Origin of the sequence: Myxococcus eversor (assembly GCF_010894455.1) — a bacterium.
GTDB classification, from domain to species: Bacteria; Myxococcota; Myxococcia; order Myxococcales; family Myxococcaceae; genus Myxococcus; species Myxococcus eversor.
This window is the reverse complement of sequence record NZ_JAAIXY010000012.1, coordinates 171,851-229,521: the sequence shown is the minus strand read 5'-3', so window position 1 is coordinate 229,521 and position 57,671 is coordinate 171,851. Positions and strand designations below refer to the sequence as shown.

The 57,671-nt window shown below is 68.1% G+C and carries 47 protein-coding genes and 1 pseudogene (2 of these 48 running past the window's edge); 22 read left to right on the top strand and 26 right to left on the bottom strand.

What is annotated here, in order from left to right; genetic code table 11:
• Positions 1–388, top strand: the end of a protein-coding gene (locus G4D83_RS24610; RefSeq protein WP_163867252.1) for a DUF4388 domain-containing protein. Its footprint begins 797 nt before the window's first position; only the last 388 of its 1,185 coding nucleotides appear in the window; its start codon lies off the left edge, out of view; the stop codon is at positions 386–388.
• 11 nt (positions 389–399) lie between these two features.
• Here G4D83_RS24610 and G4D83_RS24605 read toward each other — a convergent pair whose 3' ends face one another.
• From G4D83_RS24605 to G4D83_RS24565, 9 genes are all read right to left on the bottom strand, one after another.
• Positions 400–1,011: a Uma2 family endonuclease gene (locus G4D83_RS24605; protein WP_205522703.1), complete on the bottom strand. Its 612-nt coding sequence runs from the start codon at positions 1,009–1,011 to the stop codon at positions 400–402.
• A gap of 51 nt (positions 1,012–1,062) precedes the next feature.
• A complete protein-coding gene (locus tag G4D83_RS24600) occupies positions 1,063–1,683 on the bottom strand; it encodes a Uma2 family endonuclease (RefSeq protein WP_163867250.1) in 621 nt (206 codons plus the stop codon).
• 133 nt (positions 1,684–1,816) lie between these two features.
• Positions 1,817–2,746: a site-specific tyrosine recombinase XerD gene (gene xerD / locus G4D83_RS24595; protein ID WP_163867249.1), complete on the bottom strand. Its 930-nt coding sequence runs from the start codon at positions 2,744–2,746 to the stop codon at positions 1,817–1,819.
• Between the two features lie 64 nt (positions 2,747–2,810).
• Positions 2,811–3,791: a hypothetical protein gene (locus G4D83_RS24590; RefSeq protein WP_420826656.1), complete on the bottom strand. Its 981-nt coding sequence runs from the start codon at positions 3,789–3,791 to the stop codon at positions 2,811–2,813.
• A gap of 27 nt (positions 3,792–3,818) precedes the next feature.
• Entirely contained in the window at positions 3,819–4,430 is a 612-nt protein-coding gene (locus tag G4D83_RS24585; RefSeq protein ID WP_163867247.1) for an L-threonylcarbamoyladenylate synthase, read from the bottom strand.
• A 34-nt stretch (positions 4,431–4,464) separates the two neighbouring features.
• Positions 4,465–5,763 (bottom strand): cation:proton antiporter, encoded by a 1,299-nt coding sequence (locus G4D83_RS24580; protein ID WP_163867246.1) that lies wholly within the window; start codon positions 5,761–5,763, stop codon positions 4,465–4,467.
• Positions 5,760–6,980, bottom strand: a complete 1,221-nt coding sequence (locus G4D83_RS24575; RefSeq protein ID WP_163867245.1) for a cation:proton antiporter domain-containing protein — start codon at positions 6,978–6,980, stop codon at positions 5,760–5,762. Before G4D83_RS24575 ends, G4D83_RS24580 begins: the two co-directional genes overlap by 4 nt.
• A gap of 32 nt (positions 6,981–7,012) precedes the next feature.
• A complete protein-coding gene (locus tag G4D83_RS24570) occupies positions 7,013–7,351 on the bottom strand; it encodes a hypothetical protein (RefSeq protein WP_141648803.1) in 339 nt (112 codons plus the stop codon).
• Between the two features lie 37 nt (positions 7,352–7,388).
• Positions 7,389–7,859, bottom strand: a complete 471-nt coding sequence (locus G4D83_RS24565) for a general stress protein (protein WP_163867244.1) — start codon at positions 7,857–7,859, stop codon at positions 7,389–7,391.
• Positions 7,860–8,215: 356 nt separating this feature from the next.
• On the opposite strand from G4D83_RS24565, the gene G4D83_RS24560 reads away from it, so the two are divergent.
• Positions 8,216–8,947, top strand: coding sequence for a TVP38/TMEM64 family protein (locus G4D83_RS24560; protein WP_217911567.1), 732 nt, complete (start codon positions 8,216–8,218; stop codon positions 8,945–8,947).
• A gap of 42 nt (positions 8,948–8,989) precedes the next feature.
• Here G4D83_RS24560 and G4D83_RS24555 read toward each other — a convergent pair whose 3' ends face one another.
• Positions 8,990–9,892 carry a LysR family transcriptional regulator gene (locus G4D83_RS24555; RefSeq protein ID WP_163867242.1) on the bottom strand — a complete coding sequence of 301 codons (903 nt, stop codon included), beginning with the start codon at positions 9,890–9,892 and terminating at the stop codon, positions 8,990–8,992.
• A gap of 107 nt (positions 9,893–9,999) precedes the next feature.
• On the opposite strand from G4D83_RS24555, the gene G4D83_RS24550 reads away from it, so the two are divergent.
• Positions 10,000–10,650, top strand: coding sequence for an NADPH-dependent F420 reductase (locus G4D83_RS24550; protein WP_163867241.1), 651 nt, complete (start codon positions 10,000–10,002; stop codon positions 10,648–10,650).
• Positions 10,651–10,717: 67 nt separating this feature from the next.
• Here G4D83_RS24550 and G4D83_RS24545 read toward each other — a convergent pair whose 3' ends face one another.
• From G4D83_RS24545 to G4D83_RS24535, 3 genes are all read right to left on the bottom strand, one after another.
• Entirely contained in the window at positions 10,718–11,929 is a 1,212-nt protein-coding gene (locus G4D83_RS24545) for a proprotein convertase P-domain-containing protein (protein WP_163867240.1), read from the bottom strand.
• A 73-nt stretch (positions 11,930–12,002) separates the two neighbouring features.
• Entirely contained in the window at positions 12,003–12,809 is an 807-nt protein-coding gene (locus G4D83_RS24540) for a hypothetical protein (RefSeq protein WP_163867239.1), read from the bottom strand.
• A 95-nt stretch (positions 12,810–12,904) separates the two neighbouring features.
• On the bottom strand, positions 12,905–13,849 hold the full coding sequence (locus G4D83_RS24535) for a patatin-like phospholipase family protein (RefSeq protein ID WP_163867238.1): 945 nt from the start codon (positions 13,847–13,849) through the stop codon (positions 12,905–12,907).
• A gap of 18 nt (positions 13,850–13,867) precedes the next feature.
• On the opposite strand from G4D83_RS24535, the gene G4D83_RS24530 reads away from it, so the two are divergent.
• The 6 genes and pseudogenes from G4D83_RS24530 to G4D83_RS24505 all read left to right on the top strand — a co-directional run bounded on the left by G4D83_RS24530 (position 13,868) and on the right by G4D83_RS24505 (position 24,260).
• Positions 13,868–14,650 carry a carboxypeptidase regulatory-like domain-containing protein gene (locus tag G4D83_RS24530; protein ID WP_240356548.1) on the top strand — a complete coding sequence of 261 codons (783 nt, stop codon included), beginning with the start codon at positions 13,868–13,870 and terminating at the stop codon, positions 14,648–14,650.
• A gap of 191 nt (positions 14,651–14,841) precedes the next feature.
• Positions 14,842–18,024, top strand: a pseudogene (fdh, locus tag G4D83_RS24525) (formate dehydrogenase); the annotation flags it as partial.
• Between the two features lie 93 nt (positions 18,025–18,117).
• A complete protein-coding gene (locus G4D83_RS24520; protein WP_163867237.1) occupies positions 18,118–18,915 on the top strand; it encodes a 4Fe-4S dicluster domain-containing protein in 798 nt (265 codons plus the stop codon).
• On the top strand, positions 18,912–20,072 hold the full coding sequence (gene nrfD, locus G4D83_RS24515; protein ID WP_163867236.1) for an NrfD/PsrC family molybdoenzyme membrane anchor subunit: 1,161 nt from the start codon (positions 18,912–18,914) through the stop codon (positions 20,070–20,072). The genes G4D83_RS24520 and nrfD overlap by 4 nt, the downstream gene beginning before the upstream one ends.
• A 125-nt stretch (positions 20,073–20,197) precedes the next feature.
• The gene (locus G4D83_RS24510) at positions 20,198–21,304 is read left to right on the top strand and encodes an isopenicillin N synthase family dioxygenase (RefSeq protein WP_163867235.1); all 1,107 of its coding nucleotides are present in this window, start codon (positions 20,198–20,200) and stop codon (positions 21,302–21,304) included.
• 553 nt (positions 21,305–21,857) lie between these two features.
• Positions 21,858–24,260: an arylsulfatase gene (locus G4D83_RS24505; RefSeq protein ID WP_163867234.1), complete on the top strand. Its 2,403-nt coding sequence runs from the start codon at positions 21,858–21,860 to the stop codon at positions 24,258–24,260.
• Positions 24,261–24,330: 70 nt separating this feature from the next.
• Here G4D83_RS24505 and G4D83_RS46935 read toward each other — a convergent pair whose 3' ends face one another.
• Both G4D83_RS46935 and G4D83_RS24495 read right to left on the bottom strand, forming a co-directional pair.
• Complete coding sequence (locus G4D83_RS46935) at positions 24,331–24,801, bottom strand: hypothetical protein (protein ID WP_275902392.1); 471 nt, start codon at positions 24,799–24,801, stop codon at positions 24,331–24,333.
• Positions 24,802–24,847: 46 nt separating this feature from the next.
• Positions 24,848–26,071: an MFS transporter gene (locus G4D83_RS24495; RefSeq protein WP_275902391.1), complete on the bottom strand. Its 1,224-nt coding sequence runs from the start codon at positions 26,069–26,071 to the stop codon at positions 24,848–24,850.
• 249 nt (positions 26,072–26,320) lie between these two features.
• Here G4D83_RS24495 and G4D83_RS24490 point away from each other — a divergent pair, with 249 nt between their 5' ends.
• Entirely contained in the window at positions 26,321–27,217 is an 897-nt protein-coding gene (locus G4D83_RS24490; protein ID WP_163867231.1) for a LysR family transcriptional regulator, read from the top strand.
• Positions 27,218–27,378: 161 nt separating this feature from the next.
• Here the strand turns inward: G4D83_RS24490 and G4D83_RS24485 are convergent, their stop codons facing one another.
• Together G4D83_RS24485 and G4D83_RS24480 are read right to left on the bottom strand one after the other, a co-directional pair.
• Positions 27,379–30,873, bottom strand: a complete 3,495-nt coding sequence (locus G4D83_RS24485) for an Ig-like domain-containing protein (protein WP_240356544.1) — start codon at positions 30,871–30,873, stop codon at positions 27,379–27,381.
• 126 nt (positions 30,874–30,999) lie between these two features.
• Positions 31,000–31,815 (bottom strand): hypothetical protein, encoded by an 816-nt coding sequence (locus G4D83_RS24480; protein WP_163867229.1) that lies wholly within the window; start codon positions 31,813–31,815, stop codon positions 31,000–31,002.
• A 237-nt stretch (positions 31,816–32,052) separates the two neighbouring features.
• Between G4D83_RS24480 and G4D83_RS24475 the strand changes: the two genes are divergently transcribed.
• A complete protein-coding gene (locus tag G4D83_RS24475) occupies positions 32,053–32,322 on the top strand; it encodes a hypothetical protein (protein ID WP_163867228.1) in 270 nt (89 codons plus the stop codon).
• A gap of 53 nt (positions 32,323–32,375) precedes the next feature.
• Here G4D83_RS24475 and G4D83_RS24470 read toward each other — a convergent pair whose 3' ends face one another.
• Complete coding sequence (locus tag G4D83_RS24470; RefSeq protein WP_163867227.1) at positions 32,376–33,182, bottom strand: LytR/AlgR family response regulator transcription factor; 807 nt, start codon at positions 33,180–33,182, stop codon at positions 32,376–32,378.
• Positions 33,183–33,192: 10 nt separating this feature from the next.
• On the bottom strand, positions 33,193–34,347 hold the full coding sequence (locus G4D83_RS24465) for a sensor histidine kinase (RefSeq protein WP_163867226.1): 1,155 nt from the start codon (positions 34,345–34,347) through the stop codon (positions 33,193–33,195).
• Between the two features lie 102 nt (positions 34,348–34,449).
• Here G4D83_RS24465 and G4D83_RS24460 point away from each other — a divergent pair, with 102 nt between their 5' ends.
• On the top strand, positions 34,450–35,184 hold the full coding sequence (locus G4D83_RS24460; protein ID WP_163867225.1) for a CsgG/HfaB family protein: 735 nt from the start codon (positions 34,450–34,452) through the stop codon (positions 35,182–35,184).
• Positions 35,184–36,614 (top strand): FlgO family outer membrane protein, encoded by a 1,431-nt coding sequence (locus tag G4D83_RS24455; protein WP_163867224.1) that lies wholly within the window; start codon positions 35,184–35,186, stop codon positions 36,612–36,614. Before G4D83_RS24460 ends, G4D83_RS24455 begins: the two co-directional genes overlap by 1 nt.
• Positions 36,615–36,660: 46 nt before the next feature.
• On the opposite strand, the gene G4D83_RS24450 is transcribed toward G4D83_RS24455, so the two are convergent.
• Complete coding sequence (locus tag G4D83_RS24450) at positions 36,661–38,508, bottom strand: SBBP repeat-containing protein (RefSeq protein WP_163867223.1); 1,848 nt, start codon at positions 38,506–38,508, stop codon at positions 36,661–36,663.
• Between the two features lie 281 nt (positions 38,509–38,789).
• Here G4D83_RS24450 and G4D83_RS24445 point away from each other — a divergent pair, with 281 nt between their 5' ends.
• Positions 38,790–40,055: an MFS transporter gene (locus G4D83_RS24445; protein ID WP_163867222.1), complete on the top strand. Its 1,266-nt coding sequence runs from the start codon at positions 38,790–38,792 to the stop codon at positions 40,053–40,055.
• Positions 40,056–40,067: 12 nt separating this feature from the next.
• Here G4D83_RS24445 and G4D83_RS24440 read toward each other — a convergent pair whose 3' ends face one another.
• Positions 40,068–41,438 (bottom strand): cytochrome P450, encoded by a 1,371-nt coding sequence (locus G4D83_RS24440; RefSeq protein WP_163867221.1) that lies wholly within the window; start codon positions 41,436–41,438, stop codon positions 40,068–40,070.
• A gap of 119 nt (positions 41,439–41,557) precedes the next feature.
• Here G4D83_RS24440 and G4D83_RS24435 point away from each other — a divergent pair, with 119 nt between their 5' ends.
• The 3 genes from G4D83_RS24435 (at position 41,558) to G4D83_RS24425 (ending at position 48,897) form a co-directional block, all read left to right on the top strand.
• Entirely contained in the window at positions 41,558–45,061 is a 3,504-nt protein-coding gene (locus G4D83_RS24435; RefSeq protein ID WP_163867220.1) for a pyruvate carboxylase, read from the top strand.
• Between the two features lie 62 nt (positions 45,062–45,123).
• Positions 45,124–47,946: a M20/M25/M40 family metallo-hydrolase gene (locus tag G4D83_RS24430; protein ID WP_163867219.1), complete on the top strand. Its 2,823-nt coding sequence runs from the start codon at positions 45,124–45,126 to the stop codon at positions 47,944–47,946.
• 432 nt (positions 47,947–48,378) lie between these two features.
• Entirely contained in the window at positions 48,379–48,897 is a 519-nt protein-coding gene (locus G4D83_RS24425; protein ID WP_163867218.1) for a hypothetical protein, read from the top strand.
• 105 nt (positions 48,898–49,002) lie between these two features.
• On the opposite strand, the gene G4D83_RS24420 is transcribed toward G4D83_RS24425, so the two are convergent.
• The 4 genes from G4D83_RS24420 to G4D83_RS24405 all read right to left on the bottom strand — a co-directional run bounded on the left by G4D83_RS24420 (position 49,003) and on the right by G4D83_RS24405 (position 52,339).
• Positions 49,003–49,491, bottom strand: coding sequence for a VOC family protein (locus G4D83_RS24420; RefSeq protein WP_163867217.1), 489 nt, complete (start codon positions 49,489–49,491; stop codon positions 49,003–49,005).
• A 5-nt stretch (positions 49,492–49,496) separates the two neighbouring features.
• Positions 49,497–50,306, bottom strand: a complete 810-nt coding sequence (locus tag G4D83_RS24415; RefSeq protein WP_163867216.1) for a VOC family protein — start codon at positions 50,304–50,306, stop codon at positions 49,497–49,499.
• 103 nt (positions 50,307–50,409) lie between these two features.
• Positions 50,410–50,988, bottom strand: coding sequence for an imm11 family protein (locus tag G4D83_RS24410; protein WP_338041940.1), 579 nt, complete (start codon positions 50,986–50,988; stop codon positions 50,410–50,412).
• A gap of 10 nt (positions 50,989–50,998) precedes the next feature.
• Positions 50,999–52,339, bottom strand: a complete 1,341-nt coding sequence (locus G4D83_RS24405; protein WP_163867215.1) for an AHH domain-containing protein — start codon at positions 52,337–52,339, stop codon at positions 50,999–51,001.
• Positions 52,340–52,473: 134 nt separating this feature from the next.
• Here G4D83_RS24405 and G4D83_RS24400 point away from each other — a divergent pair, with 134 nt between their 5' ends.
• From G4D83_RS24400 to G4D83_RS24390, 3 genes are all read left to right on the top strand, one after another.
• Positions 52,474–54,237, top strand: coding sequence for a family 43 glycosylhydrolase (locus G4D83_RS24400; RefSeq protein ID WP_240356542.1), 1,764 nt, complete (start codon positions 52,474–52,476; stop codon positions 54,235–54,237).
• 77 nt (positions 54,238–54,314) lie between these two features.
• Positions 54,315–54,434 carry a TIGR02996 domain-containing protein gene (locus G4D83_RS24395; RefSeq protein WP_163867214.1) on the top strand — a complete coding sequence of 40 codons (120 nt, stop codon included), beginning with the start codon at positions 54,315–54,317 and terminating at the stop codon, positions 54,432–54,434.
• Between the two features lie 176 nt (positions 54,435–54,610).
• Positions 54,611–55,372, top strand: coding sequence for a hypothetical protein (locus G4D83_RS24390; protein ID WP_163867213.1), 762 nt, complete (start codon positions 54,611–54,613; stop codon positions 55,370–55,372).
• An 86-nt stretch (positions 55,373–55,458) separates the two neighbouring features.
• Here G4D83_RS24390 and G4D83_RS24385 read toward each other — a convergent pair whose 3' ends face one another.
• Positions 55,459–56,343 carry a hypothetical protein gene (locus tag G4D83_RS24385; RefSeq protein WP_205522701.1) on the bottom strand — a complete coding sequence of 295 codons (885 nt, stop codon included), beginning with the start codon at positions 56,341–56,343 and terminating at the stop codon, positions 55,459–55,461.
• Between the two features lie 169 nt (positions 56,344–56,512).
• On the opposite strand from G4D83_RS24385, the gene G4D83_RS24380 reads away from it, so the two are divergent.
• Together G4D83_RS24380 and G4D83_RS24375 are read left to right on the top strand one after the other, a co-directional pair.
• Positions 56,513–57,292, top strand: coding sequence for a DNA/RNA non-specific endonuclease (locus G4D83_RS24380; RefSeq protein WP_163867212.1), 780 nt, complete (start codon positions 56,513–56,515; stop codon positions 57,290–57,292).
• Positions 57,293–57,565: 273 nt separating this feature from the next.
• Positions 57,566–57,671 carry the 5' end (the start) of an Ig-like domain-containing protein gene (locus G4D83_RS24375; protein ID WP_163867211.1) on the top strand. The gene runs 2,321 nt beyond the window's last position, so only the first 106 of its 2,427 coding nucleotides appear in the window; it begins with the start codon at positions 57,566–57,568; the stop codon falls past the right edge of the window.

The window sequence follows — 57,671 nt, the reverse complement described above, 5'->3', positions numbered from 1 at the left end:
GCTGGCCGCGCAGATTCTCGAGCGCGGCTCCGTGCCCGAGGCCCACGCGCTTTATCGCGAGGCGGAGGTGCGCCTGACGCTGGCCCTGAGCGACGAGCTGTTCGCGCTGGACGGCCGGCTCGTGTTCGAGCCCATCCCCCGCCCTACCCCATCGCAGCTCACGGCGGACGACCTCTACCTGTACTCGAAGCTGCGCGGCAGCCGGAGCATCCGTCAGGCCCTGCGCACCGCGGCCATGGGAGAGCTGGCGGCGTCGCGCTCGGTGCACCGGCTGATGGCGAGCGGGCTGATTCATGTCGCCCCCCTGCCCGAAGCCGAGTCGTCCACCGAAGCGAGGCGCACGAGCACGGACCCGTTCGGAATCCCCGTCGTCAACGTGGCCCCCTGAGCCGCGCCGATTCAACGTGAGGACGACGGAGTGCGCTCGCCGCGCTCCGCTTCCGGCCGGGGCAACCAGAGCAAGTCGAGCGCCAGGACCGCGGCCTCGAACGGCTCCACGCGAGCGATGATGTCCCCCGAATAGCGCTCTCCCGGCGCCCAGCCCCCGGAGCCATGGCGATACACCTCCAGCGAGCGCCGCGCGGGGTCGATGAGCCACACATGCCGCACGCCTTCACGGTGATAGACGGGCAGCTTGCGGAGCCGGTCTTTTGTCTCCGTCGAGGGAGACAGCACCTCACAGACCCAATCCGGCGCCTGCGTCAGCCAGGGCACATCATGCGGTGGCTCCGGGACACGCTCCCGACGCCAACCCGCCAGATCCGGGACGAGGACATCACGCCCGAAGTGCAGCTCCGGCTCATCCAGAAACCACCAGCCGCCCGGTCCACCCGGGCCCAGCTCGAAGGGCATCCCCAGCAGGATTCCGAGTCGTGATGCCACATGCAGATGCCTCACCGCCGGACGCGGCGACGCATACAGCAAGTCCTCGACAATCTCCCCCACCCAACCGACCGGAAGCGCTTCGATGTCCTCGTACGTCGCTGGCTTTCTACCCTTGCCCTGCCCCATACCCACCTCCTTCGATGGAACCTCCGAGGTCCTCTCCGCAACACCGCATCCTCAAGGGAGAATGACAGCGTCCACCTTGTGTCCCTTGCCGCCACGACGTGGCAGCCAGATCAGCCCCAGGTCGAGCGGCACCGCCTCGAAGGGCTCCTCGCGAATCACGGCGGGCCCCTCATGAAGGCCCACGCGCTCCCAGCCTCGGTTCCCACTCCGATAGCTTTCGAGGGAACACCGCAACGGGTCGATGAGCCACGCATGTCGCACGTCGCTTCGGTGGTACAGCGGCAGCTTGCGGACGCGGTCCGTGCTTCGCGTCGAAGGTGACAGCACCTCGCAAACCCAGTCGGGAGCCAGCGAGAGCCACGGAGTCTCCGGGTCCGGTGGCTCCGGAACCCGCTCGCGGCGCCAGGCCGCGAGGTCCGGCACCACGACGTTCTCCCCCAGATGAAGCTCCGGCTCGTTCAGCAACCACCAGCCTCCGGGACCACCCCGTGCCCAATCGAAGGGCTGCATGAGCAACGCCCCGAGCCGCGACGCCACATGCAGATGCGCCATCGCCGGGCGCGGCGACGCATACAACAACCCTTCGACAATCTCCCCCACCCACCCCACCGGAAGCGCTTCGATGTCCTCGTACGTCGCCGGCTTCTTGCCCTTGTTCCGCCCCACGCCCACCTCCGTCGATGGAACCTCAGAGGTCCCATCCGTAACACCCCACCTTCAAGGGTGTCCACCTGGTACGTAGGCAGTCTAGTGCCCGGTCTGACATGTCGAATCCACCCACCGCCAGACCCCGGAACACGTGAATCTACGACGCCGACTTCCGCTTCTTCGGCTTGGGGACGAACACGTCACTGCGCGGATGGAACTCGTCGTAGACGGAGCGCAGGCGGGCGCTGTTGACGTGGGTGTAGATCTGCGTCGTGGCCAGGTCCGCGTGCCCGAGCATCTGCTGCACGGCCCTCAAGTCCGCCCCCCGCTCCACCAAGTGTGTAGCGAAGGAGTGCCGCAGCTTGTGGGGAGAAATGGGCTTGAGGATGCCCGCCTTCAGCGCATACCGCTTGATCAGCTTCCAGAACCCCTGCCTCGTGAAGCCCGACCCCCGAGGCGTCACGAACAGGGCCCGCGACTCGCGCCGACCGAGCATCGCCGGGCGGGAGTTGCCCAGGTACTCCTGAGTCTTCTCCACCGCCACGCGCCCCAACGGCACCACGCGCTCCTTGGCGCCCTTGCCCTTCGCCACCAGGTAGCCCGCGCTCAACTGCACGTCGTTGACGCCCAGCCCACACAGCTCGCTGACGCGCAGGCCCGTGGCGTAGAGCACCTCCAGCATCGCCTTGTCGCGCAGCCCCGCCGGCGTCCGCTCGTCCGGCGCGGCCAGCAACTGCTCCACCTCGTCCAACGTCAGGAACGATGGCAGCTTCTTCGCCGAGCGCGGCGTGTCCACGTCCTCCGTCGGGTCCTTGTCCGCCAGTCGCTCGGCGACCAGGAAGCGGTGGAAGCCCCGGAGCGCGGCCAGGTGCCTCGCCTGACTGCGCTTGCCCAGCCCGCCCCGGGACAGCGACGACAGGTGCGCCGTCACGTCCTCCTGACGGACGCGCGTCGCGTCCTCCACGCCCCGCGCGCGCAGGTCCTCGAAGTAGGAGGTCAGGTCCGCGGCATAGGCATCCACCGTCTTGCCGGACAGCCCACGCTCCGCGCGGATGAAGGCGATGAACGCGTCGAGCAATCCTTCCATGCCCCCAGGCTAGCGGAGCCCCGCCCGGAGGCAATCTGTCGACCCGCGCGCCACGCCCCCGGACTCAGGGACGCGGCCCACCCGCGCCCTCCGTGGAGGCCTGCTCCAGCGCCTGCACCACCCACGGCCAGCCCACCAGGATGTTCCCCGGCGAGCGCAGGCACGCATCCGCCACCGCGAGCACCTCCGCGGGCCGCGATCGCACCGCCAGCGCCAGGTGCCTGCCCAGGAACGGGTGTGGCAGATAGCTCAGGTTGTGGTGGCGCACGGGCACCCACTGCAGCGTCGGACGTCCCGTCCACCGCTCCACGGCATACGCCGTCGCCGACGCCAGCACCTCCAGCGCATACAGCGGCAGCCTGAACGCACTCACCAGGAAGGCCACCAGCGCCGCCGCCGCCACCGCGCCCGCGAAGGACACATTGGCCTGACGGCTCCACACCACCATGGGCACCACGCTGGTGATGATGGCCGCCGTCTGCACCCGCCACACGGAAGGACCTCTCCCGCCGGAGATGCTCGCGATGCTCCCCACCGACAGCCCGGACACCATGCCCAGACACACCCCCACGGCGACTCCCGCTCCACCGCCGAGCACCGGCCCGAAGGCCCCCGCCGCGGTGGCATGCAAACCCACCAGCATGGACAGACTGGCCAGCGAGCCCAGCATCACCCCGGCCGCCAGTCCTGACACCTGTGCGAGCGCCAGCCCCGCGGCCGAACAACACAACGCGGACACCGCCCAGCCGCCGCGAAGTGGAATGCCCGCGCAGTAGAGCCCCAATCCCAACAGCCCCGTCACCAGGGGCGAACCCACCACCAGCAAGAGCAACATCCGCCGGACATAGAGCCCCGCGGCGCGTCCACCCTCACCCTGCTCCCGCCACAACTGGCCGATGCGCCCCCCTGGCGCGAGGATTCCCGCCGCCCGGAGCCTGTAGTGCAGGTCCACCGGGCGAAACAACAGCAGCAATAGCAACCTGACTGGCGATGGGACGTGCTGTGGCATGTCCGTTCGCACTGGCTCCGCGGCCCCTGATTCCACGGTGGCCCCCCTCTTCTTGTTCGAGTTTCAGTCCTCCAGCCTACCCTTGCCCTGCCGGAGGATTTCAAGCGTATCGCCAATGAGTGAAACCACTGTCGACGGTTCGTTCAACGTCACACCCCCGTCAAGGATGAGCTCCAGCCCATGGCCGAACTCCTCCTTTATCTCCCGCGCGTCCGTGAGCGGCTCACCCTGGGTGTTGCTCACCGACGTCGTCACGAGAGGACGCCCCAGCGCGCGAGCCAGCTCGCGGGCCAGGGGGGCATCCGGGACCCGGATACCCACCTGCTTCTGCCGGGTCATCATCAAATCAGGCACCAATCGCGTCGCCTCGAGGATGAAGGTAAACGCGCCAGGGGTGAGACCCTTCATTGTTCGGTACGCGAAATTGCTGACGTGAGCGTAGCGAGCGACGTCCGACAGGTCCGGACACAGGAAGGACAGGGGCTTCTTCTTGTCGCGGCCCTTGAGCTGGTAGAGCCGTTCGATGGCCCGCTTCGAGCCCAAATCACAGCCCATGCCGTAGTACGTGTCCGTCGGATAGGCGATGAGCCCGCCGCGCTCGAGCACCTCCACGGCGCGCTGGATGTGGCGCGGGGAGGGGTGCTCCATGTCCACCTCGAGGATGGGTGCGGCCATGATGTCTTTCTTGCCTCCTGCGAGGGGAGGCAGCCTACGCGGTTCCCGGCGCCTCGTCCGTCCTGACTTCGCCACTGGCCGTCAGTGCACGTCTGGTCAGCACCGGACCCACCAGCTCGTGCGCGGTGATCATCGCCACGATGAGCACCTCCACCTGGGGGCCGAACGAGGGGAACGTCCTCGACACCAGCGCCGCCAGGCCAAACGTCACCCCCGCCTGGGAGATGAGTCCCATCCACAGGTGGCTCTTCAAACGCGGGTCGTCCGCGGGGGCGAAGCGTCGGCAGGAGAACCAGATGGCCCCTCCCCGCAGCACCACCAGCAGCAGCGCCGCCGGCCCCACCGTCACCAGCGCGTCCAGCTTCAACCCCGCGCCCGCCGCCGCGAAGAAGAGCGCGAACACCGGCAGGCCCGCCCGCTGGATCGCGTGGTGGATGCGCTCGCCCTCGCGCTCGTCCAGGTTGGCGATGAGCGCCCCGGCCGCCAGCGACACCAGCAGCGGGGACAGGTGAAGGCGCGTGCCCCCTTCCGCCGCCGCGAAGGACAGTCCCACCAGGAACAGCGGCAGCTCCTGCTTCACGCCCCGCATGTAGACGAGCATCGCCACCGCGAGCAGGCCGCCCACCGCCACCGAGCCGAACAGCTCCCACCCCACCCCACTCAACAACCCCGCCACGTCCAGTCCGCCACCGAAGGTCGCTCGCGTCAGGCCCGCGGCCAGCGCGAAGGCCACCATCACGAACAGGTCGCCGATGATGACCAGCGCCATCAGGAACTCGGTGAACGAGCCTCGCGCGCTCGTCTCCTGGACGATGGCGATGGTCACCGTGGGAGAGAACGACACCACCACCGTGGACAACAGCGCGCTGACCGCCAATACCTGAGGCAAGGTCAGGGTCGCCAGGAACGGCAGGAGCGGCTTGAGCGCGACGGTCGCCGCGAAGCACACGATGAACGTCACGCCGCACACGGCCGCGCACAAGAGCGCCACCCGCGCGCCCACGCGGCGGATGAGCCCCAGGCGCAGCTCCGTGCCCGCCACCAGCGCGATGAGGCTCACCGCCAGCCCCTTCACCAGGTCCAACCCCTTCACGCCCTCGCCCGGGATGAAGCCCAGCACGTACGGGCCCACGGCCACGCCCACCAGGAGATATCCCGTGAGCCGGGGCAGCCCCATCCCCTTGGCCACCTTGCCCGCGAACAGGCCGCACAACAGCAGCGCCCCGGCCGCCAGCGTCACCGGAGTGCCCGAGTCCACGCGCAGCACCTGGGCGCGGCTGATGATGGCCAAGAGCCCCATCACCAACAGCAGCCGGGCCACCGCGCCCTTCATGTCGCCACCCCCACGTCCGGAGGAGGCACGGGCTTCATGCGGGCCAAAGGTGTGGTGACCTGACGGAAGGCCTGCCCCGCCAAGAGCTCGTTCACCACCGCGCCCACCACCACCACGTCCAGCACGCGGCGGGACAGTCCGCCCGGAACCAGGAGCTGGTACTCGGCGACCAGACACAGCGCGAGGCCCCCCTGGGCGATCAGCGCGTAGCCCACGCGAGGCGGCAGCTCCAGCACGCCCCGGGCGAAGCGCTGCGCCAGCGTGCCGCCCACCACCTTCCCCAAAAAGCGCAGTCCCACGAAGCCCGGCACCAGCGCCCACGCCGCCCAGTCGCGCGTGTACACGCCGCAGCCGACCAGGAACACCAGCACCAGGAACACCGGCCGCTCCACCCGTCCCAGCGCCCGCGCCACCCGCTCCGTGGTGCGCCCTCCCACCAGCGCCAGCGTCGCCCCACACGCCACGCCCGCCAGGAGCGCGGACACCCTCAGGTACGCCGCCGCGCCGCCCACCAGCGCCACCATCCCCAGCGTCACCGTCGCCAGCTCCGCGGGGTCCTTCAGCGCGTGGGTGAGGAACGCCAGCAGCGCGCCACACAGGATGCCCAGCAACACCGCCAGACACACCAGCCCCAGGCCCTCGCCCGCCGTGGGCGCCGCGCCCAGGAGCAGCGCCACGGCCAGCACCACCAGCCCCACCGCGTCATCCAGCATCGTCAACAGCGCCACGCCCAGGCCTCGCGCGCGGTCCATCCGCCCGCTCCGGTACGCCAGCACCGCGAAGTGTCCCGAGGACAGGCTCGCCGCCGCGCCCAGGAGCGACGCGGCCCCCACGGCCGCATGCAGCGACGGCCGCGCCGTCAACAGCAGCGGGACGAACAACGGCACCGTGACGAAGAGGAACGCCGTCCCCGCGTGCGCCAGGGCCGCCGAATACACCGGCCGGGGCAACAGCCGCAGCAGCCGGGGCTCCAGGTTCAATCCCAGGATGACGCCCGCGGTGCCCAGCCCCAGCGCCATCACCGGCCGCAGGAGGTACAGGTCCTCCTCGGACAACACCCCCACCACCGACGGGCCCAGCACCACGCCGAAGAGCAGGAACAAGAAGCCCCCCGCCGCCAGCCGGGCCAGCGCCGGGAAGCGCACCGGATCCAACGCCGGACTCGAGGCGAGCAGGGACAGCGCCGCGATGGCGAGGAAGACGAGCAGCGCTTGCACGAGGGTTGCTTACACCGGCCCCGCCCCTCGCGTCACGAGCGGCGGTGCGTCGGCGCGGCGATCACCGGCAGGGCGACCAGCCGGCCCATGGGTGGATCGTCCGCATCCATCTCCAACTGCACCCGTTGAATCATCCGCTCCATCTCCTCGGCGGAGACGGCGGGCAACATGCTCACCAACAACACGCGGTCTTCGTCCGCGCCCAGGGCCAGGCTTCTGAGCCCCGCGAACACGGGCACCTCGGCGGACAACGCCGCGGCCGCGCTCCGAGCTCGGACCACCAGCGGCTCCGGGATGCCAAACTCCCGGAGCCGACGGATGGCTCGCTCGGTCCCTTCCATCTGCTCGAGGAACGTGATGACCAGGTACACGCGGCCGTCTTACCGGGTCCGCGCGCCAGGCGCCACGCTACTCGTTCTGGCCGGGGCCCGCCGTCTCGCCGGAAGGAGCCGCCGGTGTCGTCGGAGCCGTCGGGGTCGACGGAGCCGCTCCCTCTTGCGCCGGCGCCGTGCCAGCCTGGGCCTCCATCGCGGCACGAGCCGCGCGCTTGCCCTCTTCGATGAGCTTCTTCACCTTCTGCCCACCCTTGCGGCCAATCTCCTCGTAGAAGTTCGGCCCGCGGGTGGCCTTGACTCGGTCACCCCCCTTCTTGCCGATCTCCTCGTAGAACTTCGCGCCGCGCTCGGCCTTCACCGTCTCGCCGCCCTTGCGGCCGATCTCCTCGTAGAAGGAGCGACCCCGCTCGGCCTTCACCGTGGCTCCGCCCTTGCGACCGATGGTCTCGTAGAACTCGCGACCCCGCTCGTTTCGGACCGTCTCGCCACCCTTACGTCCCGCCTCGGCCACCGTCATGCTGCCCTTGTTGTCTTTGTCCGACATTGCGCCCTCTCCTCTCTATGGCTGCCTGCCCCCATCCCGCGCCTCGATGCCCCTTGCCTGAAACCTTGGGACGGAAGCGCCCCGATGCAAGCAAGCTCCGTACACCGCCAGCCGTTCTCGCCTGACCCACCACACCAAAACCCCAATGATTCCGTGCGGTTGCTCAAGCTCGCCCTGCTTACTTTCCGTGCGGAGGCATGCCCGGCAGGACGCTCTCTTGTTGAAAACAATTCCCTCTGCATTGCCGATTCCCGGACCGGCACTCACCTTCATGCCCGCGGCGCGCGCTCAATGGCGCCCGAGGGAGGCCTTGCGTGGCGCAGGTGGCGAAGACATGGCTCCGAGTCCTGGCACCGATGCTTGTGTCCGTCGGTGGACTGCTGATGCTCCGGCTGCTCGGACCGGACTTCATTGATCAGCGCTACATCGCGGATCTGCTGTCCCCTCTCGGTAAAGCAGCGCCTCTGGCCTACATCGCGTTCCTGACCGTGCGGCCCTTGACGTTGTTGCCCGGCCAGTTGTTGACCGCCGTGGGCGGAATGATGTTCGGAACGCTCGCAGCGACCCTCTATTCACTAACGGGCAGCTTCCTGTCTGCCATGTTGCTCTTCGCGCTGGCACGCAAGCTGGGGACTCGGCCGATGAAGCGCCTGGCTGGAGGCAAATATCCGGCGCTGGTGCGCGCGGCCAAGCGCCACGACTTCCTCTTCTCATTCATGGCGTGCATCAACCCGCTGTGTCCCACCGACGTCATGCTGGTGGCGGCCGCGGCGAGCGGCGCGCGCTTCTGGCCCACTGTCGCGGGCGTGATGTTGGGCACCATTCCAGGAACCTTTCTCACCGCGCAGTTCGGCAGTGGGCTGGCCCAGGGGCGCACGGTGATGACCGCGGTGTCCGCCGCCGGTCTCGTCGTCTCGCTGGTGCTGGGCGTCATCATCGGTCGTCGTTTCTACAAGGAGCTCACCGAGGAACCGGAGCCCTCGTCACCTGAATCAGATGCGCGGGACGACACAACGGTTCCCAACCTCGCGGGCTCGGCGATGCCATCCAGGCCTCCCAAGAGGGACGGGGTTCCCGCCACCTGGTGAGGCCCGCGACGCGGACACCCGCCAGGCATCCAAGGTTCCCCGTTACGTCGGCTCACCTGCCCGCAGCTCGTCGGACAAGAGCCGCAGCAGGGCGCGGACGCGGGGCACGGACTGGCGTCCCGGAAGGCACAGCGCATGGACCGGTGGACCTTCCGCCGCGTGGTCCGCGAGCACCTCCACCAGCCGCCCTTCCCGCACGCGCGCATCGAGCATGAAGTCGAGCACCTGGCACAACCCCGCGCCCGCCGCGGCCAACTCCAGCAGCGAGGGGCCGTGATCCACGTCCATCGCGGGAGTGGTCCGCAGCGACTCGGCCGCGCCACCGGGCTCTCGCCGGAACATCCACGTTCGCGCGAGGCCCCGAGGATCCACGAACTTCAGACAGGCATGACGCTCCAGGTCGGCCGGACGCGTGGGAGTGCCATGGCGCGCCAGGTACGCGGGTGAGCCCAGCGTCACCCAACGCGTGCTCAAGAGCCGCCGCGCCACGAGGCTGGAGTCCTCCAACACGCCCACGCGCAGGGCGACGTCGATGTTCTCGTCCACCATGCGGCTGAAGCGATCACTCAGCCGCGCATGCACCGTGAGCTGCGGGTAGCGCGTCTGCAGGCGAGCCAGGGGCGGCAGGATGACGGGCCCCAGGATGTAGGGCAGCGTCACGGTGAGCGGGCCCTTGGGCGCGCGCTGCGCCTGGGACACCGTCTCCCGCGCGGCCTTCATTTGCGCCACCGCCTCGCGGGCCCGCTCCAGGAAGGCGACGCCCTCGGACGTCAGCGCCACCTGCCGCGAGGTGCGCTCCAGCAACCGCGCGCCCACGTCCTCCTCCAGCTTGCGCACCGCCTTGCTCACCGCCGCCGTGGTGACACCGAGCCGCTCCGCCGCCTTCCGGAAGCTGCGCTCCTCCGCCACGTGCACGAAGGGAAGCACCCCCGCGAACAGGTCCATGGGCCCCATTGTCAACCTGGAGTTGATGATGGTTCAACCTCCACGTGCTCGATGCGCCCTGGGTTGACGGTTAGGGTTGCGCCATCCACGAAGGACGAAAGGTCGTCATGAGAATCGCAATCCTCGGCACGGGAGTGGTGGGCGAGACGCTGGGCTCCAAGCTGGTGAGCCTGGGCCATGAGGTGCGCATGGGCTCGCGCACCGCGAACCACGAGAAGGCGGTGGCCTGGACGCGGAAGGCCGGAGCACTCGCGTCCCAGGGCACGTTCGCCGACGCCGCGGCCTTCGCGGAGCTGCTCTTCAACTGCACGCTGGGCACGGCCTCGGTCGACGCGGTGAAGTCCGCCGGCGTGGAGAACCTGCGCGGCAAGGTGCTGGTGGATGTCTCCAATCCTCTCGACTTCTCGAAGGGGTTTCCCCCCACCCTCTCCGTCACCAACACGGACTCGCTAGGCGAGCAACTCCAGCGCGCGGTGCCGGAGCTGAAGGTGGTGAAGGCCCTCAACACCATGACGGCCAGCATCATGGTCTCCCCGTCGAGCCTGCCCACGGCTCACGACGTCTTCGTCTGCGGCGATGACGCGGGCGCGAAGAAGCAGGTGACGTCGCTGCTCACCGAGGGGTTCGGCTGGAAGCGGGTGCTCGACGTGGGCGACATCACCGCGTCCCGGGGCCTGGAGGGATTGCTTCCGCTCGTCCTCCGGCTCTACCAGTCGTTCGGCGACTTCGACTTCAACCTCCATGTCGTCCGCAAGTGAGTCGCGTGGCGACGGCCGGGAGGCCGCGCTGCTTCTTCACGGCCTCCCGGTGGCGACGACGCGGACGTCAGTCCCAGCGGCTGGTGAGCTTCACGGACCACTCTCGCAGCGTGCCGCTTCCAATCCCCGCGGGGTTGGAGATGTGCAGCTTCCACTTGCCGTTGATGGTGCCATCGCGCGGGATTCCACGCGTCACCGGGATGCGGGACGGAGGCCTGCCCTCGGTGGGCCCGTTCCACAGGAGGGCCGTCTCACCACCCGGGTCCTCCAGCGTCAGCACGAGGTTGGATGACGAGGAGTGCAGCAGATCGATCACCACGGTGATGTCCTCGGGCACGGTGGCGAGGCCCACCACGCCGACCACGGACACCAGCTGCGCCGTCGAGCCAGGCAGCGCCAGGTCCGAGTAGTTCGTGAAGGTGCCCGCCATCCAGGCCGGACGGCAGATGCCCTCGGGCGAGCCGGACTCGGAGCCCGAGCACACCAGGCCCGTCTGGCACGGACGCATCACGGAGCAGCTGTCGCTGTCACCCGGGATGGGCAGGTTGCTGCGGCAGCGGCCGTAGGCGATGGGGCCCCCGAACGCCCGGCCCTCACACGACAGGCCGGCCTGACACGTCGCCGGACCCGTGCACGGGTCCCCGTCGGGAGCCAGGGCCACATGGTTCTTGAGCGCCTGGAGCGCGGCGCCATTCATGACCGCCAGCCGCGACAGCTCCACGATGTGGTCGATGCGACGGGCGGCGACGATGGCCTGCGCCTGGTTCGCGCTCAGCCCCACGGTGCTCTGGAGGGCGGCCTGGCTCACCGTGTTCGCGGCGGCCACGACGCGCCGGGCCTCGGCGAGGTTGAAGGCCACGCCGTGGAAGGTGCCCACCTGCTCGTCCAGGGGCATCTCCACGCGGCCCGTCGCCCGGACATACCCCTCCAGCGTGGCCAGAGCGGCCGGCCCCACCTGGGGAATCGCATCCACCTGGTCGATGGAGACGTAGTGCCGGTCATCCGCCGTGAACTCCACGCCATCCGGCCCGTTGCGGTCCGCGATGATGGCCTGCGCGGTGAGCGCGTTGAGCGGAACCTCGAAGTCCAACACCGCCAGCGTCGTGGAGCGGCTGTTGAGGAACGCCAGCACGCCGGTGGACGCGGGGGTGCCCGTCGCGAGGGCCTGCGCCTGCGTCGTCATCACGGCGGCGGGCGCGGTCTCCTCGGAAGCAACACCACAGCTCAACATCAGGGGAAGAAGGGAAAGCGGTAGATACCGCATCAAGTTGGAGGTCATGAGCCCCCTGTACTCCAGGACTCCGACACTGTGTCCAACAGAGACGTCACAACCGGGCCGTCCGGGGTGTTTTTCAGCGGGATTTCAGCAGGGTGGCCGAAATGAAGGCCCCCACGGCGGGGAGAAACGTGGCGCCGGCCATCCAGAGACTCGCCGGGAGCTGAAGGACGGACACCAGCGTCCCGAGCCCGAAGAGCAGAAGAAAGGTGAGGCGAGCCAGCACCCGGCCCGTGGGCCAACGAGCGAACGCCCCGGTGAAGAGGAACGCGGCGGCTCCCGCGAGGAACTGATAGCCCAGCACCGTGAGGGCCGAGTCCTCCAAGAAGCTCACATAGCGAATCAACCAGCTTGGCGGCAGTGGCTCCACTCCGGCGAGGACATCCAGGGGAAGCGACGTCATGTCGTGAGGCGGAGCGCCTGGAGACCCCAAGGTGATGACCGCGATCTGCGCGATGGCCACCACGAACAGCGTCATCAGGATGGGGAACCACGGCACCCGGGTGCGCTCGCGTTCCCAGCGGCGCAGGGCGTCCAGTTGCTGGGGATCGACCTCGAGTGCGCTCGGATAGCCCAGGTCCAGCAAGGCCTTCGTGGCGGCGATGCTCGCGGGCATCTTCTCCGTGCCCAGCCCCTCCAACGCGCGTTCATCCACGAGCCTGCGCAGCAGCGCGGCGCTCGCCTCGCGCTGAGGCTCCGAGGGAAGTCGAAGCAAAAGCACATTGAGCTCCTCGCCCAGCCGTGCGCGCTCCTCTTCGGACGCGGACAGGACCCGGGGAATCAGCGCCTCGATGCGCCCGATGGACGCGGCGTCCTCGCGCCCGATGGACGAAGCGTCCTCCGCGCCATGAGGCGCCTGTACCGTCCGCTGAAGCTCGCCCACCGTGTGCCTCCCGCGCCCCGGACTGCACGGCGCGCCAGCCCATCGTAACGAGGTGCACCCCGCTCGTCACAGCCGGACGGCGACGACACGCTTCTTCACGAATGGAGCACGGGCTCCAACTGCGCCGCGATGCGCGGGGGCACCCGCTCCCCGGGCCCCACGCCGGTGGGCCGCATGAGGGCGCGCGCGCGGTCCTCGCCGTGGCGCATGCGCATGCGCGTCATCTCCGGTGAGAAGTCGAGCGTGTCGCCCATGGGCGCCGTCGGCTCGATGACGGTGATGCGGCAATAGACGTACGGCTTCCCCTCGGGAGCGAGGAGCGAGGTGCCCTGCTCGTGGGCCTGCCTCACCATGTCGTTGATGCGGACGAACACGTCCACGTCGTTCATCAGGATTTCGTTGAGGGTGATGTCGGTGAGGCTGCGCCGGGCCACGTCCAGGATGCTGGAGGGATAGCGCATCGGCTCGATGCGGGACGACGAGCAGGAGATGACGACAATCTCCGTGGGTGCATAGGCGAGCGCGTCGCCGAGCGGCGTGACGTTGCGCAGCCCACCGTCGACGATGGCGTGCGGACCGATGGGCTCCCAGATGACGGGCATCGTCGCGCTCTGCCAGACGGCCGCGGTGAAGTCGCTCGCGTCGCTCGACACCACTTCATACTGCCCCGAGGTGAGCGACACCCGGCCCACGTGCGCGGGAATGGCGAAGGGCCGGCCGGAGAGGTTCCGCTCCACGAGGTCTCTCAGGGGCGTGTTGTCATAGAACCCCAGCTTGTTGAGCAGTCCTATCCGGAGCGCGACGACGAGCCACGGGAACTTCCGATAGACGTCCGACTCGCGCAGGTTCATCCAGAGGCTCGTGAGTCGCTCGTACTCGTGCTGGGCGATGACGGCGGCGTTCAGCGCTCCCACCGACACGCCGAAGACGCGCTCCCAGCGGAAGCCGTGCACCTCGCGGAGGATCTTCTCGGCGCCCACCTGGAAGGCGCCCTTGCCACCACCACCTGAGAGCACGAGCGTCGCGGGACGGTCCGTCATGGCATACCTCGTTGGGGGGTGAGCACGAGCCGCGCGGGGAAGCCCGCGCTCACGCATCAACGGGAGGAGATAGGCACGAGCCCTCCCTTCCAGAATCGCCCTCGGGCCCAGGTCCGCTGTCCAGCGGTGGGCCCTGGACTCGCACGCCCGTCAGCCTTCGGCGGTCCCCACGGCGCGCATGAAGCGCTGGAGCTTCTCCTCATCCAGGTGGCCGTCTCGGTGACGCTGCCGGACGGGCGGGCCGGCAAGGTGGTGGCCGAAAGCGTCGCGGGGAAGACGACCCAGGCCGACGTCGTCGTCGAGGCCGGAGGCGTCATCTCCGGACGACTGGTCGATGCGACGGGCGCTCCCCTCCCCGACGCGTTCGTGGACGTGGACGGGCTCACCTCGCCCCCCACGGGAGCGGACGGCCGTTTCCGCGTGGAGGACGTCGCGCCCGGTCCGCACAAGCTCATCGCGTGGAGCCAGAAGACGGAGCGCGCGGAGAAGACGCTGGAGCTGGCCGCGGGCAAGACGAAGGACGTGGGCGACTGGAATCTCGGGCCGCCCCGAGTCGAGCCTGGGCGTCTCGGCGTCTTCTTCAGCATGGATGGAGACGAAGTCCTCGTGCGAGGTGTCACGGGCGGACTGCACGGTGACGCCATTCGAGCCGGAGACGTGGTGAAGTCCATCGACGGGGCCACGGTGCTCACGGCCGGAGAGGCCCGTGAGCGCGAGCTGGGTGCACCGGGCAGTCCCGCCACGCTCCTCATCCGCCGCGACACGCGGACCTACCCCATCACCCTCACGCGCGCCCCCTGAGCGGACACCTCCCTCCAGGGTGAGGCCATGCGCCCCACCCATCCACCACGCGACATCCCGCGCCGGCAATCGTCCGGAGCCCGACGGCGCCCTCTCACGGTCCCCCCGTGGAGCGCTGCGTCGGGCAGCCTCGACCTCCACCATCCTCGGTGAGCCGCGCCACCTCGCGGCGCCGATTCGGGAGGTCCACCGTGGGAGTCCTCGACCTGCTGTCGCGCTGGCCCGTCCTCCGGCAGCTCCTGCGCGGGGACCTCACCGCGCTGGGCGAGACGGCGATGACCGAGCGCAGCCGCGGGCTTCAGTCGCGCACGGCCCGCGCGGACCGCGTCGTCAAATCCGTCTGTCCCTACTGCGCCGTCGGCTGCGGCCAGGACATCTACGTCAAGGACGAGCGCATCATCGACATCGAGGGCGACACGGACTCGCCGGTGTCACGCGGACGGCTGTGCCCCAAGGGCTCCGCGACGTTCCAGCTCGTCACCGGCACCCACCGCGTCCAGCACGTCCTCTATCGTCGACCGGGAGGCACGGAGTGGGAGCGCCTCCCGCTCGAGCGGGCCATGGAGATGGTGGCCGAGCGCGTGAAGCACACGCGCGACACGACGTGGGAGGACACCGACGTCAACGGGCTGAGCGTCCAGCGCACGCTGGGCATCGCCCACCTGGGCGGCGCGACGCTCGACAACGAGGAGAACTACCTCATCAAGAAGCTCTTCACCTCGCTGGGAATCATCCAGGTGGAGAACCAGGCTCGAATATGACATTCGTCCACGGTGCCCGGTCTGGGCATCACGCTCGGGCGTGGCGGGGCCACGACCTTTCAGCAGGACCTGCGGAACTCTGACTGCATCCTCATCCAGGGTTCCAACATGGCCGAGTGTCACCCGGTGGGTTTCCAGTGGGTGATGGAGGCCAAGGCCCGGGGTGCGACCATCATCCACGTGGACCCGCGCTTCACGCGCACGAGCGCGATGGCGAACCAGCACGTTCCCATCCGCGTCGGCTCGGACATCGCGTTCCTGGGTGGGCTGGTGCGCTACGTCCTGGAGCACGAGCGCTACTTCAAGGAATACGTCACCCACTACACCAACGCGGCCAACCTCCTCCGGGAGGACTTCCAGGACACCGAGGACCTGGACGGCCTCTTCAGCGGCTTCCTGCCCGAGGAGAACAAGTACGACGTCACCTCGTGGGGTTACGAGGGCATCCAGGGCCCCACGCCCGCCGCGGGCCACAAGGAGCTGTTCGCGGAGCCAGGCGCCGGTGAGGGCGAGTCCCATTCCGCGCGAATCACCGAGGCCCCCAAGGATTTCACGCTCCAGCATCCGCACTGCGTCTTCCAGGTCCTTCGTCGCCACTTCCAGCGCTACACGCCCGCCATCGTCGCGAAGGTGTGCGGTGTTCCCGAGGAGCAGTTCCTGAAGGTCGCGGAGGCGCTCTGCGCGAACTCCGGACGAGAGCGCACCACGGCGCTCTGTTACGCGGTGGGGTGGACGCAGCACTCGGTGGGCGTGCAGTACATCCGCACCGCGACCATCCTCCAGCTCCTGCTCGGCAACATCGGGAGGCCGGGGGGCGGCATCCTCGCGCTGCGCGGGCACTCGTCCATCCAGGGCTCCACGGACATCCCCACCCTCTTCAACCTGCTGCCCGGCTATCTGCCGATGCCGAGCGCCCGGCCGTCCTCGAGCCTGGACGACTACCTGAAGGCCCACACCTCCGGCACGGGCTGGTGGAGCAACTTCCCCAAGTACGTCGTCTCGCTGTTGAAGGCGTGGTTCGGTGACGCGGCGACGCGGGAGAACGAGTACGGCTTCCGTCACCTGCCCCGCCTCACCGGCAACCACTCGCACATGCAGACGGTGGCGGACATGGCCGACGGCCGCGTGCGGGGCTACTTCGTCATGGGTGAGAACCCGGCGGTGGGCTCCATGAATGGAGCGCTCCAGCGCAAGGGCTTGCGTCAGCTCGACTGGCTGGTGGTGCGCGACTTCACGCTCATCGAGACGGCGGAGTTCTGGCGCACCGCCCCCGAAATCCAGCGCGGTGACGTGAAGACCGAAGACATCCGCACGGAGGTCTTCTTCTTCCCCGCCGCCGCGCACACGGAGAAGGACGGCTCCTTCACCAACACGCAGCGGATGCTCCAGTGGCACCACGCCGCGGTGGAGCCGCGCGAGGACGTGCGCAGCGAGCTCCACTTCATGTTCCACCTGGGCCGCCGGCTGAAGGCGCTGTACGCCGACTCGCGCGAGACGAAGGACCAGGCCCTCCGCGAGCTGACGTGGGACTACCCCACGAAGGGCATGCACGACGAGCCGAGCGCCGAGGCCGTCCTCCGGGAGATCAACGGCTACACCGTCGCGGATGGGAAGCCCGTGAGCGGCTTCACCGCCTTGAAGGACGACGGCACCACCGCGAGCGGCTGTTGGATCTACTCCGGGGCCTACGCGGACGGCGTCAACCAGGCCGCGCGTCGCAAGCCCGGACACGAGCAGACCTGGGTGGCGCCCGAGTGGGGCTGGGCCTGGCCCGCCAACCGACGCATCCTCTACAACCGCGCGTCGGCGGACCCAGAGGGACGGCCCTGGGGTGAGCGCAAGAAGTACGTCTGGTGGGACGATGCCCGGCGCCGGTGGACTGGCGAGGACGTGCCGGACTTCATCGTGGACCTGCCACCGGACTACCGCCCTCCTCCGGGTGCCTCGGGCGTGGAGGCGCTCGCGGGCGACAACCCGTTCATCATGCAGGCCGACGGCAAGGCGTGGCTCTACGCGCCTGGCGGGATGATGGATGGTCCGCTGCCCGCTCACTACGAGCCCATGGAGTCGCCCGTGAAGAACGCGCTCTACGGGCAGCAGTGCAACCCGACGCGCCTGGAGTGGCCACGGCGAGGCAACCCCTATCACCGCGCCTGGGGAGACCCGCGCTATCCGTTCATCCTCACCACCTACCGCCTCACGGAGCACCACACGGCGGGAGGCATGAGCCGCTGGTTGTCGTGGCTGAGCGAGCTGCAACCGGAGCAGTTCTGCGAGGTGTCACCGGAGCTGGCCCGCGAGCGAGGCCTGAGCAACGGCGGCTGGGCGACGCTGCGCACCGCGCGAGGAGACCTGGAGTGCCGGGTGCTCGTCACCGAGCGCCTGAGGCCGCTGAAGCTCAACGGCACGTCCGTGCATCAGGTGGGCATCCCCTACCATTGGGGCGTGACGGGGCGCATCCGAGGAGACGGCGCGAACGAGCTGCTCCCGCTGGTCGCCGACCCCAACGTGGACATCCAGGAGTCCAAGGCCCTCACCTGCGACGTCGTCGAGGGACGTCAGGCCACCCGCGCGCGCGCCGCCTCGGGCGCCACCCAAGCCGCGCTGCCCGAGGGGCTGGAGCTCCACCGACGCGACAGCTCGCGCGCGGGTGAGGTCGACCATGTGCCGTGGCAGGAGAAGAAAAAGGACGAGGAGCGATAGCCCATGAGCCGCAAGGGTTTCTTCACCGACTCGACGACGTGCATCGGCTGCAAGGCGTGCGAGGTGGCTTGCAAGCAATGGAACCAGCTCCCCGACGACGGCTTCCACTTCACGGGGATGTCCTATGACCAGACTGGGGACCTCGGCTGCTCGACGTGGCGACACGTGGCCTTCGTGGAGCGGCCGGTGCCCCTGCCGGGACACGCCACGGGCGTGGGGGACTTCTCCTGGTTGATGGTGTCGGACGTCTGCAAGCACTGTCAGCGGGCCGGGTGCCTGGAGGCCTGTCCCACGGGCGCCATCGTCCGCACCGAGTTCGATACCGTCTACGTGCAGCCGGATGTCTGCAACGGCTGCGGCTACTGCGTGACGGCGTGTCCCTTCGGAGTCATCGACCGACGTCCGGATGACGGGCGCGCCTGGAAGTGCACGCTCTGCTACGACCGGTTGGGCGACGGCATGACTCCCGCGTGCGCGAAGGCGTGTCCCACGGAGTCCATCGCCTACGGGGACCTGGACGTGCTGCATGAGCGCGCGGAGAACCGGGTCCGCGAGCTGCACGACCAGGGCATCATCAGCGCGTATCTCTACGGCAAGGACGCGGCGAACCAACCCGGGACGGGCGGGCTCAACGCCTTCTTCCTGCTGGTGGACAAGCCGGAGGTCTACAACCTGCCGCCCGACCCCGTCGTTCCGACGATGAAGGCGAAGGAGGCCTGGAGCGCCGTGGCCCTGGGCGCGCTCGGCATGGCCGCGGTGGCCGTGGGCGCGGTGCTGTTCGGTCGACGGGGGAGCCCATGAGTTCGTCCGGGAAGGATGAGCCTTCGTTCCTCGACAAGCTCCAGCAGCGCGGCGATGGGCGCAACGTGAACCCAGCGCTGGGGACACTGCTGGGCGAGGGCGCGCAGCAGCGCGTGACGGACCTGGACGGGGCGAACCCCGCGCACACGGTGTCGTCGTCGATTCCCTCTCGCTCCGGAGTGGCTTCGGCCGACTCACCCAGCTACCACGGGCTCCCCGCCATCAAGCAGCCGGTCTGGATTGCCACCATCCCCACCTATCTCTTCGTGGGAGGAGTGGCGGGCGCCGCGAGCCTCATGGGGCTGGTCATCGATGTGCTCGGCGAGAAGGAGTTGAATCCGCTCGCGAGGCGGTGCCGTCAGCTCGGGACGGTGGGCGACATGCTGAGCGCGGGCTTGTTGATCGCCGACCTCGGGCGACCCGAGCGCTTCCTCAACATGCTGCGCGTGTTCCGACCCACCTCGCCCATGAGCATCGGCTCCTGGGTGCTGGCGCTGTCGGGCGGGCTGAACACGGTGGGCCTGGTGCTGGGACGTTCGCACGGGGTGCTCGGCGCGGTGGGGAAGGTGTCGGGTTGCTCGGCAGCGCTGCTGGGGATGCCGCTCGCGGGCTACACGGCCGTGCTGTTGAACAACACGGCGGTGCCGCTGTGGCAGGCGACCCGGCGCACCCTGCCCCTGTTCTTCATGGCCTCGGCGACCGCGAGCGCGGGCAGCCTGCTGTCGCTCCTCCCCCACACACCGCGTGAGGCGGGGGTGCTGCGCCCCTACCGGCTGGCGGGCAAGGTGGCGGAGCTGGCCATGGGGTATGCGATGGAGCACGACGCCCGACGCGCTCCAGAGGTCGCCCGGCCCCTGGACGAGGGCGTGTCGGGGACACTGTGGAAGGCCTCTCGCGCCTGTTCCGTCGCGGGGTTGCTGGTGGATGCGCTCCCGGGGCGGCGGCGCTGGAAGCAGGTGGCGGCGGACCTGCTGACCACGGTGGGCGCGGTGACGGCCCGCTTCGCCGTCTTCCATGGGGGCAAGGCGTCCGCCCGAGACCCGCAGGCCACCTTCAGGCCCCAGCGCCGGGGCCACGGCGCCGCCGAGGTGGTGCCCGGGCATGCCGTGGCGTCGGACGGCAAGCCGTTCAGCTTCCCCCTGCCCGTGGTGCGCTGAACGGCCCACCCGGCCCGACTCCGGGAGTGCCCCGCCCCTGGGAAGGAACGCGGGATTTGCACTCAGGGAGGGGGCCCACGAGGCCTTCCCCTTTGGGCGCGAGGAGCGATACACCTAGGGGAACCATGGCCGAGACCTCTTCCCTGAATATTCCGACTGTCGACCTCGCGGACCTCGCCTCGGGAGATGCCACTCGCATCGAGCGCGCCGCGACTGCGCTGCGCGAGGCATTTGGTGTCTTCGGTCTCGTCTACATCAAGAACCACGGTGTCGACACGCAGGCGCTCCACCGCTACTACGACGCCTTCGCCGCCTTCATCGCGCGTCCCGCCGAGGCGAAGAAGCCCTACGGCCGCGCCGACCTCTGGTACCAGCGCGGCTGGACGCCGCCGAACACGGAGGTCGCCGTCGCCGGCAACGGCCAGCCGGACTTCAAGGAGTGCTACTTCGTCGCGCCCTACCCCAACGACGAGGTGGCGGCGATGGAGTTCCCGGAGCTGTATCCGGAGAACGTGTGGCCGCCGGATGCGCCGCCGTACTTCCAGGAAGGCCTGATGACGCTGGGCCGCTCGCTCCACGAGGCGGGCCTCCAGTTGCTGCGCGGCTCGGCCATGGCGCTGGGGCTCGCGGAGGACACCTTCACGTCCCTCTGCGAGAAGGCCCCTCACATCACCCGCGCGCTCCAGTACCTGTCGCTCAAGCCGGAGCAGGTGAACACGGACATCGTCTGGGGCGAGGAGCACACGGACTTCAACCTCCTGACGCTGCTGCCCGGTGGGCGGTTCCTCGGCCCCGACGGGAAGCCGGCCCCGAGCCCCGATGACAAGAGCGGCCTGTATCTGCGCACGCGCGCGACGCCCGAGGAGCCGCAGGGCCGCAAGGTGCGAGGCACCGCGCCCGCGGGCTGCATCGTGGCGCAGGTGGGCCAGCAGTTGGAGATCCTCACGGGCGGCACGTTCCTCGCCACGCCCCACGTCATCACCGCGCCGGGCGTCTCCGGCTGGCAGCGCCAGTCCGCCGCGCACTTCATCCACGTCCACACCAGCAAGGTCCTCTACCCGCTGGAGAAGTTCCGCACGCCCACGGCGATCCGGAGCTACGCGCCCCCTGTCCTCACGGGCACGTATGACATCAAGACGCTGGTCGACATCGGCCTCGCGCCGTCGCACGCGCTCGACAAGCTGGGCTACCGGCACTACGACCGGCTCAATCGCCAGCGGTCGGGCGAGTAGATTTCACGTCTGTCATTGACCAATCACAGACGAGACAATTCCCATCTTGATAGTGATTGCTTCGGGAGCGCGGTGGTTCCGTGCTCCCGTTGAGCGGTCGTGTCCCGGCCCCATGCCCCGCGCGACGTGGGTGCCGGAAATGCCTGAAGATGCGTTCATGTAGGCATTGCACGCCAGGACAGGTGAGACTTCCTGAAAGTGGGGTCGGAAATGCCTGAAGACGCGTTCATGTAGGCATTGCACTTTCTGTCTCAGGCAATTGCGACGCATTGTCTCGGCTTTTGGCACGAGTCTCTCCACTGTACGTACGAACATGTAGGCACTGCGTCTTTCTGGGGTCCGGGCGAGCCTCGGAAAACATCTGAAAATCCGTACAGGTGCCTCATTTCCGACGGAGCGGGGAAACGGTTACGGCCCGGCCGCGCGAGCCCTCCCCTCCGATGCCACGTCCGGAATGACCTACCTGCCCCGCCTCAAGGGCTGATGGGCCTGAAGGCCGCCATTCATATTTTCAGGCGGTTCAGGGTTGCGGGGTCGGCGACAGGGGGAACACATGAAGAAGAACGGCAAGCATCCGACGGGCAATGGGAAGACTCCGTCTCCGAATGAATCTGTTCAGCGAGAGGTCCTCCCCATCCCGGATCAGCCCTATCAGGGCGTGCGTCCATTCAGCGCCAGGGACCCGAGCGCGAAGTTCCCGCCCATCGTCCAGCTTCGGCCTCCCAAGGGCGCGCCCAACGTCCTCGTCATCCTCCTGGACGATGTGGGCTTCGCGGCGTCCAGCGCCTTCGGCGGCGTCATCAACACCCCCACCGCGGAGCGTCTGGCTGCCCAGGGCCTGCGCTACAACCGCTTCCACACCACGGCGCTCTGTTCACCCACGCGCGCCGCGCTCCTGACGGGCCGCAACCACCATGCGGTGGGCTTCGGCGGCATCACCGAAACCGCCACCTCCTCGCCGGGCTACAGCTGCGTGCGCCCCAACCACTGCGCGCCGGTGGCGGAGGTCCTCAAGCTCAACGGCTACAGCACTGCGCAGTTCGGCAAGTGCCACGAGGTGCCCGTCTGGGAGACGAGCCCGGTAGGCCCCTTCGAGCGGTGGCCCACGGGCTCCGGCTTCGAGTACTTCTTCGGCTTCCTCGGAGGGGAGACGAACCAGTGGCACCCGGCCCTCTACGAGAACACGGTGCCCATCGAGCCGGAGCACAAGCCAGACCAGAGCTACCACTTCATGGAGGACATGACGGACAGGGCCGTTGGCTGGGTGCGCCAGCAGAAGGCGCTCGTGCCGGACAAGCCCTTCTTCGTCTACTTCGCCCCGGGCGCCACCCACGCACCACACCACGTGCCTCAGGAGTGGGCAGACAAGTACAAGGGCCGCTTCGACGGCGGCTGGGACGGGCTGCGCGAGGAGATCTTCGCGCGGCAGAAGAAGCTCGGCGTCATCCCCAAGGATGCCACCCTCACTCCACGCCCCAAGGAGATCCCCTCCTGGGAGGACATGCCGGAGAAGCTGCGGCCGGTGCTCGCGCGACAGATGGAGGTGTACGCGGGCTTCCTCGAGTACGCGGACTTCCACGTGGGACGGCTCATCGACTCGCTGGAGAAGATGGGCGTGCTGGAGGACACGCTCGTCTACTACATCATCGGCGACAACGGCGCCTCCGCCGAGGGCACCCTCAACGGCACGCTCAACGAAAACCTCCTCTTCAACAACGTGATGGGCGTGGAGACGCCCGAGTACCTCATCCAGAACATGCACAAGCTCGGAACCCCGGACGCGTACAACCACTACGCGGTGGGCTGGGCGCATGCGATGGACACGCCCTACCAGTGGACCAAGCAGGTGGCCTCGCACTACGGCGGCACCCGCAACGGCTGCATCGTCCACTGGCCCAAGGGCATCTCCGCGAAGGGCGAGGTCCGCTCGCAGTTCGCCCATGTCATCGACGTGGCGCCCACCATTCTGGAAGCCGCCACCCTGCCCCAGCCGGTGATTGTCCACGGCGTGCAGCAGACCCCGATTCAGGGCGTGAGCATGCGCTACGGCTTCGACGACGCGAAGGCGCCGGAGCGGCATGAGACGCAGTACTTCGAGATGTTCGGCAACCGGGGCATCTACCACCAGGGGTGGACGGCGGTGACGAAGCATCGCACTCCGTGGGATTCCACGTCGCCAACGAGCCTCGAGGACGATGTCTGGGAACTCTACGACACGACCCAGGACTGGACGCAGGCGCGCGACCTCGCCGCCGAGCAACCGGAGAAGCTGCACGAGCTGCAGCAGCTCTTCATCATCGAGGCCACCAAGTACTACGCGCTGCCACTAGATGACCGAAGCATCGAGCGCTTCAACTCGGAGCTGGCCGGACGGCCCGAACTCATCAAGGGAGACACACAGCTTCTCTCGGGTTCCATGCAACGGCTCACCGAGAACTCCGTGCTGAACATCAAGAACAAGTCGCACTCCGTCACCGCGGAGCTGGAGATACCGGACGGCGGAGCGAGCGGCATCATCGTCGCGCAGGGTGGCAGCTTCGGCGGCTGGTGCCTCTTCGTGCGTGGGGGCCGACTCTCCTACTGTTACAACTACTGCGGACTGCGTCGGTTCTACGTCGAAGCCGACCGCGAGCTGCCTCCTGGCACGCACCAGGTCCGCATGGAGTTCAAGTACGACGGCGGCGGCATCGGCAAGGGAGGTGATGTCACCCTGTACGTCGACGGCAAGCCGGTGGGCCGTGGCCGGGTGGAGACCACCCAGGCCATGGTGTTCTCTGGCGACGAGACGACCGACGTGGGCATTGACCTGGGCACGTCCGTGGCCGAGGGCTTCCACAACGGCGACAGCAAGTTCACCGGCCGCGTGAAGTGGGTGCAGCTCGACAAGGGCAAGGAAGACTTCGACCACTTCGTCTCGCGCGAGGAGCTCTTCAAGATCGCGATGGCCCGGCAGTAGGAGGCGGGCAGTGCCCTCCCGCATGCCAGCTCAAGGGCATGCGGGAGCACCGGACCTCACGTCCCCCGCACTACAGCCGGGAGCGCGCCTCCACCAGGGGCGCGACGTCTGCCGGAGATTCAACCGCCAGGCCCTGAGCACCGACGGCTGGCGGGGTGACGCCCATCCAGGTGGAGAGCCGTGACAGGGCCAGCGTGCGCTCCGCCTCGGGCAGACGGGTGATGCTCGCGTTGATGTGATTGGAGTCCGGAACGTAGAAGCGGAACGAGTCGTTGCGCTCCCGCACCTCGAAGGGGCCAGCGGACCAGGGGTCGTTTTCCCCATAGAGGAAAAGCATCCGTTCACCCTGGCGACGGACCGCTGCGCGGAAAGGGAATCGACCTCCGCCACCTCGGCTCCACCGCAGGCATGCAACAGCAGGGCAACCGGCAGCAGACACACCGCACGGGAAACGCCAGCACCTCTTGATGGGTTCATTCACGCTCCTCGAGGTGAGGGTTGCACCTCTGAGTTCGAATGAACGGACCAGGGATGCAGCCATATCATTCGAGGGTGCGGGAGCGTCGTAATGGCCATGCATCCGTGGCTCAGCGAGCCGTGCGTGCGCCCGGAGCCAGTCGGACCAGCAAGGCCGCCACCGCCGAGGTGGTCGCGAGCACCGTCACCGCCCCCCATCCCCACCGGGCCAGCACCAGGCTGCCGCTCGCCGCGCCGACGGCCATGCCGATGAACATGGTGACGAACAGCACCGCGTTGAGGCGGCTGCGCGCGGCGGGGTCGATGCCGAACACAATCGTCTGGTGCGCCACGAGCGTCATCTGGACGCCCAGGTCGAACCCGATCGCACTGCCGGCGAGCAACCACAGTCGCGCATCCGGCTCCAGCCACGGCGTCGCGAACAGGGTGGCGAACGCGATCGCGGTCAGCCCCGCTCCCAGGCGCGTCACCACTTCGGGACCGAAGCGGTCCGAGAGGCGACCCGCCACCGGCGCGCCCAACGCCCCCGCCGCGCCCGCCAGGCCGAAGGCACCAGCGGCCGCGCTCCCCAGGTGGAATGGCGCGCCATGCAGCATCACCGCGAGGGTGGACCAGAACGCGCTGAAGCCCACCGAGAGCAGGCCCTGTGCCAGCGCGGCCCTGCGCAAGGCGCCGTACCTTCGCCACAGGCTGGCGAGCGAACCGAGCAGTGCGCCATATGAGAGCGTGCTGGTCGGACGGAAGCGCGGCAGTCCCCGCCAGGCGACCAGGCCGCTCAGCGCCACGCTGGCGGCGGCAATCAGATACATGGCGCGCCAGCCGAAGTGCTCGGCGACCACCCCGCTGACGACTCGCGACAAAAGGATGCCCAGCAGCAGGCCGGTCATCACCGTGCCCACCGTCTTGCCGCGCTCACGCTCGGGAGCCAGGGCCGCCGCGGCCGGAACGATGTCCTGAGCCATGGTCGCCGTCAGGCCGACGGCGAAGCTCACCACCAGCAGCAGGCCGATGCTGGGGGCCAGGCCGCTGAGCAGCAGCGCCACGCTCAGCAGGGCCGCCTTGATGAGGATGATGCGGCGCCGGTCGAAACGATCTCCCAGGGGCGTCAGCAGCAGGATGCCCAGCGCATACCCGAGTTGGGTGAGCGTGGGGAGCAGCCCCACCGCGGTGTCCGAGGCGCCGATGGAGGCCCCCATCACTCCCAGCATCGGCTGCGCGTAGTAGAGCGCGGCCACCGGCAGTCCGGCGCTCGCGGCCAGCAGCAGGCGCAGGCGGCGCGACAGGGGCGCGGTGTCGCCGCTGCTCGTGGCCTGGGCCTGGGGCGGAAGGGCCATGGAATGGGAGGCCCCTTCGGGCATCGGCGCGTCTCCAGCGGTTGCATGTACGGAACGAATGAAGGACATGGTGTTCACCCCAGCGGTGCGAGTCGAGATGAGTGTGTCCCCGAGGGAAGAGGGTCGGTAGTAGCGCGCTCCGCACAGCGGCTATACGTTCCGTGCATGAAGCCCCGCCCTACCAGCCCTGGTCGACCGAGCAGGTCCCCAAGTCGGAGCGCACAGCCCACCGCCGACCGGCTCGAGCTGATGCAGACCTTCCTCCGCATCGTCGACGCCGGGAGCCTGTCCTCCGCCGCGGCGCAGTTGGGCACCACGCAGCCCACGGTGAGCCGTCGGCTCCAGGCGCTCGAACGCTCGCTGGGGCTGCGGCTGCTTCAACGCTCCACGCATGCGATGAAGCTCACCGAGGACGGCGCACGCTGCTACGAGCGCGCGAAGGAGCTGCTGGCCAACTGGGAGATGTTCGAGGCCGACCTGCGGGGCGCGAGCGACGAACCCGAGGGCACGCTGCGCGTCGTCGTGCCGCATGCGTTCGGGCAACAACTGCTGGTGGAGCCGCTGACGCAGTACCTGAACCGCCACGCGCGAGTGTCGGTCGAGTGGCTGCTGCATGACCGGGCGGTGGACTTCATCGCGGATGGTATCGACTGCGCGATCCACGTCGGCGAGGTGCATGACCCCAGCGTGGTGGCCATCCGGGTGGCGGAGGTGCCGCGCATCGTCGTGGCCGCGCCGTCGGTGCTCGCGAACATCCCCGCGCCGACCCATCCCGACGAGCTGGCAAGACTGCCGTGGCTCTCCCTCCGCACGTTCTATCGCGGCGAACTCTCACTGACGCAGGTGGAGACCGGCGAGGTCCAATCCATTGCCTTCAATCCCCGCCTCAGCACGGACAGCCTCTACGCACTCCGGAGCGCCGCGGTGAACGGGCTCGGTGTCGGCGTGGCCTCCGCCTGGGTGCTCCGCGAGGACATCGTGAGTGGCCGGCTCGTGCATCTGGTACCTCGCTGGCGGGCTGCGCCGCTGCCCATGTACCTGCTCTATCCGTATGCGCGCTTCCATCCCGCGCGACTGCGCAGGTTCGTGGAGCTGATGCGAGAGACGATTCCGGCGGCCCTCGCGGAGGCGACGCACGGCGTGTGAGCCGACCCATGCCGGGCCCCTCGCGAGAGCTCGCTCCAGCGCGCGGACTCGAATGCCGGGAAGGAGAAGGCCGTTCTCGTGGCCTCCGCCTTCGACGAGAGCGCCGCATGCACGCCTCCACGGGGATGGCGTGCACGAGGCGACCCTTGCCTATCAGCGAATCACGGCGCCCACACCGGCCCGCTCGGAGTGACGGCCATCGACTGGACCCCAGCGCGCAGCGGCGTCTGCGTCACTGTTCCGCTGGCGGCGTAGCCGAAGCTGCCACCCGAGCTCGCGATTCCCTTCTCGAAGGTAACCACCGCGCTGCCTCGGGTCGGTTGGACCATCGTCACCGTGTACGAAGTCGGCGTCTCGTTGAGGGTGAGCTGAAGGTCCGCGCCGCCCGTCACGGCCCTGGCCTGCACCACGTTCAGGAAGTGGCTCACCACCTGTCCGTTGGTTTCAATCTCCCCTCGGAACTGGCCGACCCGGTACGGGTAGGTGCCATTCGGGCGAATCGGCCCGCGCTCATCGATGATCCTCCGGGTCGGATTCGCCGGCACCAACGTGCTGACCCGCAGTGCCTGGGTGCCGCTGGTCGCCGACCAGGTGTTGCCCGTGAGCACGGGGTTCGACGGGAAGTGGATCAAGAAGGTCTTGTCCACCGAGGCGTCATTCTGACCGCTCTCCACCCGGTCGAACACGACGAGGGTCTCCAGCGGACGGATGAACAACGTCTCTCGCACCACCCGGCCAGCGTAGGGGTTGCCGACCTCCGCCTCCCGGTGGGCCCACTCGTCATTCACGTCATACACACCCGTGAGGTCGACCGCGGCGTAGTTGGCCACCGCCGACGATGAGAGCCGCAGCATCTGGGGCACGTGGTGGTAGTAGCCGACGGTGCCCATCCCCTCGAACAGGAGGGTGTTGTGTGCCACCGGCGACTCGGTGTCGACCGCCGCGCCGCCCGCGTAGCCGACAATCGAGTCCGCATAGCCCACCGTCTCCCGGGCCAGGAACTCGCCGGCTCGCCACAACTGGAAGTTGCCGGAGTCGCGGTGGGCATGTCCCGCGTTGGCGGTCCGCCCGAACTGCAGGTTGATCATGGTCGCATCGGACGCCCATGACGTCTTGGCGTAGACCATGCCCAGACCGCGCGCGTGGTAGTCGAGCGGCAGCTCGGCGAGGTCCCTCGAAGTCACCGCCGCCACCGAGTCGCTGTAGACATACCGGACCAGCCGGTCGTCAATCGGATGGCCCGTGAGCTCCAGGAAGCGCTTGGCATAGCCAGCGATGGGCTGGTCCGACCACTCCTCAATCAACGGCGCGAAGTAGCTGCCCAGCGTGGTCTGAGAGGTGTTGTTGGTATCCCACCGGTCCAGCCAGCGCTCGTCGTCATTGAACGGGAACGTCTCGAACAGCTGGAACTGGCCCATCCGGCTGAGCCCCGGCGTCGTCGAATAGATGGACCAGAAGACCGACTCCATGAAGTAACCGGTCTGATTCCACATGTCGTGTCCATGCAGGCCGAGCGACGTGAACGGCACCGTCATGTAGCCGAACGTCCTGCGGCCATACGTCGACCCCTCATGAGGGGCACCGCCCGCGGCGCCTCCGTCCAGGTACGGCAGGAGCGAGAACCGCCAACGCGACTTCATCGCGTACTGCAGGAGGTTGTTGGCGTACGGCTGGTTCTCATGCCAGCTCGCGATGGCCCACAGAATCGAGTTGCGGAAATAGCCCGTGTAGTAGTTGTTGCCCTCCATGCCAATGCCGCCCCACGGGTTGTCATTGAGCGCCGAAATCACGAAGTTCCAGCGGGTCTCCAAGGTCGTGCGTTCCGCCGGCAGCAGGTGGGCGTAGCACCAGTCATAGGTGAGGATGATGCCCTCGCCGAACCAGCGAGCGGGGTCACTCGACACCGTGTTCTCGGTGATGGGAATCTCGGTGGCCACCGCCCAGTCAATCGCGGCGCGGCACGACGCCGGGGTGCCGGTGATGAGCGAGTGCATCGCGGCGTCGATGGCCGCCTCGGGCCCCTGCACGACAGTCACCGGGGTGTATGGGTTCTGCGCGAAGTACGCCTGGGCCCGAGCCAGCCGGGCGGCGGTGAACCAGAGGCGGGGGTGTGCCACCGGAATGGGGAGCACCACCGGGGGCCCGTTGGCGATGGTGAGCGTGATGGGCGCCGACGTGGTGAGATTGCCGGCGCGATCCCTCGCCACCGCCGTCACCGGGAAGGTGCCTTCGCCGACCTGCGTGGTGTGGACGCTGATCCAATAGGGATAGGTGAGGTCCTCGCTCCCGACGTTCTGGCCGTTCACCTTCAACTGGACGCCGGCGACCCTCACGTTGTCCTGCGCGTCGATCTTGATCTGGATGGTGCCACCCACCGAGACACCACTCGCGGGCGAGACAATCTGGACCTGCGGCGGGCTGGTGTCGGGCGGTGGCGCGCTCACGGTGATGGAGACCGGTGTCGAGACGGCGACGTTGCCAGCGGCGTCACGCGCCACCGCGGTCAACTGCCGGGTGCCGTAGGGCAGCAGCGTCTCGGTGTCGAGCATCACCGACCAGGGCGCGGCCAGATCCGCGTCGCCCACCTGGACGCCGTCGAGTTCGACATGCACCCGGGTGACGCCAATGTCATCCACCGCGCTCATCCGCACCGTGAAGGGCCCGCTCACCGTCTCGTTGGCGATGGGCGTGGTGACCTGGACCTGGGGCGGGCCGGTGTCGACGAGCTCGTTGTCGATGGTGATTCGCACGGGAGCCGACGTGGTGAGGTTGCCAGCGGCGTCGCGAGCGTGCGCGGTCAGCACGTGGTCACCGTTGCGGAACTGGGGGGTGTTGAGCTGCGAAGAGGACAGGTTGCGGCCGTCGATGCGCAGCTGCACGTTCGTCACGCCGACGTTGTCGCTGGAGGTCACGGTGATTCCGACCACGCCGTCCACCGTCGTGCCTCCGACGGGCGAAGTGATGGCCACGGTGGGTGCCGTGGTGTCGCTGGTCGGCGTGGGCGCGGTGTACTCGATGGTGAGAACCGGCCGGCGCTCGGGCTGGGTCGCCAGGCTGGAGAACACCTTGGCCACCTTGCCGACCTTCGAGTTCGCCAGCATCACCCCCTGGTTGGTGGAGGGGTCATCGACCCACGACTGCACCACGGCCACGTCGAGCGGCACGTCATGCACGCTGACGATGCTCGGAAACGTGGTGAGCTGGAACGAAGTGCCGGCGACCAGGTCCGTCCCCTGCCCTACTCCGCCCAGCCGATCCCACTCGAGGCCATCATCACGGAACTGCCAACCCAGGCCCGCGGCGAGATAGCTCCAGGGCGTCTGGACATACGAGCCGCGAATCGCGAAGTCGTCGGTATAGGTCTCCACGGCGAACCGGAGCGTCGCGCTCTGCACCACGGACCTGGCGGGCACGCTCAGTTGAGGGAAGCGCAGCAGCGCTTGAATCTCATAGTCCTCGGTCTGGAAGACGCCCATCAGCGGGCTGTTGCGGTACGCCGCGCCGTTCGGCGTGATGCCCTGGCTGGTGAACTCCACCGCCTCGGACACGGACACCGTCGACGTCACCGCCTGCCGCACGGTCCCCGTGCGAAGCTCCTGCGCACCGTCCTTCGTACACCCAGCGATTGCGAGCATCGCCGCCCACAATCCAGCCATGCCATTCATTCTTGGGGTCATGGACTGACGCCACTAGCGCACCGGAAGTGTGGCAGTCCATCACACCCAAGGAAACACGGATGACCCTGGGCCTGACTTGTTTTGGATTGGCGGAAGAATACGCCGCTACTTGATGGACTTCTGGTCCGACTTCGTCAGCCACCAGGGCGTCTCCAGCGCGTCCGGCTCGGTTCGGATGCCCGGCGCACTGCGCACGTAATCCCAGAAGCGGCGACCCAGTTCCTCGTCGAGGAGCTTGAAGTCCCCCACCTTCTGGCGCTCTTCCAGAAACGGCAGATAGGCCCCCACCGCTTCGTCACCCGCCTGCTGGAAGATGATGTCGCCTCCGTACTGCCGGTGCAGCGCGCGCTGGAGCTTCCACGAGAGGACCATGGCGCGGGCCACCCTATCCGATGGCGGCTTGGCGATGGCGGCAGCCTCGGCCCTCTCCTGCGACATGGACTGCACGAGCTGCTCCGCCGACTCCAGCTCCACCTGAAGCGCCTTGCGCCTCGCGGGCGGCAGGTCCACACGTCGGAGTTCGTTGCGCCGTCGCTCGCTGTCCTCCTTCGCCCGCATGAACTCCTCCTTTTCGAACTTGGAGGTCGCACCGATGTAGGCCTGGAGCTCCTCCTTCGTGGGCTCCAGGCTCTTCTGTCGGGCGTAGTCCTTCAGGAGCGGGCCCAGCACGAGTTCCATGAGCCGCTGCACCTCTTCCATGGATTCCCGGCGGGCAAAGTCCTCCGGCTTCAGCGCCGCGCGCTGGGACTGTCGCGTCTCGTCGTCCGAAACGAGCGCCGCCCGGGGAATCTCGCGGCCCAGGACCACGGCCACGGGCTTGTCTGCCTCTGTGGGCGGCGCGGCCTGAGCGTCATGCAAGGTCGCGAGGGTGAGGAGCCCGCCGAGAACCCAGGCACCGATATCGTTGAAACCCATTCGCATGTGCGGGCCTCCCAGGAAGGGGCCAACAGCAGCCCCCCGAGGGCTATTGCATGCAGTGTACCCATCACGGCCCGGGGCAGCATCGCCACGTGAGGGAGCAACGGCTTGCACACCCGAGCAGGTTCCCCAACATCAGATGTGCATCGAGTTGCACACGGGCTCCTGCATGGCCTGTTGATTCGAGGCGCGGCAGGGGTTGAACCTGATATAGATGGTCGCGGCCAGCAGGAGGTAGACATGACGTGGATGCTCCAAGCGGCGGTCGTGCTGGGCGTCGTGGTGGCGCTCGTCGGAGCGGTCTGGGCAGTCGTTCTCGGTTACCGCTACGCAAAGGCCCAACGACAGGCCGCGGCATCCGCAGCCGTTGAAATCTATGCGGGCGGCCAGCTCGGACTGACTGGTTTTCGAGGTTGGCTGGCGGATTTGATCGATGGGGACGCCAGTGAAGGCTGCGCATCCAGCTCGGAACATTCAGCCAGCATGTGTGAGGACACGGCCGACGACTGAAACCTTGCCGGCCCGTGTTCTCGCCCGGGGCTCGGGCGGGCCAACAGCGAGGCTCAGAACGACTGTCGCAGCAGTGCCTCCACCGCCGGCTTCCGCCCCGGGCTCAAGCGCAGCCGTGTCCCATCTCGCAGCACCACCACCCAGCCCTTGTCCACGTCCGGCTCCAGCTCCCGGATGCGATTCACATTCACCAGCGTGGACCTGTGCACGCGGACGAAACACTTCGGATCCAGCAACTGCTCCACGCGGTTGAGCGTCTCGCGCAGCATGGGGCTGCGCCCTCCCGAGTGCAGCACCACGTAGTTGCCCTCCGCCTCGCACCAGTCCAGCTCCGTGACGGGCATGAGCAACACCTTGCCGTCCGTCTTCACCGCGATGCGCTCCAGATACGGCGCCTCGGCGGAAGACGTCTCCAGCCCCGACGGAGCCGGCGTCCGGTACGTCTCCAGCAACGCCGACAGGCGCTCCAGCAGCGCCCTGTCCCTGCCCGTCGCCCGCTGCTTGCGCGCCTTCTCCAGCGCATCGTTGAAGCGAACGTCACTGAAGGGCTTGAGCAGATAGTCGAGCGCATTCGCCTCGAACGCCCGCACCGCGTAGCGGTCGAACGCCGTCACGAAGATGACGGGTGGCATCCGATCCGGCCCCACCTCTTGCAGCACCTTGAAGCCGTCCACCTCCGGCATCTGTACGTCGAGGAAGACCAGGTCCGGCCGCTCATGGAGAATCGCCTCCACCGCTTCCTGCCCACCCTCGCACTCCCGGATGGACGTGACGTCGGGCGCCCGCGCGAGCAGGTGCCGCACGTTGTCCCGAGCCAGCGGCTCGTCATCCACCACCAGCACTCGCCAACCACCTTCCACGATTGCCCCCTCAAGCCCGGGCCTTCACCGCCCGCTTCATTACATCCTGCTCGAACACCATGAACGGCAACTCCACCCGGGCAATCACGCCCCCACCCGGCGCATCCTCCAGCGTCAGGCCATACCGCTCGCCATAGAGCTGGTGGATACGTGCCCGGGTGTTGGCCACGCCAATCCCCGTGCCACCTGCCCCGCCCGCTCGAAGCCCCGGCCCATCATCGCGCACCTCCAGCACCAGTCGATCCCCCCGGCGCATGGCTCGCACCCACACGTGCCCCCGAGACGCACGCCGCGAGGTCCCATGCTTGATGGCATTCTCGACGAGCGGCTGGAGCACGAGCGAAGGAACCCGAGCCATCAACGTCTCCGCCTCCGGCTCCAGGTGAGACTCCAGCCGTCCTCCGAACCGAAGCTTCTCGATGCCCAGGTAGCGACGAACCAACTCCAGTTCCTCGGACAGCGGCACCTCGTGGTCCCCGCGGCCCTCCAGGCTGGCCCGCAGCAGGTCCCCCAGTTCCACGAGCGCGTCGACCGCCTCCGGGTTGCGCGACTGGCGCACCAGTCCGACCACGGCGTTCAACGTGTTGAAGAGGAAGTGCGGATCCAACTGGGCACGCAGGGCCTGGAGCCGCGACTCGGCCAACCGCGCCACCAACCGCGACTCCGCCAGCTCCCGCTCCCGCGCCCGGCGCGCCGCGCTCAACGCGGCCCAGGCCGCGAGAAAGAGCAGGTACTCGAAGGACCCCAGCGCCCCGCGCTCCAGCAGGAGCCCTCGCAGCCCCTCGCTGAACGACACACCTCCCGCGTCCCACTGCTCCAACCCCGAGCGCACCAGCGCGAGCAGGAGCGCATGCAGCAGCACGAAGCCACTGCCTAGCGCCACCAACAGACCCAGGTCGCGGCCCCTGGGAGATGCATCCCGAGTCACCCGGCCGAAGGTGGCCAGCATCAAGGGCCCCAGCAGCGCCCAGACGCTGTAGGGCACCATGGCCAGCGCCAGCTTGAAGCCGAACGCCCGAGGCTCGCGGGCATACGCGCCCACCGCATTGGGCAGCGCGGCGAGCAGCCCCACGGCCATGCCGAGCAGCCACATGCGCCCGGGAGACAGGGCACGCGTGGCGCCCCCCACCGGGCCTCGCGCGGCCATCACCTCCCCCGGGTTCACGGCATCCCTCGCGGCCACGGCGAAGCAGCGTAGCGGAAGCGCCTGGTTTCGAGAGCCCCCCACGAAGCGAAACAGCGCCTTCGGCTATGCTGCGCGCGCTCCGTGAACAGGACCACTCCGGGCCACGAGCCCGATGAACCCCGCCCGCCGTCTCCCTCCTCGTCCCAGGTGCGCTCCGGCACGCTGTACGCCTTGGACGACTCACCCGACACCACCCCTCCGAGCCAGACCGCGCGAGGCGCCCGTGTCACGGGTGTCGGCACCGCCGTGCTCGTGGCCCTGGGACTCGCCGTCCCCGGCGTGGCCGCGTTCCTGCTCCGTCCCGCTCCCACGGCACCTGCCCCCTCCGCACGGCCCGCGCCGACCGAGCACACCGCGCCAACTCCCGCGGCCCCCGCCCCCACCGGCCCCGTGCGGGTCTGCGTGCTGAAGTTCCGGAACCTGAGTGGAGACACCTCGCTCACGCCTTTGGAGTGGGCCCTGTCCGAAGCGGTGGTCACCGACGTAGGCGCCCAACCCGGGATGCGGCTCATCGAGCGCGGACAGTTGGACCTCCCGCTGGAGGAACAGGACTTCACGCAGGGCGCGCGGGTGGACCCGGAGACGCGGGCCCGTCTCGGTCGCATCGTGGGTGCCGAGGTGGTGGTGCTCGGCAGCTTCCAGCAAGCGGGCGACATGCTGCGCATCGCCGCGAGGTTCGTGCACGTGGAGACCGGCGAGGTGCTCGACACGGCGCGCGTGGAAGGGCCCGCGAGCAACTCCTTCGCGGTCCAGGATGCGCTCACCGCCGAGGTGCGCGCGCTGCTGCCCCGCCTGCCCGAGAGGCTGAGACCTTGATGGCCCCCCGCTGGCTGCTGCTCCTCCTCGCGTGCTCCCACGTGGCGCTCGCGGCGGAACCCGCGAAGCCGCCACCGGGGCCCGCCGCGGTGATGCCGTTCCGCAACCTCAACACGGACACCTCGCTGGACTGGCTCGCGCGCGGCATGACGGAGACGCTCATCTCCGACCTGCGCGCCAGCGGTCGCATCCAGTTGGTGGAGCGCGAGCAGCTCGACGCCGCCCTCGCGGAGCTGGACCTCCAGGAGCGACAGCAATCCACGGAGTCGACGGCGGTCCGCGTGGGCCGTCTGGTGGGCGCTCGCACCGTCGTATTGGGCAGCATCCAGCGCGCGGAGCAACAGGTGCGCATCAACGCGCGCTTCATCGACGTGGAGACCGGCGTCGTGCTCGACACGGCGAAAGTCACCGGTCCCATGGACCGCATCTTCTCGTTGCAAGATCAGGTGGCGAGCCGGCTGCTCGGCACGCCCGTGAAGCCACGCGTGAAGCGTCCCTCGGGGCGCGAAGCGGTGCTCGCCCTGGAGACCTATGGACGGGCGCTCGCCGCCCCCACCGAGGACGAGCGCGCCTGGCTCCTGCGCGCGACGCTGGCGGGCTCCCCGGGCTTCGAGTACGCCCGTGAGGAGCTCTCCCGCCTGGAAAGGCGGCTCGCCGAGCACGCCCTGCGCGCCACACCCGCGCGCGAGGCCGGCGACGCGGAGCTGCGGGCCACGATGCAGGACCCCAAGCGCCCCTCCGAGGAGCGCGCCTCGGCCGCACTGCGACTGCTGGACGCGAACTACGTCCGGGGGCGCTGGCGCACGCTGGTCCAGGACACCGAGCGGGTCCTCCCGATGGGACTTCCCCTGTATCAACTTCGCCTCCCAGCCGAGACGGCCTCGTGGTTTCGTTTCATCGCGCTCGGCAAGCTCGGGCAATGGGAAGCCGAGCGGGACGCCGGAGACACCTTCCTGCGGACCTATCCCCAGAGCCTGCTGGCCGACGCCGTCGACGCCATGATGCGGGCCTCCGCCCTGGACCGCGCCGCCGACGAGCAATCCGCCAAGGCGATGAACGACAGGCTCGCGACGGAGGAGCTCCAGTTCGCCCAGCGCATCGAGGAGTTGGAGCGGCAGGCAAAGCCCACCGGCTCGGTGCGGATGGAGCGCGACTACAACCGCTGCTCCGAGCCCGCCATCCATCACGCCTTTGCCCAGTCCCTGCTCGCCTGCCGCGCCTACTACGAGGCCTGGGGAAGCGGTGCCTCCGCCGTCGAGAAGTCCTACGCCCGGAACGCGCGCGAATCGGAGATCGTCGCCCTCGTCCGCCTGCGCCTCTACAACGAAGCCCGAGAGCGACTCACCGCCTACCAGGCCGTCGACCCCGAGGGTGAGAAGGCCAGCGTCGCGCGCGTCCTCGTCGTCAACATCCGCGCCAGCGACGAGTAATGAAGGCGCGGCACCTGTCCCGCGTGCCGCGCCTCCAGCATCCCCGCTACGGGGCGATCTTCGTCAGGAAGGAGTCGGGGGCACCCTGCAGGGTGTTGCCCTCGAAGTTCCCGTCCAGGTAACCGCCGACGTACATGTTGTCGTCCTGGTCCACCACGACACCCATGCTGCGCACGTCCTTCTCCACGCCATTGAGCACCGCGGTGGGCTGCTGCTTGATCCACTGGAGCGCGCCGGAGTAGTTCACCTTCGCCACGTAGTTGTGGACCATGCCGCCCGAGGTGTCGGACGTCAGCGTCACGTCCGCCACCGCGCCGCCCGTCACGTAGATTCCGTCGTCATGGGCGAAGATGCCCATGCCCCACGAGCCCGAGCCCGAGTCCAGCTCCCACACCCACTGCTTGACGCCCGCCGGGTTGAACCGCGCGATGAAGACGTCGATGGCGGGAGTCACGTTGGGCACGCCATCCATGCCGCCGCCGCTGTAGCCCGTCAGGTACACGTTGCCGCTCGCATCCAGCGTGGAGCCGTAGAGCCACACGGCCGTGGCGGGAGCGCCCGCCAGCCGCGTCCACTGCTTCACGCCATCCGCGTCGTACTTGGTGATGAACGCATCCTGCGGGCCCGTGAGCGTCTGGCCATCCAGGTTGCCGTCCGTCCAGCCGGAGACGTAGACGTTGCCGGAGGTGTCGGCGGAGGCCCGCCGCGCGTGGGTCGTCTTCCCCGCCACGCCCAACAGTCGCGTCCACTGCTTCACGCCCGTGGCGTTGTACTTGGTGACGAATGCATCGTAGTTGCCGGTGCGCACGTTGCCGTCCAGGTTGCCGTTGGTGGAGCCCACCAGGAAGGCGTTGTCCGACGAGTCGATGGACACGCCGTAGCCCTCCGTCTGCGCCCCTGCCAGGCCAATCTGCCGCGTCCAGCCGAACACGCCGGTGTAGCGGTACCGGGTGATGAACGCATCACGCCCCCCGCTGCTGGTGGCGCCAGGCAGCGCGCCATCCGTGAAGCCCGCGACATAGATCTCCTCGAACGTCCGGTTGCGCGCGACGCCGTAGCCCAGGGTGACGGTGCCCGCCGCGCCGAGCTGCTTGTGGAAGTTGATGTTGCCGTTCCAGTCGCGCGCCGTGAGGAAGCCGTCCATCAATCCAGCCATGGGCTGGCCCTCCACGCCCACCGTCGTCATGCCCGTGGAGTAGGTGCGGCCGGCCGGGTCGCCCGCCAGGTCATGGATGCGCGTGAAGCCACCCGGAGCGCCGGACGTCTTCGTCCACACGTCCGCCACCGTGGGGAACGCGTCACACTGGTACAGCTCCAGCCGGCCAATAGACAGGACGACGATGCCCGCGCGGGAGTCATTGTCGTCCGACACATTCAGCCGGTACTTCTTGTACGTCCCGGGGTGGGCCACGTTGTACTCGCGCCGCTCGTTGGTCCAGCCCGTCACGTTGGTGCGCGTGTCCACCACCACCCAGGCGCCGCCGTTGGAGCCCTCCAGCGTCCAGTTCTTCGGGGCACGCGTGGTGATGGAGCCGTTGGAGTAGGAGACGGCGTAGCGGCGCACCGTCTTCATCGCGCCCCCGCCGAACTCGTAGCCCAACCACGCGGGCGTCACGTTGGCCGTGGAGAGCCAGAAGGTGGTGGCGTTGTCGAACGCCTTCCAGGGCTCGTAGGCGGCCGGATTCGAGCCGTACACGCCCGAGCTGGTGACGAAGCCCGACGGCGCGTTGTTGCTGGTCATCACCGGCACCAGGCTGACGCAGTTGGAGATCCGCTGCTCCTGACTCCCCGGCGCCTCCGTCTGGCCGTCGTCGCCCGGCTCCCCACCCTGGCAGCCCACGAGCGCCAGCGCGCTCGCCAGGAACATCCCTCGTACCGCGTTCAAGAATCTCATGGTGTCTCCTCCTCGCGCCGCGAGCGCGGAAGTGCGCGCGGCCTTCCGGCGGCCCCGTGACTCCAGGCCCCCGGTGGACACGGAGATACAGAGCCCGGGGCGACCTCCGGCGAGGGATGTGACGAAACCGCCCTGGCGAGGGACGAAACCGCCCCACCCGGGGATGAGACCTGAATCACGGTTCATATTTCCCGACGCATTGCAAGCCGACCTGTTTTGCACGCGCTGCGTCGAAAGAATCGGTCTTGCTCGCGACGAACCAAACCCATTGAATCGTGCCCATGAAATTCCTGCGTGAGCTGCGCTCGGTCCTGAACCTGACGGTGCTGGTGGCCGGGCTCGGCTACTTCGTCGACCTCTTCGACATCACGCTGTTCGGCGTGGTGCGTGCCGCGTCGCTCCGGGACATCGGCATCACCAGTCCGGAGGAGGTGCTGTCCAAGGGCATCCTCATCTACAACTGCCAGATGGTGGGGATGATGGTGGGCGGCCTCTTGTGGGGCGTGCTCGCCGACAAGCGCGGCCGGCTGTCGGTGATGTTCGGCTCCATCCTGCTCTACTCGTTCGCCAACCTGGCCAACGCGTTCGCCTGGGACGTGACGAGCTACGCGGTGTTCCGCTTCCTGGGCGGCGTGGGCCTGGCGGGCGAGCTGGGCGCGGCAATCACCCTGGTCGCCGAGTCGCTCCCCAAGGAGAAGCGCGGCCTGGGCACCACCATCGTCGCGACGCTCGGCATGCTGGGAATCGTGGCGGCGGCCTTCGTGGGTCAGCACCTGCACTGGAAGACGGCCTACTTCACCGGCGGCATCATGGGCCTGGCGCTGCTGTTCGCCCGCTTCAAGGTGTCCGAGTCGGAGCTCTTCAAGAAGAAGACGGACCCGTCGCGCGCCAACCCCTTCCTGCTGCTCCAGGGGGGCCGGTTCCTCAAGTACATCTGCTGCATCCTGATTGGCGTCCCCATCTACTTCACCACCGGCATCCTCTTCACCTTCGCGCCGGAGCTGACCGCGGGCCTCAACGTGCAGGGCACGGTGACGGCGGGCAACGCCATCCTCTATGGCTCCATCGGCCTGACGATTGGCGACCTGCTCGCGGGCCTGTTCAGCCAGTGGCTCAAGAGCCGCAAGCGCGCGGTGGCGCTGAACCTGGTGGGCGGGTTCCTGCTGATGCTCGTCTACGGGCTCGTCCCCGGGCTCACCAGCACCACGGTGTACATCCTGAGCTTCTTCATCGGCATCATGGTGGGCTACTGGGCGGTGCTGGTGACGATGGCGGCCGAGCAGTTCGGCACCAACATCCGCGGCACGGTGGCGACGACGGTGCCCAACTTCGTGCGAGGCTCCGCCGCCATCGCCGCCAGCGCGTTCGCCCTCCTCAAGGGCTACATCTCCGTGCCCATGGCGGCCATCACCGTGGGCAGCATCTGCTTCGGGCTCGCGCTGCTCGCGCTCACGCGAATCGAGGAGACCTTCCACCGCGACCTCGACTTCGAGGAGACCGCTCCGGACACGGCCACCGAGGCCAGCGCGCGCTCCCAGCCCTCCTGACGTGTCCGGCCCTCAGCCCTTGCGAGCGCGCACCCGCATGGGCATGCCCCGCTTGGGCACGAAGGTCAGCCGCGTCTGCCACTCCACGGGGTTCTTCCCCAGGTACTCCACGTCGCACTGCTGGAGCAGCGTGGCCAGCGTCTGCACCGTGTCCACCTGGGACATGTGCTGGCCCACGCAGATGCGCTGGCCCGCACCGAAGGGCACGTAGGCGCACTTGTGCATGCCCGCCAGGCGCTCCGGCAGGAAGCGGTCCGGGTCGAACGTGTCGGCGTCCTTCCAGTGGTCCGGGTGCCGGTGGATGGCGTACGGGCACATGAGGAGGTTGGTGCCCTTGGGCAGGAGCACACCGCCCACCTCCACGTCGTCCGCCGTCTCCCGGAGGATGGTCCACGCGGGAGGGCTCAGCCGGTTGATCTCCTGCACGACGCGGTTCGTGTACGGCAGCTTCGCCACGTCCTCGTACCTGGGTGGCGCGTTGCCACAGACGGCGCTCACCTCCTCGCGGATGGCGCGCGTCACCTCCGGGTGTTGCGTGCACGCGTGCACGGCCCACGTCAGGGAGGTGGCGATCATCTCGAAGCTGGCGCCGAAGAGGTTCACGATTTCGTCGCGCACCTGCGTGTCCTCCATCGGCTCGCCCGTGTCCCGGGCCCTCGCCTCCACCAGCGCGGACAGGAGCGTGATGTCCCCGTCCTGCGTCCCGCGCTCGCGCCGCTGTCCCAGCCGCGCGTAGATCCACCCATTGACGAGCCAGAGCGCCATGCCGATCCGGTCGATGTTCGGGTCCAACCGGGGCAGCACCTTGTAGTACAGCGTGCCCCAGGGTCCGCGACGACGACCGAACACGTCGATGGCGTCCATGATGCCCGCGAAGAACTCCTCGCGGGGGACCTCGTCGAAGCACGTGCGCCACATCACCGCGAACATCAGGCGGGCGGCCTCCGTGTACATGTCGAAGGACTCGCCCTTGGCGCCCAGGGCCGTCCACCGTTGCAGCACCTTGGCCAGCTCTTCACTGAAGATGCCCGACCATTGCCGGACCTTCTCCTTGTGAAACATCGGCTGAACCATGTGTCGCTGCCGCTTCCACAGCTCCCCCTGGCTCACGGTGAGCCCGTTGCCGTTGAAGGGATTGACGATGCGCGGCTTGGGGAAGGCCTGGGGCTCGTCGATGAGCACCCGCTTCACGTCCACCGGGTTTCGCAGGAAGGCAATCGGGTAGCCGTAGACGCGAACCAGGGACACGTCGCCGTATTCGGCGTGGAGCTTGTTGGCCAGGGCCAGCGGCTCCTGGAGCATGGGAAAGAAGCTTCCCAGCACGGGCAATCCCCGAGGGCCGGCCTTGCGGCGCGCGGAGGGAGAGGGAACAGAGGTGTCCATACCCCGATTTGTTCCGGTCGCCTTGCCACCGTCAAGCCCGGGCAGTGACTTGAAACCGACGTCCCGCCACGGGCCAGTTGCGCCGGGAGGGGGAAGCGCCCTATCCCCTTCCCCAAGCCATGGCCTCCACCGACCCAAGACCCATCCAGAAGGTGCTGTGCGCCAACCGCGGTGAGATCGCCATCCGCGTGTTTCGCGCCTGCAACGAGCTTGGAATCCGCACCGTCGCCATCTACAGCGACGAGGACCGGACGCACGAGCACCGTCACAAGGCCGATGAGGCCTACCGCGTGGGCCATGGCAAGCGCCCCGTGGAAGCCTACCTGGGCATCGACGAAATCCTCGACGTGGCGGAGCGGGCCGGCGTGGACGCCATCCACCCCGGCTACGGCTTCCTGTCGGAGAACGCGGACTTCGCCGAGGCGTGCGAGCGCCGGGGCATCCGCTTCATCGGCCCCCGCTCCGCCGTCGTGCGGACCATGGGCGACAAGGTGGCCGCCAAGGCGCTGGCGAAGCAGGTGGGCGTGCCCACCGTGCCGGGGACCACGCTGGAGGGCGATGACGTCCAGGTGCTGAAGCGCGCGCGGGAGTTCTTCGCGGAGCACGGCGGCCCGGTGCTCGTGAAGGCGGCCCACGGCGGCGGCGGACGCGGCATGCGCGTGGTGCGCGAGGAGAAGGAGCTGGCGGCGGCGCTCGACTCGGCGCGCTCGGAGGCGAAGAGCGCCTTCGGCTCCTCGGCCGTGTTCCTGGAGAAGTTCCTGGAGCGGGTGCGACACATCGAGGTGCAGCTGCTGGGAGACCTGCACGGGCAGCTCGTCCACCTGCACGAGCGCGACTGCTCGGTGCAGCGCCGGCACCAGAAGGTCATCGAAATCGCCCCCGCGCCCAACCTGGCCCCGGCGCTCAAGCGCGCCATCTGCGACGCGGCGGTGCGGCTGGCGAAGGAGGCGGGCTACAGCAGCGCCGGCACGGCGGAGTTCCTCGTCGCCGACGACCACTTCTACTTCATCGAGTGCAACGCGCGGCTCCAGGTGGAGCACACCGTCACCGAGCAGGTGACGGGCGTGGACCTGGTGCAGAGCCAGATTCGCATCGCGGAGGGCCACGCGCTCGGCTCGCCCGAGGTGGGCATCCCCTCGCAGGAGTCCATCCAGCCGCGCGGCTTCGCGGTGCAGTTGCGCGTCACCACCGAGGACCCGTCCAACAACTTCATGCCGGACGCGGGCGTCATCACCGCCTGGCGCGCGGCCACCGGCTTCGGCATCCGGCTGGACGGCTCCAACGGCTACACCAACGCGCACATCTCCCCGTTCTACGACTCCATGCTGGTCAAGGTCATCGCCTATGCGCCCACGTTCCAGGGCGCGGTGATGAAGGGACAGCGCGCCCTGCGGGAGTTCCGCATCCGAGGCGTGAAGACGAACCTCCCCTTCCTGGAGAACGTGCTGCACCACCCCGCGTTCCAGGCCGGAGAGACCTACACGCGCTTCATCGACGAGACGCCGGAGCTGTTCCACCTGGTGCCCCGGAGAGACCGCGCCAGCAAGCTGCTCACCTATCTGGCCGAGGTCATCGTCAACGGCCATCCCACCATCAAGAGCCACCAGCGGCTCAAGCCCACCCAGTTCATGGAGCCGCGCCTGCCGGTGGCGCCTCCCGGCCCCCCGCCCCGAGGCACCGCGCAAATCCTGGCGGAGAAGGGCCCTCGTGGGCTGGCCGAGTGGGTGCTCGCGCAGAAGCGCGTGCTCTTGACGGACACGACGATGCGGGACGCGCACCAGTCGCTCCTGGCGACGCGCATGCGCACCCGGGACGTGCTGCGGGTGGCTCCGGCCACGGCGCACCTGGCGTCGGACCTGTTCAGCCTGGAGAGCTGGGGCGGCGCGACGTTCGACACCGCGTACCGCTTCCTCAACGAGGACCCGTGGGCGCGGCTGCGCGCGCTGAAGGCCGCGGCGCCCAACCTGCTGCTCCAGATGCTGCTGCGTGGCGCCAACGCCGTGGGCTACACCAGCTATCCGAACAACGTGGTGGAGGCATTCATCGACGAGGCGGCCGAGGCGGGAGTGGACGTCTTCCGCATCTTCGACAGCCTCAACGACCTGGGCAGCATGGAGGTCTCCATCCGCCGAGTGCTCAAGACGGGCAAGGTGGCGGAGGTGGCCATCTGCTACACGGGCGACGTCGCCAACCCCAAGCGCAAGAAATACACGCTCGACTACTACGCGGACCTGGCGAAGCGCATCGAGGATTCGGGCGCGCACTTCCTGTGCATCAAGGACATGGCGGGCCTGTTGCGTCCGCGCGCGGCGGCCATGCTGATGGACCGGCTGCGCGAGGTGACGAAGCTGCCCATCCACCTCCACATGCACGACACCGCGGGCAATGGCGTCGCCAGCTACCTGGAGGCGATTGAACACGGGGTGCACATCGTCGACGTGGCCCTGGGCAGCATGGCGGGCCTGACGAGCCAGCCCAGCCTCAACGCCCTGGTGAGCGCCCTGCGCGGCCACCCGCGTGAGACGGGGCTCGCGAACGCGCGGCTCCAGCCGCTCGCCAACTACTGGGAGGACGTGCGCGAGTACTACGCCCCCTTCGAGAGCGGCCTCAAGAGCACGACGAGCGAGGTCTACTACCACGAGATTCCAGGCGGCCAGTACTCCAACCTCCGGCCGCAGGTCGCCGAGATGGGGCTGCTCGGCCGGTGGAACGACGTGAAGGACGCGTTCGCGCTGGTCAACGTGCTGGTGGGCGACATCCCCAAGGTGACGCCGTCGTCGAAGATGGTGGGCGACTTCGCCATCTTCCTCTTGAAGAACGACTTGATGGTGCGCGCGCCCACGCTGGCGGAGGCCGCCACGCTCACGCACGCGAAGCTCATCGCGGAGGCGCCCCGGCTGGACTTCCCTTCCAGCGTGGTGGGCTACTTCCGGGGCGAGCTGGGCCAGCCGCCCAACGGCTTCCCCGAGGACCTGCGCGCCGCGGTGCTCAAGGGCCTGCCGCGCGTGGAGGGCCGCCCGTCCGCGAGCCTCCCCGCGTTGGACCTGGAGGCCCTGCGCACCGAGCTGTCGAAGAAGACGGGCCAGGCGCTGTCGCGCGTGGACGCCATCTCCAGCGCGCTCTACCCGCGCGTCATGGCGGGCTACCTGGACGATGCCGCGCGCTTCGAGGACGTCTCCATCCTCGACACGCCCAACTACTTCTACGGCATGGAGGTGGGACAGGAGATCTGGGTGGACCTGGAGCCGGGCAAGACGCTGGTCATCAGCCTGTCCGCGGTGGGCGAACCGGACGACGACGGTCTGCGCACCGTCTACTTCGCGCTCAACGGCCACAACCGCACGGTCCAGGTGAGGGACCGCAGCCGCGCGGCTCGCGTGGAGTCGCGCCGGCAGGCGGACCGCGCCAATCCCAACCACGTCGCCGCGAGCATGCCCGGAACGGTCATCGCCGTGCACATCAAGGCGGGGGCCGCCGTGACGGCGGGCGCGCCGCTCGTCACGCTGGAGGCGATGAAGATGGAGACGGTGGTGCGAGCGCCTCGCGCGGGCACCGTCGCGGAGGTCGCCACCACGCTGAAGGGCTCGGTCCAGGGCGGAGACCTGCTCGTGGTGCTTCAGTAGGGGCGCGAGAAGGAACAGCGGAACGTTGAGTGTGGGCGCGGCCTTTGACATGGTCGCGCCCCATGAAGCGTGCACTCCTGTCCTTCCTGGCCCTGGTGTCCTGCGCCACTCCCTCCGCGACGTCTCCGTCGGCCTCAGAGGCCACGGCGGGCGCCGCATCCACCCCGCCCCAGACTCCCGCGCTCCCGGAGGAGGTGCGTCTGGCGGACCTGCGGCAGATGACCTTCGGCGGAGAGAACGCCGAGGCCTACTGGTCCTTCGACGGCAAGCAGCTCTCGCTCCAGGCCCGTCACGACGGCATGGGGTGTGACCGCATCTACCGCATGGCGGTGGACCCCGCGAGCAGCGCCGCCGCCACGGTGACGCCCATCTCCAGCGGCCAGGGCGCGACGACGTGCGCGCACTTCCTGCCCGGTGAACAGGAGGTCATCTACGCCTCCACGCACCTGGGCGGCGAGGCGTGCCCGCCCAAGCCCGACCACTCGATGGGCTACGTCTGGGCGCTGTACGACACGTACGACATCTTCAAGTCGAACGCGGATGGCAGCGGGTTGACGCGGTTGACGGAGACGCCGGGGTACGACGCGGAGGGCACGGTCTGCGGGAAGGACGGCTCCATCATCTTCACGTCCGTGAGGGATGGGGACCTGGAGCTGTACCGGATGGACCGCGACGGGAAGAACGTGAAGCGGCTGACGCACACGCCCGGCTATGACGGCGGCGCGTTCTTCAGCGCGGACTGCTCCAAGATTGTGTGGCGCGCGTCGCGCCCGCAGCCCGGCAAGGCGCTGGACGACTACCAGGGGCTGCTCAAGCGCGGCCTGGTGCGGCCGACGAAGCTGGAGCTGTACGTGGCCAACGCGGACGGCTCGGAGGCGAAGCAGATCACCTGGCTGAACGGCGCCGCCTTCGCGCCCTTCTTCCACCCCAATGGCAGGCGCATCCTCTTCGCCTCCAACCACGGCGACCCGAAGGGCCGCGAGTTCGACATCTGGGCGGTGGACGTCGACGGTTCCAACCTGGAGCGGATTACGTACGCCCCGGGCTTCGACGGCTTCCCGATGTTCTCGCCGGACGGCAAGTGGCTGGCTTTCTCCAGCAACCGCGCCACCGCGCAGGGCAAGAGCGACACCAACCTGTTCATCGCCCGCTGGGTGGACGACGCGAAGCCCGCCTCGGGTGCGCCGTCGGCCGCCGCGGACCGCATCCGCGGGGACGTGACGTTCCTGGCCGCGCCCGCGCAGGAAGGCCGGGGCATCGGCACCAAGGGCCTCGACGCCGCGGGGGGACTCATCGAGACGCGGTTCCAGGAGCTGGGCCTGACGCCCGCGGGTGACACCGGGACTTTCCGGCAGGCGTTCCCCGTGACGACGTCCGTGCAGCCTGGAGCTGGGACGCAGGTGCGGCTCGGGAAGACGGTGCTCCCAGCGGATGCGTACACGGTGCTCGGCTTCTCCGGGCAGGGACAGGCGCAGGGCGCGCTGGTCTTCGCCGGTTACGGAATCGTCGAGCCGTCGCTCAAGGTGGACGACTACGCGAAGCTGGCGGTGAAGGGGAAGGTTGTCGTGGTGCGCCGCTTCGTGCCGGACGCCCCCGAGTTCTCCGACACGGACAAGCAGCGGCGCTTCGGTGACCTCCGCTACAAGGCCTGGCAGGCGGCGCAGCGTGGCGCGAAGGCGCTCATCGTCGTGGACTGGCCGCAGGCTCCCACGCCCGCGCAAAAGGAGTGGCAGATGCCTCCCGAGGCGACCCTGCCCGCCTTGCATCCCGAAGGCGTGGGCGACGCGGGCCTGCCGGTCGTCGTGGTGAAGCGCGCGGCGATGGAGCCGGTGATGAGCTCGTTGCTGGCGCGCAAGCGCGTGGACGCGCAGGTCGACGTGAAGCTCGAGTTCGAGCAGCGCTCGGCCTTCAACGTCGCGGCGGTGCTGGAGGCTGGCGCGGGCAAGCTGCCGGGGACCATCGTCGTGGGCGCGCACTACGACCACCTGGGCTTCGGTGGGCGGGGCTCGCTGATGCCGGACCGGCACGAGCCGCATGTGGGCGCGGATGACAACGCCTCTGGCGTCGCGGCCATGCTGGAGATTGCTCGCACGCTGAAGGAGCGCCGTGCGGAGCTGAAGCACGACGTGCTCTTCCTGGCGTTCTCGGGTGAGGAGACGGGGTTGCTCGGCTCCACGCACTTCACCCGGCAGCGAGGGGATGCGGGGATGAAGCAGGTCACCGCGATGCTGAACCTGGACATGGTGGGCCGGCTGCGCTCCGGTGGGCTGTCGGTGCTGGGCGCGGAGTCCGCGACGGAGTGGGGACCGCTGCTCGCGCGTGCTTGCGACGAGGCGCGCGTCACCTGCAACCCGAGCGGTGACGGGTATGGCCCGAGCGACCACTCGCCCTTCTACGCGGCGGGCGTGCCGGTGCTGCACTTCTTCACGGGAGCGCACTCGGACTACCACAAGCCCACGGACACCGTGGAGGGCATCAACGCGGTGGGTACGGCGCAGGTGGCGCGCATCGTGTCCGCCGTGACGGTGGGCCTGGATGGGACGACGGCGCTGACGTACCGCAAGGTCCCCTCCCCCACGCCGCGTGGAGACCTGCGCAGCTTCAACGCGTCGCTCGGCACGGTGCCGGACTACGCGGGCCCGCCCAACGGACAGAAGGGCATGTTGCTCGCGGGAGTGCGCGCTGGAGGCGCGGCGGACCAGGCGGGAATGCTGCGCGGCGACATCCTGGTGCGGTTGGGCAGGCACGTCATCAGCGGCGTGGAGGACCTGATGTTCGTCCTCAACTCCTCCAAGCCGGGTGAGACGGTGGAGGCGCGAGTGCTGCGCGAGGGCAAGGAAGTCCCGCTCCAGGTGACGTTCCAGGAGAGCAAGCGCCCGCGATAGACACGCCATGGGGCTCCAGAGAGCCCCGAGAAGCCGAATCACAGAGCGGGCCCGGATGGCGTTCCAGCAGGACGCCCCGGGCCCGCGGTGTTTTCGAGCACAGGGGCGGCGGGAGTCCACCCCGAGGACAAGGCCATGGGAAACCCCGAGCAGGACACGCTGTTGCCCGCTCTCGCCTTCAGCATGTCCACAGCGTCTTCGCTCCGGGCACGAAACTCCGGCCATTGGCGGCTCCCCCAAGGGGGCCATCGCAGCGACAAACACCTGAAGCCTGTGCAGGTCTTCGTGCGGCCTCTCACGAACCAAGGTTCCAGCAGGAGTCAATCACACACACCCACAGCATAACACCAACGCCCGCACAATGATTTACTCCCCGTGCGTATGATAGCGGGGCACGTCAACGCGCCCCTTCACCCACACAGGAGTGTCACGATGAACAGTCGTTCCGCCACGCTGTTGCTCGGTCTCGTGTGCCTCACCACCCTGCCCCAGGCAGCGTTTGCGCAGTCGAACGAGGGGCCCTTCTTCAGCAAGGCGCATCTGGTGGGCCACTGGCAGAACTCGCCGGAGTCGGCCGCCATCGAGATCTCCCTCAATGCGTACACCGCCTATATGCGGAGCGGCTTCGGGCCCGCCCTCCGCATGAACTACTTCAGTTGCCAGGACGGCCTCATCCGGACCGATTGCAACCAACTCCAAGGCCCCTTCGTCGTGGACTGGCAGCTCAGCGCCTACCTGAACGCGTCGCCGGGCGCCAACCACCTGCGCGTCTATCTGGATGGCAATGGGTTCATGACTGGCTTCGGTCCGCTTTTTGGCACCTACTACTACCGGACCTGCTACGGCGACACGAGCCCATTCGGTTATGGCGTCAACAGCTACATCCTGATGCAGTCTGGCTCGAACATCTACGGGCCGGTCCCCGGCCTGTCGTGCCTGCCGCGACTGTAGTCCCGCGTCAGTGAGCGCTCGGAGCCCGGTGGGCGGGGCTCCGAGCGTCACGCATTGGAGACACATGCGTGACATTGCCTGTCTCCGGAAGGCGTCCGGGAGGTTTCAGCCTCCCCCTCGGACCGCGGCCTCGATCTTCGCGATGTCGATCTTTCGCATCGTCATCATCGCATCCATCGCACGCTTTGCCGCCGCCTTGTCGGGGTGGGTCGTCGCATCGAGCAGCACGCGCGGCGTGATCTGCCACGAGAAGCCCCAGCGGTCCTTGCACCAGCCGCAGGCGCTCTCCGCGCCGCCATTACCGACGATCGCATTCCAGTAACGGTCGGTTTCTTCCTGGTTCTCGGTCACCACCATGAAACTGACCGCCTCGTCAGGCTTGAACGCCGGCCCGCCGTTGAGCCCGACGAAATCGCGGCCGAGGACGGTGAACTCCACGGTCAATTCGTCCCCCGCCTTGCCCTCGGGAAAGTCGGTCGCGGCTTCGTGGACCGGTCCGACGCGGCTGTTGGGGAACACGCTGGCGTAGAATTCCGCGGCCTTGCGCGCCTCGCCATGGTCGAACCACAGGCAATTGATAATCTTCTCCGCCATTTCGCTTACCCCTTCCTTGCACCGACCAGCGCGAACACCGCGCCTTGCGGATCGACCCCGTTCATCGAGAAATCGCCGCCGGGGATTTCGTTCGGACCGTTGATCACCCGCCCGCCATGGGCCTCGATTGCCGCCTTCGCCGCGTCGATATCAGCGACGCGGAAATAGTGCGACCAGGCGGGCCCGGGGGCGCCCGGCATCATCGGCATCACCGCGCCGATCATGCCGCTCCCCTTTGAGGCTGTGCTTCGCCGCGATGCATGACTGAGGAACTCGTATTTGCCGAGCGGCCCCATTTCCATGTCGCCGTCCTTCACCCAGCCGAAACGCTGGCCATAGAAGAGCAGCGCGGCGGCGGGGTCGGGTGTCATCAGCTCGTTCCACGCGCAATGCCCGATGCGCTTGCGCTCATAGGAGAAGGCGAGGCTCTCCTTGCCCTCCTGACCCGGCGGCGGCTTGGGCGTCATGACGTAGAAGACGGCGCCCTGTGGATCGGCGACCATCGCAAAGCGGCCCTGCGGAATCTCCGTGGCGGGCATCAATACCTTGCCGCCTGCATGTTTGATCGAAGTCAGTGCCTGATCGATATCGTCGACCGCGACATAGCCCAGCCACAGGGGTCGCGCGCCGTGCTGCTGCATCTCCGCGGACAGCGTCAGCATGCCGCCGACCATGCCCTCGGACCCTTCGATCATGGCATAGCCGGGCTCACCCTCCGACGCCCCGATCGTCCAGCCGACAACTTTGGAATAGAAGGCGCGCGCGCCGTTGGCGTCGGGGGTCATCAACTCGTACCAGATGAAGTCGCCGTGCATGTCACTCCTCCCATTGGATGAATGGGCACGAAGCCGCCCCAGAACATCCAGGCCGGTTCGTGGCGTCGGTGGAGGATGTTTGTTTGCCGTCGGTCGGTCCCTTCTAGACCTCTTCAAACGTCGTCCCGGTGGCCCCCATGCGTTCCAAAGCGTCCTTGATGTCCTCCCGGACGATCAGCACGATGGCCCAGCCCTGGGGGCGGAAGATCTTGGCGTCACCCACCTGCTCCGAGTCAATTCGCATGCCCCGCACATCTCGATACTTCCCTAGTTTCTCGGGCCGTCCATCTTCAGGGGTCCATTTCCTGATGTGCCTGGAGGCTCGCTCGTCAATGCATTGAATGAGCTGAGTCGCGACGAGAATGAAGAACGGTTCAGACTGGCCCTCAATCTGCACGGGCATGGTCTGCACCTCCTCGGAAGCAAGTTCCGAAAGGACGGACGCCACTCGGGCGTGGACCACGGGGGCAGCGAACGCCGCCCGCGAGAAGTCGAGTGCCCTGCCAGGAACAGTGACGGGGAGATTCAATGCCCCTAGCTCCGGAAGCCGTTCGCCCCGATAGAACATCCACGGGTCATCTACCTCCCGACCGTGAACATCCGTGGGGGTGCCGAGTAGCCATCGCCCCCCAATGCGCATGTCGTCCTTCAGGTCGAAGTACCGCTTTGGCATGAAGCCCATTGTGGCGGTCCTAGGTGCCCGTCACCAGTCTATTGAGATCGCTCCCAGGCGAGCCGATTTCCCCGGCGAGGTCGCGCAGTTCCGCAGCGAGCGCCTCGCGACATCGCTGCATGGTGCGACACCCCTCGGTTGCGTCAGACAGGCGTTGGAAAACTGTTTCGTGGTACTCCTGCGGGTGGGGCCCTTTGTGACCCTTGACATGAACGATGTTGGCCGAGTCGTTCAGCGACATGCCCGCCTTGTCGAAGATCGCCTGAAACTGAGGCGACCACGGGCCTGCCTTCTTCGTGGACTTCCACCACTTGTTCGTGGCGATGTGATGGTCGTGCCCCTCCGTGTCCACCGGAGCAGCAGCCGCGCCCGCCATGGTCCAGGCCACCGCATCAGGAGCGAGCGCCACGGTGACGGCCCCGCCCGACACAGCCACCGCGCCCACTTCGCCCACGAAGGCGAGGCGGAGGCCCGCGCGGTCCCCAGCCAGCGCCGCGGCCTGGGCGGACCCGGGCAGCGTCGGCACCTTGTTCGCGAAACCCGCCGCCGTGTTCCCCACCGCCACCGTTGCCAGCAGCACGAAGGCACGCGCCGCATTCCGGCCCATGACCTCTCCATAGCGCTCCCCTGCCTCGCGCAGCTCGTCGAACGTGGTCGCCCGGTCCGCCACTTCCACCAGTCGCTTGAAGCCCTCTATCAGCGACCAGAATGTGTCGACCCCAAGGTAGACAATGGCTGTCGCGGTCATCACAGCAGCCAGGCCCTTGCTCACGGGCTCCGGCACGGACCACAGGACCATGTAGAGGGTCATGGTCCACAGTGCCGCCGACAGCGCGGCATGCGGGTCGGCCATGTCCTTGAACGCTTCCAACATCTCTTCCAGCACCACGCCTTGAGCCAGGGCCATCGTCAGCGCATAGCGCCCGTCTCCACTCACGATGGGGCCGTCCACCAGCAGTCGCAGACAATCGCCCTTGCGTCCGGTGCGCTCGCACCAACGCAGATATGCCCGCGACAGCTCCACCTCCGCGGGCGGCATGTCGGCAGCCAGTGCCTCTCCTTCCAGCGGCGTCATCTGTCGGGTGCGCGGGTTGAAGAGGTACGCGCCGCTGCGGGCCTCCACGTCCAAGAGACTTCGCGCGGACCGCTCGGGATGCGCCGAGGCCCGCATCTGCCGCGCCAGCCGGGCCATGGCCTCCTTGAACTCGCGCCGCTCCACCTCCACCGGCCCGGCATCGTCACTGTGCGGCGTGAAGACGACCGGCGGCTCCTGCCCCGTCTCCAAGCGCACCACGCGTCCCGAAGCACAGCCTGTCAGCCAGACCAGCAGCAGCACCACCGTCATGCGCCGCACGCTCATCGAGCCCTCCAACAGGAAAGGGCTCCATCTCCAAGACAAGGCCAGACCATGGCCGCGATCTGGACCTGCATCTCCAGAAACTCAAGCTTTATCCGACGCCTCCTTCCTGCGACGCTGCCGCCAGGAGGAAGTCCATGCACACCGCCCGAGTCGCCGTCCTGCTGTCCGCGCTCTTCCTGACCACCGTCGGATGTGGGGGCGAGCCATCACCGGAGCTGGAGCCCAGACAGGAGGAACGCTCGGCGACAAGCGCCCTGGCCGGAGTTTGCGACGGCGTCACCTGCAGTGGCCATGGCGTCTGTCGTGACGAGGCCGGCGCCGCGCGCTGCGCCTGTGACGAGGGCTTCACCGGGACAGCCTGTGCCACGCGGGGTGGCGACTACGGCCGGCGCACCCTGCTCGTCCCGGGCCTTGCCGACCCCGACGTCTACAAGGAGCACGACGACCTGTTCTTCCTGGCTGGCACCGGCAACGGGTGGCAGCTGCCCATCTACGAGACGAGAGATCTGACGAGCTACCAGCTCAAGCGCTCCTACGACCCGTCCGTGGCCGACCCCGTGTATGACTACTGTTTCCTCTGGGCGCCGGACCTCGGCAAATACGACGGCGTGTACCAGCTGTTCTTCTCCGCGCACCGGGTCCCCAACGGCGCCGCGTGCCCTCCGTCCGGCCAGGAGGTGACGACCTTCGTCACCACCGCGCCCGACCTGAACCTCCAGTTCGGCACGCCCCAGCCCATCAACGCCAACACCACGTGGCCGCGCACCTCCACCGGCACCGCGTGCCTGCCGCAGGGCTGCAACCGGAACATCCGCATCGACTCGGCCACGTTCAATGACACCTCGGGCCGCTGGTTCTTCTATGTCTGGTTCGACCGGGGCAACAACATCTCCTCCTTCAACACCGCCGCTCCCGGCACCGTCTACAACCACGCGGGCCCGGCTGTCTTCACGACGCCCGCCTACGAGGAAGGCATCAACGAGGCCCCCGAGGTCTTCAAGCGCAATGGCCTGTACTACCTGCTCCTCAGCGGCGGTTGGTACAACAGCCAGTACGCCATGTATTACATCATGGGAGACTCCATCCCCCAGCTCACGCGGGCACGCGCGGTGCGACGGCTCTCCCAACCCCTGCGCAACACCGCCGGCAGACTGGTGCAGAGCCACGGCCACAACGTCATCGTCGAGCGCCGGGGTGAGTACTTCAACGTCTTCCACGTCGGCGCCTTCGACGCCGCGGGCAACCTCACCTCACGCAGCACGTACAAGCAGCGGGTCGCCTTCAAGCCGGACGGTTCGCTGCACTCGCTCAACCAGGTGAACGTCCGGTGGAACAAGCTGACCGGGTACAGCTACTCGCTCGACGTCGTGCTGCGCGACGGCACGGTGGTGGGTCCATGCCTGTCCGTGGGCGTCCTGGGACAGACCAACAAGACCGTCTTCGACGGCGTGTGCCGCAGCGCTGGGGACCGCGTGGTGACCAAGGGCGACATCGCCGCCTTCCGCCTCTTCTATTCCAACAACAACGTCTGGGGCCCCTCCGTCGAGCGCGCCTATGACGGCATCTCCGACGACGTCGCATTGGACCTGCCGGGTGGCTACACGCCCTTCGTGGACCTGAGCTGGAGCGAGGAGGAGACCACCGCCCAGTACTCCATCGACGTACAGCGGCGAGACACCGGCGCGTGGATTGGCCCCTGCATCGGCGTCGGCGCCGTGAACAAGAGCCTCTCCTGGACCTACCAGGGCCGCTGCGACACGGCCGGCATCAACGTGCCGTACTCCAACGTCCAGGCCTTCCGCGTCTGCTCGGCGGTGAATGGCGACTGGGCCCGCGCCCGCTGCGGCGCCACGCCCTACGACGGGCGTGGCATGTCTTCGCACGTCGTCATCCCCTGAGCGTCCTGCTCACGCAAAGCGCGCCCCTGGCTCAGAACAGGTTGGCGATATCCTTCACGGGCTGGGGAGCGGCATCGGTGCTCCCCAGCGCGCCCATGGCGCCTCCGAAGATCATGGAGGCCGGGCTGGTCGATGACCCGGACAACGACGGCGCATACCTCGTCTACGGCGATTGGCTCCAGGGACAGGGCGAGTAGCGGCTGGACCCACCTCTCGCCAGCGCCGATTATTCGGCAAATACTAGAACACCGCACGCATCGACAAATCCGTGAAAGGGACACGACCGAAGCCAAAGGCTGGCGGCGTATCCCCTTTGTCACCGAGTCGGGCCGGCCCTTCTCAGCGGCACACACATCTTGAACGGAGAATCCCTGTGCGCGTTGTCTCGTTCCTTGCGTTCCTTCCTCGCTGGCTCGCCCTGGGTTTGAGCCTCTTCGGTGTCCAGGCGCTCGCGGGGTATGCGCCCTACGCCGACGGCTATGTCATCCACGCCACCGACACCACGAACCGCTACGTGGTGGCGGGTGGCGCGAGGTTCTTCATCCCCCCCGCGGAGTGGAGCAACTACGCCTTCGCCCCCACGGCGTCGCAGCCCCAGGCCACCATCAACTCCTATGAGGTGTTTCCCCAGGACGGCACGCTGCTGCTCGAACTCAGCGAGTCAGCCATCTACGTCGTGGTGGGCGCGAGGGCCTGGTGGGTTCCGAACCCCACGGAGCTGGGCTTCTGGGATGACACCACGAGCGTCAACGTCGTCCCGAACGGGTCGCGAGACGTCTTCAACAACCCCACCTACAGCGCGCTGATCAAGGACCGCACGTCGAGCGACGTCTATCTCTTCGTCGCGGGCGCCAAGTTCCCCGTCACCGACCCCGCGGACCTCGCCTACTTCGGTGGCGCGGGCGCCGTGAAGGTCGTTCCCCTGGGAACGGCGGGTCAATATACCAATGAGGTGTATTGCGGAACGCTCCTGCGCGAGCGTTCGAGCAGCACCGTGTATTACATGGGCTACCACTCCAGCACGACCCCCATGGTCAAGGGCGTGGCGACCGGAGTCACCGCGGATGGCGTCGTGCCGGATGGCGCGCTCTCCTCGTTCTCGCTGTACCCCGGCATCCCTTCCTGCATCTGGTAGCGCGCTGACTCCGGGGGGCCGGGAGTTCGCCGGCCCCTCGGGGGTTGCCCTTCCTCAGCGGACCTGAATCCGCCGCCGGCACATCATCACTCGTAGCGCCTCCACGCGGTGCCGTCGAACGAGGCCACGTCGTCGCGGCCAATGGACCACAAGACCTCTTCCGCTGTCGCCAGCCCGTAGCATGTGGGCACTCCCGCCTCGCCGAAGTCGACCTCGACGAGCTTGTTGCCTTCCAGCGTGTACAGCGCGGACAGGGTGGCGACGTAGAGCTTGCCGCGGAACCAGCACAGGTCCCACAAGTCGCTCGTCACGTCCTCCGCCCAGGCAATCGCCGCGAAGGAGGTTCCGCGCCCCTTGAGCAACACGCCCTGCTGCCCCGCCACATAGACGGTGCCATCCGGCGCGCAGCAGACGGCACCGAGGATGACGCTCGTGGGGCTCTCGCAGGGCGACCAGTTCTTCCCGTCGTAGCGCCACACCTCGCCGCCCCAGCCCGCGGCGTAGAGGTCGGTCTCGGAGAAGCCGTCAATGGCCTCGAAGCCGGCCCTCTCCGTGGCCGCCGCGAGCGGCGCATTCATCGCCACCCATTTCGCATCACCGACGCGCTTGTAGACCTGCCGTTTCATCCCACAGGCATAGACCCACCCGGCGATTTCACGCGCGTTGCGAATCATCACCGGCGCGGGCTTCAGCGCCTCCTTCTTGCTCTTCCCACCGACGTAGGTGACGACCTCCCCATCCTCGCCAATCACAACCATCTTCTCCGAGGGCTGCCGCGCCACCGCGATGGCCGTCGAGTTCCAGGTCGTGTCCACGCCGTCGGCCCAATCCCCTCCGTCGACGCTCACCACACTGGTATGGGCTATCTCGTCCTTGAGCAGCGTCTTGCCCTTGCTGATGATGTAGACGAGGTCATGAAACCGTGCTGCACCTCGGACGAACTCTCGTGTTGCGACAATGGGGTTTTTCATGGGGCGCTCGGCGGCTGACTACCCCACCTCGCCGAACGGACCCAAGTGCGACGACGGCATCCGCCGCCGCCGGTCACAGTTCGCGAGAAATTCACGCATTCGGATTCTCTCTTTCTTGGTAAACAAGCCAGCGAAGGTCGAGAACCCGACTCTGGAAGGACCCAAGAGAATGCGTGCCCTGAACAAGCTTTCCGTTGCGGCGGTGTGTGTCTTGTGGCTCGGCGGTTGCGGCGCCCCGGAGATGGACCTGGGCGGCGATGGCGTCGCGCGTCAACTCGAGCAGGACTTCGGTGGCCCGAACGGACTGATGGAGTTCTTCGACAGCCACACGGAGGCGGAGATCCAGGAGGCACTGGGGCAGTACGGCGTCGGCTACCGCATCCATGGGGAAGTCTCCGAGGCCGCCATCCGCGACTGCCCGAAGTACTTCCCGTCGAGCGACCGGAACGTCTGGCACAACTTCGATGGCGAGTACTACTTCATCGACACCGCGGGCCGACCGAGCCGGGCATACAAGAACCTGCCGCCCATCGCCGCCGCGGCGCGCGTCGACGCCTGCCAGACGAGCGTCGGTCAATGGGGCGACGCGGAGAACTCCAGCAACGACTATGACGGGGGCCACCTCATCGGCTCGCAGCTCGGGGGTTGGGGCGGACGGGCGAACCTGGTGCCGCAGGATGCCAACTTCAACCGGGGCAACTGGGTGCAGCTCGAGAACAAGATGGCCAGGTGCGGGAGTCTGCCGAGCAACCGGCTGCGCTACACCATCGGCGCGAACTATCCGAACTCCACCGCGCTCATCCCCAACAACATGACGATGGAGCTCCGCAACCAGTCCTCGGGCGCCAGCGTGTCCCTGTCCTTCTCGAACACGGACGGCGGCGGCTCGAGCGGCACGGCCACCCGGACCCGTGGCGTGGACTTCCTGACCAGCCAGGGCTGCAACTGAGCAGTCCGTGCGTGATGCCATCGCCCCAGCCATGGAAATGACTGAAGTGTCTTGGTGAGTGGCCGCGCGGCCGCGAACTTCCGGGCCGCGCGGAGCACCTCGTTCAGCCGATTCGTCCATGAGACTCGAGGGCTTGTTGGCTGGTGGCCGGCGAACGTTGGCCATCCACATGTTGCGCGCCGAATCGTCGCGAGCAAGAAGAGGTGTCGTTCATTCCACGAGGCGGACGGTCCATTCCGGACTTCGTCCTGCTCTACGGGGGGGAGACACTCGATGCAAAGCCGTCCTGGTGTGCCGTGGTCGTGGGGGCTGGGCGTGATGCTGGCCTTGTCGCTGGGGGCGTGTGGCGTGGAGCCCCTGGAGGAGAAGGTCCGTCCTC

Excerpts from the sequence above, each read along its gene's own strand:
- G4D83_RS24410 (WP_338041940.1), bottom strand. The coding sequence starts at position 50,988 with ATGGGCTTCATGCCAAAGCGGTACTTCGACCTGAAGGACGACATGCGC.
- G4D83_RS24520 (WP_163867237.1), top strand. The coding sequence starts at position 18,118 with ATGAGCCGCAAGGGTTTCTTCACCGACTCGACGACGTGCATCGGCTGC.
- nrfD (WP_163867236.1), top strand. The coding sequence starts at position 18,912 with ATGAGTTCGTCCGGGAAGGATGAGCCTTCGTTCCTCGACAAGCTCCAG.
- G4D83_RS24415 (WP_163867216.1), bottom strand. The coding sequence starts at position 50,306 with ATGCACGGCGACTTCATCTGGTACGAGTTGATGACCCCCGACGCCAAC.
- G4D83_RS24480 (WP_163867229.1), bottom strand. The coding sequence starts at position 31,815 with ATGCGAATGGGTTTCAACGATATCGGTGCCTGGGTTCTCGGCGGGCTC.
- G4D83_RS24420 (WP_163867217.1), bottom strand. The coding sequence starts at position 49,491 with ATGGCGGAGAAGATTATCAATTGCCTGTGGTTCGACCATGGCGAGGCG.
- G4D83_RS24495 (WP_275902391.1), bottom strand. The coding sequence starts at position 26,071 with ATGGCCCTTCCGCCCCAGGCCCAGGCCACGAGCAGCGGCGACACCGCG.
- G4D83_RS24485 (WP_240356544.1), bottom strand. The coding sequence starts at position 30,873 with ATGGCTGGATTGTGGGCGGCGATGCTCGCAATCGCTGGGTGTACGAAG.
- G4D83_RS24580 (WP_163867246.1), bottom strand. The coding sequence starts at position 5,763 with ATGAAGGGCGCGGTGGCCCGGCTGCTGTTGGTGATGGGGCTCTTGGCC.
- G4D83_RS24430 (WP_163867219.1), top strand. The coding sequence starts at position 45,124 with ATGAAGCGTGCACTCCTGTCCTTCCTGGCCCTGGTGTCCTGCGCCACT.
- G4D83_RS24475 (WP_163867228.1), top strand. The coding sequence starts at position 32,053 with ATGACGTGGATGCTCCAAGCGGCGGTCGTGCTGGGCGTCGTGGTGGCG.
- G4D83_RS46935 (WP_275902392.1), bottom strand. The coding sequence starts at position 24,801 with ATGGCTGCATCCCTGGTCCGTTCATTCGAACTCAGAGGTGCAACCCTC.
- G4D83_RS24550 (WP_163867241.1), top strand. The coding sequence starts at position 10,000 with ATGAGAATCGCAATCCTCGGCACGGGAGTGGTGGGCGAGACGCTGGGC.
- xerD (WP_163867249.1), bottom strand. The coding sequence starts at position 2,746 with ATGGAAGGATTGCTCGACGCGTTCATCGCCTTCATCCGCGCGGAGCGT.
- G4D83_RS24545 (WP_163867240.1), bottom strand. The coding sequence starts at position 11,929 with ATGACCTCCAACTTGATGCGGTATCTACCGCTTTCCCTTCTTCCCCTG.
- G4D83_RS24440 (WP_163867221.1), bottom strand. The coding sequence starts at position 41,438 with ATGGACACCTCTGTTCCCTCTCCCTCCGCGCGCCGCAAGGCCGGCCCT.
- G4D83_RS24425 (WP_163867218.1), top strand. The coding sequence starts at position 48,379 with ATGAACAGTCGTTCCGCCACGCTGTTGCTCGGTCTCGTGTGCCTCACC.
- G4D83_RS24445 (WP_163867222.1), top strand. The coding sequence starts at position 38,790 with ATGAAATTCCTGCGTGAGCTGCGCTCGGTCCTGAACCTGACGGTGCTG.
- G4D83_RS24450 (WP_163867223.1), bottom strand. The coding sequence starts at position 38,508 with ATGAGATTCTTGAACGCGGTACGAGGGATGTTCCTGGCGAGCGCGCTG.
- G4D83_RS24435 (WP_163867220.1), top strand. The coding sequence starts at position 41,558 with ATGGCCTCCACCGACCCAAGACCCATCCAGAAGGTGCTGTGCGCCAAC.
- G4D83_RS24455 (WP_163867224.1), top strand. The coding sequence starts at position 35,184 with ATGGCCCCCCGCTGGCTGCTGCTCCTCCTCGCGTGCTCCCACGTGGCG.
- G4D83_RS24505 (WP_163867234.1), top strand. The coding sequence starts at position 21,858 with ATGAAGAAGAACGGCAAGCATCCGACGGGCAATGGGAAGACTCCGTCT.
- G4D83_RS24490 (WP_163867231.1), top strand. The coding sequence starts at position 26,321 with ATGCAGACCTTCCTCCGCATCGTCGACGCCGGGAGCCTGTCCTCCGCC.
- G4D83_RS24400 (WP_240356542.1), top strand. The coding sequence starts at position 52,474 with ATGCACACCGCCCGAGTCGCCGTCCTGCTGTCCGCGCTCTTCCTGACC.
- G4D83_RS24535 (WP_163867238.1), bottom strand. The coding sequence starts at position 13,849 with ATGACGGACCGTCCCGCGACGCTCGTGCTCTCAGGTGGTGGTGGCAAG.
- G4D83_RS24605 (WP_205522703.1), bottom strand. The coding sequence starts at position 1,011 with ATGGGGCAGGGCAAGGGTAGAAAGCCAGCGACGTACGAGGACATCGAA.
- G4D83_RS24585 (WP_163867247.1), bottom strand. The coding sequence starts at position 4,430 with ATGGCCGCACCCATCCTCGAGGTGGACATGGAGCACCCCTCCCCGCGC.
- G4D83_RS24555 (WP_163867242.1), bottom strand. The coding sequence starts at position 9,892 with ATGGACCTGTTCGCGGGGGTGCTTCCCTTCGTGCACGTGGCGGAGGAG.
- G4D83_RS24560 (WP_217911567.1), top strand. The coding sequence starts at position 8,216 with ATGCTTGTGTCCGTCGGTGGACTGCTGATGCTCCGGCTGCTCGGACCG.
- G4D83_RS24510 (WP_163867235.1), top strand. The coding sequence starts at position 20,198 with ATGGCCGAGACCTCTTCCCTGAATATTCCGACTGTCGACCTCGCGGAC.
- G4D83_RS24565 (WP_163867244.1), bottom strand. The coding sequence starts at position 7,859 with ATGTCGGACAAAGACAACAAGGGCAGCATGACGGTGGCCGAGGCGGGA.
- G4D83_RS24385 (WP_205522701.1), bottom strand. The coding sequence starts at position 56,343 with ATGAAAAACCCCATTGTCGCAACACGAGAGTTCGTCCGAGGTGCAGCA.
- G4D83_RS24405 (WP_163867215.1), bottom strand. The coding sequence starts at position 52,339 with ATGAGCGTGCGGCGCATGACGGTGGTGCTGCTGCTGGTCTGGCTGACA.
- G4D83_RS24380 (WP_163867212.1), top strand. The coding sequence starts at position 56,513 with ATGCGTGCCCTGAACAAGCTTTCCGTTGCGGCGGTGTGTGTCTTGTGG.